Below are 55,964 nucleotides of genomic sequence, written 5' to 3'. Positions count from 1 at the left end.
GGCGCGAGGCCCGCGCGCAGGCGCGGCTCGCCGCCTTCGCCGATCGCCTGAGCGGGGCGACGCCGGAGCCGGCCGCCCTGCCCCCGCGCGCTGCCCCGCCGACCTGGCACTCGAACTTCACGCGCGCCCGCTACGAGGCGGCGGTCGACCGGGTGCGGGACTACATCCGGGCCGGCGACATCTACCAGGCCAACATCGCCCAGCGCTTCACCGCCGCCCTGCCCGCGGGCTTCGACCGGTTCGCGTTCTACCGCCGCTTGCGCGAGACCAACCCGGCGACCTTCGGCGCCTATCTCGAGTTCGACGGGCTGACCGTCGCGTCGAGCTCGCCCGAGCGCTTCCTGAAGCTCGAGGGCAGCCAGGTCGAGACCCGGCCGATCAAGGGCACGCTCGCGCGCAGCCCCGACCCGGTCGAGGACGCGGCCCGCGCCGCGCGGCTGCTCGCGGACCCGAAGGAGCGCGCCGAGAACACCATGATCGTCGACCTGCTGCGCAACGACCTGTCCCGGGTCTGCGCGCCGGGCAGCGTGCAGGTGCCGGTGCTGTGCGGGCTGGAATCCTATGCCGGCATCCACCATCTCGTCTCGGTCGTCACGGGCACGTTGCGGGACGGTCTCGACGGCTTCGACCTGCTGGAGAGGACCTTTCCCGGCGGCTCGATCACCGGCGCGCCGAAGCTCAGGGCCATGGACATCATCACCGAGATCGAGGGCGACGCGCGCGAGCTCTATTGCGGGGCCATCGGCCGGATCGGGTTCGACGGGTCGCTCGACACCGCGATCGCGATCCGCACCGTGTTCATGGACGCGACGACCGCGGTGCTCCAGGCCGGCGGCGGCGTCACCCTGCTCTCCGAGCCGGCGGCCGAGTATGACGAGACCCTGACCAAGGCCGCCCGCGTGTTCCAGGCGTTCGAGGCAGAGGCGTTCGAAACATGAGCGCGCCTGCGCGAGCCCGGGCCGGCGCGACGACCGGGGGCCGCACGGGGAGATCCGAGCGGAGGTCGGCGCGCGCGACCGCGCGTCGCCGGCGGCGCGGCCGATGCCTGCGGCCGGCGACGGCCGGGGGCCACCGGGAAACCCCATGATCCTCGTCGTCGACAACTACGACTCGTTCGTCTTCAACGTCGTCCGCTACTTCGAGGAGCTCGGCGAGACGGTGCGCGTGGTGCGCAACGACGCCCTCGACGTGGCCGGCATCCGCGCGCTCGCCCCCGACGCGCTGGTGATCTCGCCGGGGCCGTGCACGCCGGCCGAGGCCGGGATCTCGCTGCCGGCGATCCGCGAGCTCTCGGGTCGGATGCCGATCCTCGGGGTCTGCCTCGGGCACCAGGCGATCGGCGCGGCCTTCGGCGGCACCGTCGAGCGGGCGCGGAAGCCCCTGCACGGGCAGGCGACGCCGGTGGCGCATGGCGGGGAGCGGCTGTTTGCCGGGCTGCCGCCGGCGATGCAGGTCGGGCGCTACCACTCCCTCGTGGTGGCGCCGCAGCCGGCGATGGCGGCCCACCTCACCGTCGACGCGCGCTCGGCCGAGGGCGAGGTGATGGCGCTGTCGCATCGCCGCCATCCGACCTACGGCATCCAGTTCCACCCGGAATCGGTGCTCACCGAGAACGGCCACGCGATCTTCTCGAACTTCCTCGGCCTGGCCCGCGATTGGCGGGAGCGGCCCGCATCCGGGGAGGGCGGCGATGCTGTGGCATGACGGCCGCCTGATCGACGGCACCACCCTGCCCTTCGACCTGACCGATCGCGGCCTGACCCTGGCCGACGGCGTCTTCGACACGGCCCTGGCGCTGGCCGGCCGGGTCGCCTTCGCGGACGCGCACGTCGCCCGCCTCGTCGCCTCGGCCGAAGCGCTGGGCTTCTCCGTGCCCGCCGATGCCGCCCGCACGGCGATGCATGCGCTCGCCGCCACGGGCGATCGCCTGGCGATCCGCACCACCGTCACCCGCGGCACGGGCCCGCGCGGCCTCGCCCCGCCGCCCGATCCGCGCCCGACGCTGTTTGCGACCGCGGCCGTCAGCGACCGCCGGATCGCGTTCGCGCCCCTGCGGCTGTGGCCCACCGCCATCGCCCGGAACGAGACCTCGCCGCTGGCGCGGCTCAAGACCCTCGGCTACGGCGACGCGATCCTCGCGGCGCGGGATGCGCGGGCGGCCGGCTTCGACGAGGCCCTGTTCTGCAACACCCGGCGGCACCTCGCCTGCGCCGGCACCGGCAACGTCTTCGCGCTGTTCGGCGACCGCCTGGTCACGCCGCCGCTCGGCGACGGGGTGCTGGCCGGCATCGTGCGCGCCGTCGTGATCGCCGAGCTCGCGCCCGCCTGCGGGCTCGCCTGCGAGGAACGGTCCGCGACGAGGGCCGAGCTGCGCCGCGCCGACGCGGTGCTCGTCACCAATTCGCTGCGGCTCGTCGCACCGGTCGCGGCGATCGGCGACACCGCCTACGCGACCGACCACCCGGTGCTGATGCGGCTGATCGCGGCCCTGCGCGACCGCGTCGCAGCGGAATGCGGTGTTCCCGCCAGCGTCGTCGCATGACGGGCGGGCGATCGACGGAGACGCCCGGGCGGATCTGGCTGCGGCGCGGGCTGGTCGGCCTCTACGGCCTCGTCGGCGCGGTGCACCTCGCCGCGCCCGACACCTTGATGCCGATCATGCCGGCCTGGGTGCCGGAGCCGCGCCTCGTGATCCTCGGCACCGGGCTCTGCGAGGTCGCGGGCGCGCTGGCGCTGACGCGCCCGGCCCTGCGCCGGGCGGCCGGGATCGGGCTCGCGCTCTACGCGCTCTGCGTCTGGCCGGCCAACATCAAGCAGGCGGTCGAGGGGATCGTGGTGCCGCCGCTGCCGGATTCCTGGTGGTACCACGGCCCCCGGCTGGCCTTCCAACCGGTGCTGATCTGGGCCGGATTGTTTGCCGGCGGCGCGATCGACTGGCCGTTCCGCCGCGCGGCGTCGCGGGCTGCGGGCCGGCGCGCCCCGGGGCGATGATCCCGTGATCCCGTGATCCGGTCATGCTGCGATCCCGTGATCACGGGATCTTGTGCCGATCGCATCATGCGGGCACCCCGAAGCGGAAAAGCCCGGCGCTTCGGGGCGCCGGGCTTCTTGCAAAAGTCAATTTGCAGGGGCCGATCCCGACGGCGGGATCGGCGGTCGCGAATCAGGGCTTGGGGGCCGCCGCGGCGCCGGCGCCGGCCGCGCCCGGCTGCTCCAGCTTCTTGCGCATGTCCTCGCTGCGCTTCTCGAGCTCGGCCTGGAGCTTCTTCTGCTGCTCCTCGAGCACCTTCGGGTCCATGGCCGGGCCGTCGAAGGCCTTGCCGAAGCCGGCGAGCGGCACGGCGAAGGTCACCTCGCGCTGGGTCTGGTTCTGCACCGAGACGTTGAGCGTGGTGCCCTTCTTCATCGCGGCGACGACGCCGGCATCGACGCCGCCGGCCTCGGCGAAGCAGCCGTTGGGGAAGCAGACCGCGAACTTGCCGGCGGTGCCCTGCTGGCCGTCGACGGTGAAGCGGATGCCGGGCTGCAGCAGCAGGCCGAGCGGCAGCAGGTAGCGCACCACGCGCACCTCCTGCTTCGTGGCCGGGTTCTTCATCTCGTACACGGCGACCGCGAGGACCGGCTGGCCCTGGTCGGAGACGAAGTCGCGGGTGGTGTAGCAGATGTCGGTGCCCGACCCGCCGTCCTTGCCGCAGACCTTGGTCCAGTCGGCCTGGCTCGGCTCGGACTTCACGGTCACGGTCTGCGGGCCGGTCTGCGCCGCGGTGTTGGCCGCCGGCGTGCTCTGGGCCGGGGCGGGGGCCGCCGGCGCCGGGGCCGGGGGGGCCGGCGTCGCCTTCTTCGGCTGGGCGAGGGCGGGTCCGGCAAGGCCGGCGAGCGCAAGGAACGCGGCGGCGCGCATCAGGAGCGCCGGGCTTTTGGCGAAGGACATCGGCTCAGACCCTTTGAAGTTCGTCGATGAAGAGGACGTCGTCGTGACGGGAAAACGTGATGCGGTGCGGGACGCGGGCGGCCGGTCCGACAGGGCGCCGCGCTGGTCCCGGGCGATCGGGCGGCCTGCATTCCCCGCCGAATGCGGCGAAGGCATGACACCCACCGCGACACCCGGCCCCGCGCATGCGGGACATCCGCGGGTCGGCCTTAGGCGGGGGTTAACCCTAAACCCGCATCGATGGCCAGTCGTCCCCGTGCGGGATGTCGGGCGACGCCCTTCGGATGGAGTTCGAGAACCCCGTGAGCGCGGCGCAGCCCTCCATCGAGCCGTCGACCGCCGGATGGGGACCGGCCGCCGATCGACGCCCCCTGCCCCGGACGGCGGCCCGCGAGCCGGTGTGGTCGCCGGCCGCCGCCGAGGTCGTCCTTCCGCGGGTGGGCCTGTGCGCGCTGCTCGCTGGAACCGCCCGCCTCGACCCCGCCCGCCTCGCCTTCTCCGACGCCGCGCCCAAGCGCGGCTGGAGCGACAGGCCGCCGATGACCTGGACCTACGGGACGGCGGCCGAGATCGTCGGGCGGCTCGGCCGGGCCCTGCGGACGTGGCGGCTGCCGCCGGGAAGCCGGATCGGCCTGTGGTTTCCCGGAAGCACCGAGGGATTGATCGCCCACCTCGCCGTCGAGGCGGCGGGGCACGTCCCCTGCCCGCTGCCCGCGTCCTGGACCGAGGCGCAGGCGGCGGCCGGCATCCAGGCGGCCGGCCTCTCCGCGGTGCTGACCCAGACCCATGTCGGGGCCGGCCGCCCGGCGGAGGCGATGTGCCGGATCGCGGCCGGCTATTTCGGCCTGCGCTATCTCGCCGCCTTCGGCCCGGCCGTGCCCGACGGCGTGATCAACCTCGACGCGCTCGCCCTCGACCGGGCCGGGGGCGCCGTTGCGTTGCCCGAGACCGGCGGCGGCCTCGTCAGCTTCGTGGCGGGCGATCCGGCGCGGCCGGTCCACCGGACGGGCGACGCCCTGCTCGCGGCGGTCGCCGCGCACCTGGTCTCGGCCCGGATCGAGCCCGGCGACCGCATCCTTACCCTGCTGCCGCCCTCGGATCTGCGCGGGATCGTCACCGGCCTCGGCGCGGCGCTCGCCGTCGGCGCCGACCTCGAGACGATGCCGGTCTTCGACGGAGGCGCGCTGATCGAGAGCCTGGCGCATCCGCGCCCGACCCATCTCGTCGCCCCGGCCTTCCTGGAGGGTGCGCTCGACGCCCTGCCCGCGACGACGCTGCGCTCGGTCGTCCTCGCACGCCGTGCGCCCGGGCCCGTGCCTCCGCCCGGACCGGACCCGGCACGGCCGGTGCTCGATGTGCTGGCCTTCGACGAGGATGCGATCCTCTCGGTCAGGCGCAAGGGGCCGGGCCTCGCCGGGGCGCTCACCGAGCCCGGCCACCGCGCCCTGCCCCCTTCCCTGCCCCCCGCCCTGCCCCCCGCCCTGTTCGACCTGCGCCGCGAGCCCGACGGCCGCCTCGCCTTCCGCGGCCAGGCCTGCGCGACGGCCCTGGTGCAACGCGGCGAGGCCGGCGCGTCCGAAGCCGATGAGTTTCGCGCCTCGCGCTTCCGCGTCGATCGCTTTGCCGGAACCGGGATCGCCGTGACCGAGGCCTGAGCGGCCCCTCGGGCCGCCCCGCGCCGCACCATCCGGCGCGGCGGTGCCGCGTGCCCGCCCGGCGCATCCCTCGACCGCGCATCCTCGCCCGTGAAACGAAACCGTTCCGAAAGCTCAGCGTCGCCAGGGCCTTGGCCGATCGTGCCCGCGCCTGTGCCCGGTACGATCGATGGCGCCGGCCGCGCGGTTCATCGGACGCTCATCGAAAGGGTTTATTTTCGCATCTGCAAAGGGCGCCGGCGAACCAAACCGTTGGCGGAGGGTTTAAAGCTCAGCTCTCTTCCCAAGTGGCCTGCGATGGGGTAGCTCTCGATCTTATGGGTGCGCTGCAACAAGTGCTCGTCGTCGACGATGGTGTCCGTGCCGTCGATCACTCCCTGGCCGGAGAATTGGCCGAGCTCGGCTATGCCAGCGTCACCGTCTCCCTCGAGGCGGCGGCGGACGTGCTGGCGGTGATCGCCCGGCCTGCCGCCATCCTGCTCCAGACCTCGTCGCGCCGCGATTCGAGCTATGCCCGCCTCGCAGCCCGGCTTCGTGCGCAGGTCCGCGACCAGGGCATCCCGGTCCTGGTGATCGACGGCGCGAAGGGGCGCCGCGCGGGCGCGCCGATCGACCTGATGAGCCGCATCGGCCCCTACGTCGTCAACGAACCCGACCTCTAGGCATCGCCCGGCCCGGGCGCCGATCCGCTACGAATGGATCGGCGCGTCGTGCTTGTGGAACGCCTTGAGACGGCGGAACAGCGCCGTGTCGTAGTTTCCCGGCACCTGTTCCTCCCCGACGAGCCAGCGGAACAGGTCGCGGTCCGGCACCTCGATCAGGCCCTCGAACAGGTCGAGATCCGCATCGCTCATGCTGCCGATCTCGGCGTCGGCGAAGCGCCCCATGATCAGGTCCATCTCGCGGATGCCCCGGTGCCAGGCGCGGAACAGCGTGCGGCGGCGGCGGGGATCGAGATCCGCGCTGGTGCGGGTGGTGCCGGACATCGTGAGGGCCTTCGGATCGCTGGAGACAACCCGTGATCCGAGGATCACGGGACGAAAGGCTCAGACCAGGCCCGCGAAGGCGGTCTCGGACCACGCCGCGGACGGCCCGGGCGGGGCCGGGACGGGATCGCGCGGGCCGACCGGCGGCTTGTGCCCGCGCTGGCCCTTGGCGACCCGGGTGCCGCGGTCCGGCTTGGCCGGGCCGCCGACCGCATCGAACTCGAACAGCAGCCGGTTCCCGCGCGCGTCGCTGATCCATCCGTCGGAGAACCAGCCGACGAAGCGGCCCGAATAGGCGAAGACCTTGTCGTCGTCGATGATCGCCGCGGGCCGCCCATCCCAGTGGTAGACCGCCCGGCCGTCGTCGCAGAAGGCGGATGGACGTCCCTCCCGGTCGAAAAACTCGATCATCGCCTTGGCTCCCGCCGCCGGCCGCGCCGAGCGCCGCCACCGTCCGTATCTAAGCCATCGCGGCCGACCTGCCAGCCGGCCGCATCCGGGCGCCGGGCACAGGATCCTCCGATCCGCCGATCACGGGAGGGCGACGCGGCGCGCCAGCGTCGAGCGGCCGCGCGCGACGGGGCGGGATGCACGGGCTATTAGGGCCCGCCGGGCAGGATGGGCCGAACGAGCGGATTGGCGATGCGCGACGAGACGGCCCCTGCGCTCCTGCGCCCCAGCATCCTCGATCCGCTGTTCGCGCCCGCGCGCGGGCTGCCGGGCGTCGGCGCGAAGATGGCGCCCATGATCGAGCGGCTGCTCGGCACGCCCGAGCGGCCGGCCCGTATCGTCGACCTGCTGTTCCACCTGCCGCAGGGCGGCATCGCGCAGAAGCTCGTCGGCTCGGTCGGCGAGGCCCCTGTGGGCGAGCCGGTCACCGTCGGCGTCACCGTCTCGCATCACCGGCCGGCCGGGACCGGGCCGGGCAGGCGCCCGCACCGGGTGCTGGTCGAGGACGAGACCGGCGACATCACCCTGGTGTTCTTCGGGATGCCGGCGGCGCGGGTCGAGAAGATGCTGCCGCTGGGCAGCCACCGCTACGTCACCGGCCGCATCGACCTCTGGGACGGCAGCCGCCAGATGGTGCATCCCTCCCGCATCGTCGACGCGGAAGGCCTGGCCGCCCTGCCCTCCGTCGAGCCGGTCTACGGCGCCACGGAAGGCCTGACCTCGCGGGCGATCGGCAAGCTCGCGGTGGCCGCCCTGGAGCGGCTGCCGGTGCTGCCGGAGTGGCAGGACCCGGCCTGGCTGCGGCAGAACCGGCTGCCGCCCTTCGCCGACGCGCTGCGCGCCGAGCACCGGCCCGAGGAGGCGCCCAAGCCCTCGACGCTGGGCCCCAACGGCGTCCCGGTCCCGCCGCCCGCGACGCCGTCGCGAAAACGGCTGGCCTACGACGAGCTTCTGGCCTCGCAGCTGGCTTTGGCGCTGATGCGGGCGCGCAGCCGCCGCAAGCCCGGACGGGTCAACGCCGGCGACGGCCGCCTCTCCGCCCGGATCGAGGCGGGGCTGCCCTTCGCGCTGACCGGCGCGCAGACGCGCGCCGTCGCCGAGATCCGCGGCGATCTGGCCTCCGACAAGCGGATGCTGCGCCTGCTCCAGGGCGATGTCGGGTCGGGCAAGACCGCCGTGGCGCTCCTCGCCATGGCCTCGGCCTGCGAGGCCGGCCGGCAGGCGGCGCTGATGGCCCCGACCGAGATCCTGGCACGCCAGCACTTCGAGCGCCTGAAGCCGCTGGCCGGCGCCCTGCGCCTGCGCCTGATGACCGGCCGGGACCGCGCCGCCGAGCGCCGGGCGACGCTGGCCGACCTCGCCGCCGGCGAGATCGACATCCTGGTCGGCACCCACGCCCTGTTCCAGGACAGCGTGGTGTTCGCCGATCTCGGGCTGGCGGTGGTCGACGAGCAGCACCGGTTCGGCGTCCACCAGCGCCTCGCGCTCGGCGCCAAGGGCGCGGCGGTCGACATTCTCGTCATGACCGCGACCCCGATCCCGCGGACGCTGGCGCTGACCTGCTTCGGCGACATGGACGTCTCGGTCCTCGACGAGAAGCCGGCCGGACGGCAGCCAATCCGGACGATCACCATCCCGACCGAGCGCATCGACGAGGTCGTGGCCGGCCTCCACCGCGCGCTCCAGGGCGGCGAGCGCGTCTACTGGATCTGCCCGCTGGTGGCCGAATCGGAGTTCGTCGACCTCGCCGCGGCGGAGGAGCGCTTCGAGGACCTGAAGCAGCATTTCGGGGCCGAGGTCGGGCTGATCCACGGCAAGATGCCCGGCGCCGACAAGGATGCGGCGATGGCCCGCTTCGCTGCGGGCGAGACCCGGGTCCTGGTCTCGACCACCGTGGTCGAGGTCGGGGTCGACGTGCCGGAGGCGACGATCATGGTGATCGAGCATGCCGAGCGCTTCGGGCTGGCCCAGCTCCACCAGCTGCGCGGCCGGGTCGGGCGCGGCGCGAAGGCCTCGTCCTGCCTGCTGCTCTATCGCGGGCCGCTCGGCCAGGTGTCGAAGGCCCGCCTCGAGATGATGCGCGAGAGCGAGGACGGGTTTCGCATCGCCGAGGCCGATCTGCGGCTGCGCGGCGAGGGCGAGGTGCTCGGCACCCGCCAATCCGGCCTCGCGGCCTTCCGGCTCGCCCGCCTGGAGAGCGACGGCGCCCTGCTGGAGGTCGCCCGCGACGACGCGCGGCTGATCGTCGAGCGCGATCCGACCCTGCGGACCGAGCGGGGCCAGGCGCTGCGGGTGCTGCTCTACCTGTTCGAGCGCGACGCCGCGATCCGGCTGCTCGGAGCCGGCTAGAGCATCGTCGAGCGAGGTGGATTCCCGCTGGCGTGACGACGATGCGCCCTCGAGACGAGAGCGAGCCGTGTCCGTGATTGACGGATCACGGACCATGCTCTCGCCGGCGCGGGTTGCCGCAGCATGGGCGACAGGCGCGCGCGATCGCCCTAGATCCGTTTGGGTCGTACCAAGGATTCTCCGCCCGTGCCCCAGCCGCCCCGACAGGACAGGACGTTTGCCGTCGCGGTGGTCGGCGCCGGCGCCGCGGGCCTCGCCGCCGCCCTGGCGCTCGCCCGCGACGGCGTGCCCACGGCCCTGGTCGGACGCCATGCGCCCGTGGCCGACGGGCGCACCGTCGCCCTGCTCGACGGGTCCGTGCGCTTCCTCGCGGCGCTGAAGGCCTGGGGCGGCATCGCCCCGCAGGCCGGCCCGCTGGCGACGCTGCAGATCATCGACGACACCGGCAGCCTGTTCCGCCCCCCGCCCGCGCGCTTCCAGGCCGGCGAGATCGGGCTGGAAGCGTTCGGCTGGAACGTCGAGAGCCGGCTCCTGGTCGAGTCCCTGCGCCGGCAGGCACGCACCACCGAGAACCTCACGCTGTTCGAGAGCGATGCCGCGGAAGCCGTTCCGGGCGAAGAGGTTTCCGAGGTTCGGCTCGTCGATGGCGGCCGCGTCTCGGCGCAGCTCGTCGTCGCCGCGGACGGGGGGCGGTCGCCGTTGCGGAGCGCGAGCGGCATCCGGGTGCGGGACTGGTCCTACCCGCAATCCGCGATCACCACGATCCTCGCGCACGACCGCCCGCACGGCGACGTCTCAACCGAGTTCCACACCCGCGGAGGCCCCTTCACCCTGGTGCCGCTGCCGGGGAACCGCTCGAGCCTGGTCTGGGTCGCGGCCGAGGGCGTCGCGCCCCGGCTCGCCGCGCTCGACGACGCGGCGCTGGCCGAGGCGGTCACGCGCCAGGCGCAGGGCATGCTCGGGACGATGCGGATCGACGGCCCCCGCGGCCTAGTGCCGATGCGTGGCCTCTCCGTGGCGACCCCGACCGCCCACCGCCTCGCCCTGATCGGCGAGGCCGCCCACGTCTTCCCGCCGATCGGCGCGCAAGGCCTGAACCTCGGATTGCGGGATGCCGCCGCCCTTCGGGACGCGGTGCTCGGTGCCACCCGCGAGCGCCGCGATCCGGGCTCCCGCGCGGCGTTGTCCGGCTTCGCCCGCGCCCGCCGGCTCGACGCGGCGCTGCGATCCACGGCGGTCGACACGCTCAACCGGAGCCTGCTCGCCGACCTCGTGCCCGTCGACGCGCTGCGCGGCTTCGGCCTGCTGGCGATGAGCGCGATCGGGCCCTTGCGCCGCGCCGTGATGCGCGAGGGCGTCCTGCCGCGGCTCGGCGCACCCGAGCAGATGCGGGCCGCGCGCTGAACGGAAAAACTCCTTTTTACGTGTTAATTGTCCCTGTCGGCTCGCGTTGGGCATCAAGCGTTTCGGCGCGAAAATCGGGTGCGCGTCCCTCCGGCGATCCGCCCCTGCGACACCGGCATGCGGAGCACCGACCCGAGCCGCTCCGTGCCGGACCTATCGGCGCAAGAGCCGACGGGTCCGCATCGGGAAAAAACGATTGAAAATCGTCGATTACGAGTGGGTTGCCTCGAAAAGCTCATCCCCTGCATTCGTCCGGTCGGACCATGGCGGCCCGGGTCGGAGCGCCGCATCGTCGGATCGCCGCCTCCTGACACCCTGCCTTCCGGTCTATACATCCCGTCTCGCGGGCTTCACGTCCCGCCCCCGGGCATCGCCTGCCCGCCCGATTCGACGACGAACAGACACCCGATGGCCAAGCCCGCATCCAAGACGTCCGCATCCAAGACGCCCGCGCCCCCGGTCCCCACGCCGAAGGTTCAGACGGCGCGCTTCGCGCTTCCTAAGTCCGGGCCGCTGGCGCGGATCCGCGACGCATTCGCGCGCGGCGAGAGCCCGACGCTGGCCGGCGTGCCGGACGGGTTCGACGCCCTGGTGGTGGCCGACCTCGCGCGCGCCCTGAGCGCCGGCTTCGAGGGGCCGGCGGTGCTGGTCCACGTCGCCCGCGATTCCGGGCGCTCGGCGGCCTTCGTCAACGCCCTGAAGTTCGTCGCGCCCGAGATCGAGGCGATGAGCGTGCCGGCCTGGGATTGCCAGCCCTACGACCGGGTGTCGCCCAACGGCGCCACCGCGGCGCAGCGCATGACCGCGTTCTCGCGGCTGACGCGCACGCGCTCCTCGGAGGCCGCGCCCCGCATCGTCTGCACCACGGTCAACGCCCTGATCCAGCGCGTTCCGCCGATGAAGCGCATCGCCGTCGAGACCTTCTCCGTCGCCATCGGCAACGTCGTCTCGATGGACAAGGTCGTGGCCTGGGTCGAGGCCAACGGCTTCCTGCGCACCGGGACGGTGCGCGACACCGGCGAGTACGCCGTGCGCGGCGGCATCCTCGACCTGTCGCCGCCGGGGCTCCCGAACCCGATCCGCCTCGACTTCTTCGGCGACACGCTGGAATCGATCCGCGCCTTCGATCCGGAGACGCAGCGCACCGTCGGCCAGCTCCGCTCCCTCGATCTCGTGCCGATGAGCGAGGTCCAGCTCACCACCGAGACCATCCGGCGCTTCCGCCAGGGCTACGTCGCCAATTTCGGGGCCGCGACCCGCGACGACCGCCTCTACGAGACCGTGAGCGAGGGCCGGCGCTATGCCGGCCTCGAGCACTGGATGCCGCTGTTCTACGAATCCCTCGACACCCTGTTCGACTACGTCGCCGGGGTGCCGATGGTGTTCGAGCCGCAGATCGAGGATGCGGCCGCCGAGCGGCTGGCCCTGATCCAGGACTACTTCCAGGCTCGCGAAGGCGCGCGCAAGACCCCGCAATCGGGCGTCGCGCCCTACAAGCCGCTGCCGCCGCGCGCCCTCTACCTGACCCAGAACGAGCTGCGCGACCGGATCGCGGCCTGCTCCGTCGCCCGGCTGACCCCGTTCGCGGTGCCCGAGGGCGGAGCCGGCGGCCCGGCCATCGATTGCGGCGCCGAGCCCGGCCGCACCTTCGCCGCCGAGCGCGCAAGCGAGGCGGCGAGCGTCTTCGACGCGGCGGTGGCGCATGTGAAGGACCTTCAGGGATCCGGTCATCACGTGATCCTCGGATCCTGGTCCGAAGGCTCGCGCGACCGGCTCTGCGGCGTGCTCGCCGACCACGGCCTCAGGAAGCCGATGGCGATCTCGCGCCTGTCGGACGTCTACGCGCTGAAGCGCGGCACCGACGTCGCCGTCGCGGTCTGGGGCCTCGAATCGGGCTTCACCGCCGGCCAGCTCGCCGTGATCTCGGAAGGCGACATCCTCGGCGACCGGCTGGTGCGCCAGAAGCGGAAGTCCAAGCGCCCGCAGGACGTCATCCTGGAGGTGCAGGCGCTTCAGCCCGGCGACCTCGTCGTGCACGCCGACCACGGCATCGGCCGGTTCGTCGGCCTGAAGACGGTGACGGCGGCCGGCGCCCCGCACGATTGCCTGGAGCTGCAATACGCCACCGGCCTGCTGCTGCTGCCGGTGGAGAACATCGAGCTCCTGACCCGCTACGGCTCCGAGGATTCCGAGGTGGCGCTGGACCGCCTCGGCGGCGCCGGCTGGCAGGCCCGCAAGGCGCGGATGAAGAAGCGCATCCTCGAGATGGCCGGCGAGCTCATCAAGGTCGCCGCCCAGCGCTTCGTGCGGCAGGCGCCGCGGCTGGTGCCGCCCGAGGGCCTCTACGGCGAGTTCGCCGCCCGCTTCGCCTTCGAGGAGACCGAGGACCAGGCCAACGCGATCGAGGCGGTGCTCTCGGACCTCAACGAGGGCCGCCCGATGGACCGGCTCGTCTGCGGCGACGTCGGCTTCGGCAAGACCGAGGTGGCGCTCCGCGCCGCTTTCGCCGCCGCGATCTCCGGGCGGCAGGTGGCGGTGGTGGTGCCGACCACCCTGCTCGCGCGCCAGCACTTCCGCACCTTCGCCGAGCGCTTCAAGGGCCTGCCGATCCAGGTCGCGCAGCTGTCGCGCTTCGTCGGCGCGGCCGAGATGAAGCAGACCCGCGCCGGGCTCGCCGACGGCACCGTCGACATCGTGGTCGGCACCCATGCGGTGCTGGCCAAGACCATCGCCTTCAAGGACCTCGGCCTGATCATCGTCGACGAGGAGCAGCATTTCGGCGTCAGCCACAAGGAGCGCCTGAAGGCGCTGCAGGCCGACGTGCACGTGCTGACGCTCTCGGCCACCCCGATCCCACGGACGCTGCAGCTGGCGATGACGGGCGTGCGCGACCTCTCGATCATCGCGACCCCCCCGGTGGACCGCCTGGCGGTGCGCACCTTCGTGACGCCGTTCGATCCGCTGACCATCCGCGAGGCGCTGCTGCGCGAGCGCTACCGCGGCGGCCAGTCGTTCTACGTGGTGCCGCGGATCGAGGATCTGGCCGAGGTGAAGCGCTTTCTCGACACCGAGATGCCCGAGACTACGGTGGCGGTCGCCCACGGGCAGATGGCGGCGGGCCAGCTCGAGGACGTGATGACCGCGTTCTACGAGGGCAAGTACGACGTGCTGCTCTCGACCACGATCGTCGAATCCGGTCTCGACATCCCCACCGCCAACACGCTGATCGTGCACCGGGCCGACATGTTCGGCCTGGCCCAGCTCTACCAGCTCCGCGGCCGCGTCGGACGCTCCAAGGCCCGCGCCTACGCCCTGTTCACGACGCCGGCCAACCGCACCCTGAGCGCCCAGGCCGAGCAGCGCCTCACCGTGCTGCAGACGCTCGACACGCTCGGCGCCGGCTTCCAGTTGGCCTCCCACGACCTCGACATCCGCGGCGCCGGCAACCTGCTCGGCGACGCGCAGTCCGGCCACATCAAGGAGGTCGGCTACGAGCTCTACCAGCAGATGCTGGAGGACGCGGTCACCGCGCTCAAGGCCGGCTACGAGGAGCCGGTGGAGGAGGCGTGGTCGCCGACCATCGCGCTCGGCGCCCCGGTCACCATCCCCGAGACCTATGTCGAGGATCTCGGCGTGCGGCTCGCCCTCTACCGCCGGCTCTCGACCCTGGAGAACGACGCCGAGATGGAGGCGTTCGGCGCCGAGCTGATCGACCGCTTCGGGCCGCTGCCGCCGGAGGTGGAGCAGCTGCTCAAGATCGTGACGATCAAGATCCTGTGCCTGGCCGCCAACATCGCCAAGGTCGAGGCCGGGCCGAAGGGCGTCGTGGTCCACTTCCGCGACAAGTCGTTCGCGAACCCGCAGGGGCTGGTCGCCTACGTCGCCGAGCAGGCCTCGTTCGCGAAGGTCCGGCCCGACATGAGCGTGGTCTTCATCCGCGAGCTCGACTCGATCCCGGCCCGGCTCAAGACCGCGACGCAGGTGGTGCGGGCGCTGGCAGGGATCGCCGAGCGCGGGGGGAAGAAGAAGGCGGCGTAAGCGCCGCTCAGCGCGTCGCCAGGGCCTGCGAGGCGTCCGGTCGGGATGCGTCCAGGCGCGGCGTCGCCGGCTGCGGGGCCTTCGGATGCAGCGCGCCGAGCGAGCCGGTCGGCAGGTTCGACGAGCCTTCGGCCAGCGCCTCCTGTCCGCCGAAGGCCGTGCCCTCTTGGCCGAGCTTCTCCGCGTGGGCGAACAGCGCCTTCATGTAGCGCTGGTCGAACGGGGCCGGCGAGGTGTCGGTGAAGCGGTCGTCGATCTCGGCGACCTTCAGGTCGATGGATTCGCGGCGGGCGAAGGCGTCGGCCAGCGCCAGGGCGTCGCGCGTCTGCGCCTTGATCGCCGACGACATCGCCCGGCCGAGCACCGAGAGCGTGGTGTGCGTCGCCATCTGGAAGTACGGCGCGAGCTTGTTGTTGACGACGAGGTAGACCGTCCGGGCCGGGATCCTGACCCCGCCGGCACCCGTCTGCGCCGCGATCAGCGCCGGCTTCGGCGCGAGGAAGAACGGCGCCGTGGTGCCGCCGTCGACGTGCATCTCCTGGATCGTCTTGCCCTGGTTCGTCTTGCCGTCGACGGTCGTCGAGTCGATCGAGACAGGCGGGAACACGCCCGGCACGGCGGACGAGGCCAGCACGATCGACCGGAACAGGTTCAGCGCCTTGTCGTCGCCGATCGTCGCGATCGCGCCCATGTCCCACAGCACAGGGCGCTCGGTGTCGAGCTCGGTGGTGGCGACCAGCAGGCGCCGGCCCTTGGCGTGCTCGGCGGCGATCGCCTTGAGCAGGCGCGGCGTCACCGCCTTCTCGATCCGGCGCTTGAGCGGCCAGGTGTCGGTCAGGGCCTCGGCGGAGCCGCCGAACTCGAACACGTCCGCCGCCGAGACCGTGGTGTAGGCCTCGCGCAGGGCGGCATCGCCGGCGGCACCGATGAAGGCGAAGGGGGCGATCAGGGCGCCCGTCGAGACGCCGGTGATCACGCCGAAGGCCGGGCGGCGCCCGCTCGCGCTCCAGCCGGAGAGGAGGCCCGCGGCGAAGGCGCCGTTCTCGCCGCCGCCGGACAGCACGAGCCAGGGGTCGGCCGCCGCGGACGCCCCGTCGATCAGCGCCTGGAAGGCCTGCCCGTCGTCGCCGGCGATGCGGATCGCGCCCTTCAGGGCGGCAGGACGCGCCGTCGCGATCTCGCCGGCGGTGAACGCCGTGCGCTCGGTGCGTTTGGCAGTATCCGATCCGGCACGGGAAAGGTCAGGCGCACCGATTCCAAGTGCAAGGATCGTCGCGCAAAGCGCGAGCTGACGCGTCTTCGAAGAGGGCATAGCCCGTTTCCCGATACCGATTGACCCGCCTCGGTTCGAAAACGCTGCGCCGTCCGCCGTGTTCCCGCAACCGGGCACGACCACCGAGCCGGCCGCGCCATTCGTGCGGCAGCGCACCATGACGCTTGCGACGCGGATCGCTTTACGCCGGGCCTGTGCTTGCACTAACCGGACGAACCGGTCCGTCACGCCGACTCGGCAAGCCGACCTGCAACGAGGTTCTTCCATGAAACTGCCGCGCCGCTTCTTCCAGCCGCTCGCCGCCGGCGCGCCCGAGCCCTTCCGCGAGCTGCCGGTGCGGCTGGAGCGGATGATCCACTTCGTGCCGCCGCACAACGACAAGGTCCGCGCCCGCGTGCCGGAGCTCGCGCCGACCGTCGACGTCGTGCTCGGCAACCTCGAGGACGCGGTGCCGATGGACCAGAAGGAGGCGGCCCGGAAGGGCTTCGTCCAGATGGCGCAGGCGACCGACTTCGCGGCGACCGGCACCGGCCTGTGGAGCCGCATCAATGCGCTGAACTCGCCGTGGTTTCTCGACGACCTGTTCGAGCTCGTGGCCGCCGTCGGCTCGAAGCTCGACGTGGTGATGATTCCCAAGGTCGAGGGCCCGTGGGACATCCACTACGTCGACCAGCTGCTCGCCCAGCTCGAGGCGCGCCACGGCGTGACGAAGCCGATCCTGATCCACGCGATCCTGGAGACGGCCGAAGGCGTCGCCAACGTCGACGCCATCGCCTGCGCGTCGCCCCGCATGCACGGCATGAGCCTCGGCCCCGCCGACCTGGCGGCGTCCCGCGGCATGAAGACCACCCGCGTCGGCGGCGGCCACCCGGAATACCGCGTGATCGCCGACCCGGCCGGCGAGGGCGTCGCCCGCGCCTCCGCCCAGCAGGACCTCTGGCACTACACCATCGCGAAGATGGTCGACGCCTGCATGGCCAACGGCATCAAGGCCTTCTACGGCCCGTTCGGCGACTTCTCCGACGGCCCGGCCTGCGAGGTCCAGTTCCGCAACGCCTTCCTCATGGGCTGCGCCGGCGCCTGGACGCTGCATCCGAACCAGGTCGCCATCGCCAAGCGCGTCTTCGCCCCCGATCCGGACGAGGTGGCCTTCGCCGCCCGCATCGTCGCGGCGATGCCCGACGGCACCGGCGCGGTGATGCTCGACGGCAAGATGCAGGACGACGCCACCTGGAAGCAGGCCAAGGTCATCGTCGACCTGGCCAAGCTCGTGGCGGCCAAGGACCCGGAGCTGGCCGCGGTGTACAAGCTCGGCTGATGACCAGACCTCGATGAGCCCGACGCATCGAGGCTTGGCCCCCGCGACCGCGGGGCGGCAGCTCTCCGCCGGACCTCACGGGTTCTCGCCCATGAGGTCCGGCATGAGCCGTCACGGCCCGAACCGGCTTCGGTAATCCTGCGGCAGCGCAGCGACGAGCCGCAGGAAGCTGCGGCGCATGGTTTCCTCCGAGCCGAAGCCGCAGGCCTGCGCGATGCGCTTCACCGGGCGCCTGGTCTCGGACAGCGCCCGTTGCGCCGCCTCCACCCGCAGGCGCTCCACCCCCTTGGCCGGCGTCAGCCCGGTCGCCGCGCGGTAGTGCCGGCCGAGGCTGCGCTCGCTCATGCCCGCCACCGCCGCCAGCGCCGGAAGCGAGAGGTCGCCGGCCAGGTTCTCCCGGATCCAGGCATGGAGGGCGTCGAACCGGTCGTCGCCGGCCTGGAGCGCGAGCGCCGCGCTGAACTGCGCCTGCCCGCCGGGGCGCTTGAGGAACATCACGAGATGGCGGGCGACGCCGAGCGCCAGCGCACGGCCGAGATCCTGTTCCACCAGCGCCAGCGCCAGGTCGATGCCGGCGGTGATCCCCGCCGAGGACCAGACCGGGCCGTCCTGCACGAAGATCGGGTCCGGCTCGACGCGCGCCAGCGGATAGAGCTCGGCGAGCCGCTCGCAATGGGCCCAGTGGGTGGCCGCCCGGCGCCCGTCGAGGAGCCCTGCCGCCCCGAGCAGAAAGGCGCCGGTGCAGACCGAGGCGACCCGCCGCGCCCGCGCCGCCCGCGCCCGCATCCAGTCGACGAGGTCCGCGTCGGCCGAGGCCGCGACGACGCCGGGGCCGCCGGCGACGATCAGCGTGTCGAGCGGGGCGTCGCGGTCGGGCAGGGGGTCGACCGCCAGCCGCAGGCCCGCGGACGAGGTCAGCGCGCCGTCGCCCCAGCCGACCACACGCGGCGCGTAGGGCCGCGAGCCCCGTGCCTGCTCGTTGGCCGTCGCGAAGACCTGCAGCGGACCAGCCACGTCGAGCAGTTGCACGGACGGAAAGGCCAGCACCTCGACGATGCGGGGCGATCCGGCGTGGGTTCGAACGGTATGGGTTCGAGCGGCATCTGGCTGGAAACGAGGGTCGTCTGGCATCCCGGCCAGATCTTGAGGCCTTAGGGTGTCCCTGTCCACCACGGAGACCCCGCGATGATCCCCCCCGAGACCCACCTGCAGATCGGCTCGCTCCTGTTCGAGGGGCTGGACCAGATCGACCTCACCGGCCCGTTCGAGGTGCTGTCCCGCATCCCGAACGCGACCTACCGGATCTACGCCCCGACCGCCGAGAGCGTGCGCGACGTCCGCGGCCTGCGGCTCACCCCCGACGCGGCCTTGGCCGATGCGCCGCAGCTCGACGTGCTGCACGTGCCCGGCGGCTTCGGCCAGGAGGCGCTGATGCGGGACGAGGCCGTGCTCGGCTGGATCCGGCGGCAGGCGGGGGGAGCCGGGCACGTCTTCTCGGTCTGCACCGGCGCCCTGCTCCTCGGCGGTGCCGGGCTGCTGAGGGGGCGCCGGGCGACGACGCATTGGAGCGCCTTCGCGCTGCTGCCGTATTTCGGCGCGCAGCCCGTCGACCGGCGCGTCGTGGTCGACGGGTCGTGGGTGTTCGCGGCCGGCGTCACCGCGGGCATCGACGGCGCGCTGCAGCTTGCGGCCGAGCTGCGCGGCCCGGAGGTCGCCCAGGCGATCCAGCTCGGCATGGAATACGCCCCCGAGCCGCCCTTCGACAGCGGCACGCCGCGGACCGCCCCGGCCGCGATCCTCGAGCGGGCGCGCATCGGCGTCGCCGAGATCACCGCGCGGCGGGAGGCGACCGCACGCAGGGTCGCCGCCGAGCTCGGGATCGCCCTCCCCGCCGGCGGGTGAGGCTCGTCTCGATCACGCCGGCCGCACGGGCGAGGCCGGCCCGCGACGCGGGTCGGTTCCGATGCACCGCCCCCGGAACCCGGTGACAAGGCCGCCATCCGCGCCTATCTGATCCGTCATGATGGATCAGGCCATGACCGACCCGCGACCGACCGAATCGAGACTGCGCATCGCCAAGTTCGGGATCGGCGCGGTGGTGCGCCACCGGATCTACCCGTTCCGCGGCATCGTGTTCGATGTCGATCCGGTGTTCGACAACACCGAGGATTGGTGGCTGGCGATTCCCGAGGAGGCGCGTCCGCGCAAGGACCAGCCGTTCTACCACCTGCTCGCCGAGAACGCCGAGACCGAGTACGTCGCCTACGTGTCCGAGCAGAACCTGGTGCCCGACACCTCGGGCGAGAGCCTGCGCCACGCCGGCATCCCGGAGATGTTCGAGCGCGACCCCGGCGGCACCTACCGCATGCGCGACCGCACCGCGAACTGACCGTTTCGGGACGCGCGCCGTCCGGTGCTCCGAGCGGCTTCGGGGCCTACGATCCCGTCACGTCGGCGCTCGTCGCCCTGCCGATTCCGGCGGCTTCCATCCGTGCCCAGGCGGCGGCGAGCGATTCGCCCTGGTCGATCGCCCGCGTCGCGTCCGCGACGACGGCGGCCGCGAAGCCTGCCGCGCGCGCATCGAGGGCGCTCCAGGCGACGCAGTAATCGGTGGCGAGCCCGCACAGGACCACGCGCCGGACGCCGCGCTCGCGCAGGTAGCCGGCGAGCCCCGTCGGCGTCCCGTCGGCCTCGACGAAGGCCGAGTAGCTGTCGACTCCAGGGCTCAGGCCCTTCCGCAGGACGAGGGCGGCGCCGGGCAGGTCGAGGCCGGGGGCGAGCCCCGCCCCGGCGCTGCCCTGCACGCAGTGGTCCGGCCACAGCACCTGCTCGCCGTAGGCCAGCCGCACCGTCTCGAACGGCGCCCGGCCCGGATGCGCGCTCGCGAACGAGACGTGCCCGGCCGGGTGCCAGTCCTGCGTCAGCACCAGGGTCCGGAACCGCGCGGCCAGCGCCCGGATCGGCGCGAGAACGGCGTCGCCGTCGGGCACCGCGAGCGCGCCGCCGGGCAGGAAGTCGTGCTGCACGTCGACGACGATCAGGGCCTCGGCCGCGGCGACCGTCACGGGCAGCCCCCGGCTTCGGCGGAACGGCGTCCGCCCGGGATCCTCCGATCCGGCGATCCCGGGATCACGGGACCATCACCGTCGAGCCGGTGGTCTCGCGGCCGGCAAGGTCGCGGTGGACCTGCTGGGCCTCCGACAGCTTGTAGGTCCGGTTGACCGGGATCCTGACCGCCCCGCTCTGCACCACCGAGAACAGGTTCTTCGCCATCTCGGCCAGGATCTCCGGGCGGCTCGCGTAGGTGAACAGGGTCGGGCGCGTCACGTAGAGCGAGCCCTTGGCGGCGAGCAGGCCGAGGTCGAGCGCCTTGATTGGGCCGGAGGCGGAGCCGAAGCTCGCGAGCAGGCCGAGCGGGGCCAGCGAATCGAGCGAACCCATCAGCGTGTCCTGGCCGACGCCGTCGTAGACCACCGGGACGCCCTTGCCGTCGGTGATCTCGCGGACGCGGGCCGCCACGTCCTCTTCGCGGTAGAGGATGACGTGGTCGCAGCCGTGGGCGCGGGCGAGCTCCGCCTTGTCGGCCGAGCCGGCGGTGCCGATGACGGTGGCGCCGAGGTGCTTGGCCCATTGGCAGGCGATCAGGCCGACGCCGCCGGCGGCCGCGTGCCACAGGATCGTGTCGCCCGGCTTCACCGCATAGGTCCGGTGCAGCAGGTACTCGGCGGTGAGCCCCTTCAGCATCATGCCGGCGGCGGTCGAATCGTCGATCCCGTCCGGCACGTGCACGGCGGCCGAGGCCGCGATCAGCGGCTCCTCGGCGTAGGTGCCCTCCCCCGATCCGGTGGCGACCCGGTCGCCGACCGAGAACCCGGTCACGCCCTTGCCGACCGCCGTCACGGTCCCGGCGACCTCCTTGCCCGGGGTGAACGGCAGCTGTGCCGCCTTGTAGGCGCCGGAGCGGAAGTAGATGTCGATGAAGTTGACGCCGATCGCGCCGGCGCGGATGCGGATCTGGCCGGGGCCGGGCTGCGGCGTCGGCACGTCCTCGTAGGCCATCACCTCGGGGCCGCCGTAATCCTGAACGCGTATCGCCTTCGGCATCGTCGTCGCCTCTTCCTCGCGTGAGATCGTGCCCGGCGAGATAAGGGACGGGGCGCCCGGCGCAATGGCTTCGATCGGGGCGGGCGATACAGAGCGGGGCGCGCATCCCGGCGCCGCGAGCAAATCATCGATCCGGGGAGGGAACGCGATCGGCCCGGACGCGGTTGAGAGGCCCACGTCGCCGAGCATGCCTTGCAGTGGCCATGTTTCAATCTTAACTGAACCTGAACGAAAGGCTGATTCGTTCAGGCCGTCACGGGAAAGATGGAGGACAGCGATGCTGACCGGACCGTTCCAACGCCTGCCGGGGTCTTCCGAGGGATGGCAGTCCCTCGCTCACGAGCCCTGGCTGCTGCCGATCTCCGACGCCGCCTCCGAGCAGGCTTCCGACGTGGGTATCGCGGTTCGCCGGGCCGCGCGGCCCCTCTGGATCGCCGCCAACGGCCTCTGCTTCGCCCTGGCGCTCCTGCTGGCCGCCGAGACCTCGACCGGCTGGATGAGCGGCAACCGCGTCGCGGCGACGCCGAAGACCGTCGTCACCGCCAGCGCCTCCTGAGTCAGACCGTTTCGCGACGCGGGGCGGCGCCTGCCGGCGTCTCCCGCGACGTCTCGGGCGCGAGCCCCTGCGCCGTCCGCAGGGTCGCGGCCATGGCCTGAAGCCGGGCCTGCGGATCGTCCGGCTGGATGACGCCGGCCGACATCACCAGCTTGGCCGCATCGTCCACGCTCATCCCGACCTCGATGATGTCGGTGCGCGGCAGGTAGAAGAAGAACCCCGTGGTCGGGTTCGGCGCGCAGGGCAGGAACACGCCGACATAGTCGTTGCGGCCGTCCTCCCCTGCTTCTCCCTTGCCGCCGGGAAGCGCCGCCTGGACGTCGGGCGCGGCCGGCGCCGACAGGAACACCACCGACCAGGTTCCCTTCACCGGGAACTCGACGAGGCCGACCGTGCGGAACGAGGTTCCGTTGGCGGAGAACAGCGTCTCGAAGATCTGCCGCAGGCCCTTGTAGAGCCCCGAGATCACGGGCGTGCGCGCCAGCAGCACCTCGCCGAACTCGATCACGCTGCGCCCGACAAGGTTCGCCGTGAGGAAGCCGAGCAGGGTCACCGCCACGAAGGCGATGAGCATGCCCAGCCCCGGGATCGAGAACGGCAGGTAATGGTCCGGCAGGTAGCTCGCCGGCACCAGCGGCTTCACGAACCCGTCGATCAGCGTGATGATCCACCACGTGATGTAGGCGGTGATCGCCAGCGGCCCCGCGACGATGATGCCGGTGAGGAAGTACGTCCGCAGCCGTCCGCGCGCGCTCACGCGGGGGCGGGGGCCCGCGGGGTCCGGCTCGGACGGCGGCAGCGTGGTCGGCGGTCTCACGGAAACCAGGGCAGCCCCCGAAGGCAAGGTCGCGAAGGCACGATGCCGGGCACGGCTCCGGTGCCCTCAGACCTACTCCCTCCGCCGGCCCGTCTCAAGGCCGCGGTTCGGCGACGAGACCGGGGCCGCGCGGCGCCGACCGTCGCGCGGCCCCGGCACGCCGGCGCAGGACGTAGAGCACGAGGCCGGTGATCGCGAGCAGCGGCATCATGAGCGCGGCGAGGCAGAAGACCAGGGCGAAGACCCCACCGAAGAAGCGCCCGCGATGGACCTCGAGCATGGACTCGGCGATCTGCCGGCCGAGCGCCTCGTCGGAGAAGCGCACGCGCGAGAGGCGGGCGCCGGTCGCGGCGTCGAAGGTCGATTCGTTGCGCGCCTTCGGGGCGTCGGACGCCGCGGCGATCCAGCGGATGCGGATCCGCGTCGCGTCGCGCCCCGGCAGCGTCACGGTCGCGAGCGCCGCCGACGCGCCCTCCTCCGCCCGGAACGCGGCCCAGGCCCTGTCCAGGGCGAGCGGGTTCTCGGTGCTCCCGACCGGGCTCGCCTCGCCTTGCCTCTCTCCCGCCTTGCGCCCGGCCGCGCGGTCCGCGCGCGCCTCGGGCGCCTTGCCCGTGAGGAGCCGGGTCGCGGCCGACCTGTACGGCTCGTAGGACCACCACAGCCCCGTCAGCGCGATCACGGCGTAGACCGGCAGCAGCCAGGTGCCGGCGACGGCGTGGAGCGACCAGTAGCGCGGGCGCCCCGGCCGGCGCAGACTCGGCCTCAGCCAGATCCGCCAAGCGTGGACCTTGGGCCAGCGCAGGTACAGGCCGGTGGCGAGGAACGCGAGCAGCGCCACCGCCGCCGCCCCGGTGATCGTCCGACCCCAGCCCCTGCCCTCCCCGGGCAGGAGCAGCCACCGGTGCAGGCCGCGGATCGTCGCGAAGGTCGCCTCGCCGCGGATCTCGCCGCGCAGCGTGCCGTCGTAGGGATCGAGGTAGACCGAGGGCGGCCGCGCGCCGGACGTGTCGTCGGCGAAGCGCACGCGGGGGACGATCGCCGGGTCGCCGGCGATCGTCAGCGTGCTCACCCTGAGGCCCGGGCGCTGCGCGCCGAGTCGCGCGACCAGCGCCTCCGGGCCGAGATGCGGCCGGTCCAGGACCGCGATCCGCGCACGGTCGGCATTGGCGAGATCGACGATGGCCTCCTCGTAGCTCATCATCGCGCCGGTGACGCCGACCACGGCGAGGACGAGACCGGCGGTGAGGCCGAGCGCCCAGTGCAGGCGGAACAGGACGGTGCGGAGGGGGACGGGCATCGCGGGCGGTACGTCATGAGAACGACGTGAAGTCAAGTCTTCCGGCGGAACCCCGATATTTTCGACGCCGAATTACTACAATTCAGGGTAGTGTCCCCTCGCGTTGCTTGCCCGGCCACGGTCGAACGCCCCGAAACCCTTCGCCCGACACGGACGGACCGGAGGGCCGGGGCCGGTTCTTCGACCCGGCGCCGCCCGACGATCGCCCGGTCGCAGGCCGTCGAGTCGATTGCGCCCTCCGGCGGCCCCGCGTATACAAGGTCATTCCCCTTTTGAATGCGTGAGACGGGACTTTCGGATCGAGCGGTCCGGAGCCTGCGGACCGATGCCCGGCCCCGTCCGTCCACGCGTCGGTTTTGGAGCCCGTGCGAAACATGACCCAGGGTCCGCTGATGCCCAAGGCGACCGCCGTCTGGCTGGTCGAGAACACCTCGCTCGCCTTCGAGCAGATCGCCGATTTCTGCAAGCTGCACCCGCTGGAGGTGAAGGGCATCGCCGACGGCGAGGTCGCCGCCGGGATCAAGGGCTTCGATCCGATCACCGCGGGCCAGCTCACCCGCGACGAGATCGAGAAGGCGCAGAAGTCGCCGGCCTACAAGCTCAAGGTCGCGGTCTCGAAGGTGAAGCTGCCCGAGGTCAAGCGCACCACCAAGGGGCCGCGCTACACCCCGCTGTCGCGCCGTCAGGACCGCCCGAACGCGATCCTCTGGCTGCTGCGCAACCACCCCGAGCTGAAGGACGCGCAGGTGATCCGGCTCGTGGGCACCACCAAGTCGACGATCCAGCAGATCCGCGAGCGCTCGCACTGGAATTCCGGCTCGCTGCAGCCGATGGACCCGGTGACGCTCGGCCTGTGCACCCAGATCGACCTCGACTTCGAGGTCCAGCGCGCCGCCAAGGACCGGCCGGCCGCGCTCGCCGCCGATTCGGGAGCCTCGCTCCTGCCGACCGAGGTCTCCACCCGCGACGAGGCGCCCGAGGCCGACGAGCACCGCCACGGCGGCCGCGAGGAGCGGATCAACGCCGATTCGGTCTTCGCCAAGCTCAAGGGCGTCCGCCCGGCGGACGACGACGAAGACTAGATCGTACCCGGGGGTCTCAAGTCTCCGGACCGAAGGCGTGGGCCTGCTTCGAAGGAAGCGGGCCCATTTTCGTGCCGACATCCGTTTCTGTTGAACTTCAGGGCCCGTTGCTGTAGAGAGCCGGCGTCCTTCCGGGCCGACCGCACGCGCGTGTTCTCGTGTTGCGCCGCGCCGCCCCGGGACGACCGCCCTCGGACACCGTACGAACGCGTCGGCAAGCCGATCCCATTTTCGGATCGGTCGCTCCCCCATCCGGAGCGGCAGCGGCAACGGGGGCGTTCGCAACACGAGCCGCCGACGTGAGGGCATCCCTCGAGGGAGCCCGTTCAGGAGACAGAATGACTGCTGGTACCGCTCTGCAGCGCGACGCCTACCGCGACGACTTCGCGGCGCTGCTCGAGGAATCGTTCCTCCAACACGAGATCACCGAAGGCTCCGTCGTCAAGGGTCGCGTCGTCGCGATCGAGAAGGACGTCGCGGTCATCGACATCGGCGCCAAGACCGAGGGTCGCGTCGCCCTCAAGGAATTCAACGGCCCCGGCCGCGAGGGCGAGCTCGCCGTCGGCGACGAGGTCGAGGTCTACGTCGACCGCATCGAGAACGCGCTCGGCGAGGCCGTCATCTCGCGCGACAAGGCGCGCCGCGAGGAGTCGTGGGTCAAGCTCGAGAAGGCCTTCGAGGCCAACGAGCGCGTCTCCGGCACGATCTTCAACCAGGTCAAGGGCGGCTACACCGTCGACCTCGACGGCGCCGTGGCGTTCCTGCCGCGCTCCCAGGTCGACATCCGCCCGGTGCGCGACGTGACCCCGCTGCTCGGCACCCCGCAGCCGTTCCAGATCCTCAAGATGGATCGCCGCCGCGGCAACATCGTCGTCTCGCGCCGCACCGTCCTCGAGGAGAGCCGCGCCGAGCAGCGCTCCGAGCTGGTGGCCAACCTCGAGGAGGGTCAGGTCATCGACGGCGTCGTCAAGAACATCACCGAGTACGGTGCGTTCGTGGATCTGGGCGGCATCGACGGCCTGCTCCACGTCACCGACATGGCGTGGCGCCGCGTGAACCATCCGTCCGAGGTCGTGACCATCGGCCAGACGGTCAAGGTCAAGATCATCAAGATCAACCACGAGACCCACCGCATCTCGCTCGGCATCAAGCAGCTGCTCGCCGATCCGTGGGAGGGCATCGCCCAGCGCTATCCGGTCGACGCCAAGCTCAAGGGCCGCGTCACCAACATCACCGACTACGGCGCCTTCGTGGAGCTCGAGCCGGGGATCGAGGGTCTGATCCACGTCTCCGAGATGAGCTGGACCAAGAAGAACGTCCACCCCGGGAAGATCGTCTCCACCTCGCAGGAAGTGGAAGTGCAGATCCTCGAGGTCGATCCGGTCAAGCGCCGCATCTCGCTCGGCCTCAAGCAGACCCTGCAGAACCCGTGGGAGGCCTTCAACGAGAAGCATCCCGTCGGGTCCGAGGTCGAGGGCGAAGTCAAGAACAAGACCGAGTTCGGCCTGTTCATCGGCCTGGAAGGCGACGTCGACGGCATGGTCCACCTGTCGGACCTCGACTGGAACCGTCCCGGCGAGCAGGTGATCGAGGAGTTCAAGAAGGGCGACATGGTCAAGGCGCAGGTTCTCGACGTCGACGTCGAGAAGGAGCGCATCTCGCTCGGCATCAAGCAGATCGGCGGCGACCCCTTCGCGGAGGCCGGCGACGTCAAGAAGGGCCAGATCGTCACCTGCGAGGTCGTCGAGGTGAAGGATTCGGGCATCGAGGTGAAGATCGTCGACACCGACATGTCGACCTTCATCCGCCGCGCAGAGCTCGCCCGCGACCGTGGCGACCAGCGCCCCGAGCGCTTCGCCGCCGGCGAGAAGTTCGACGCCCGCGTCATCCAGTTCGACCGTAAGGCGCGCCGCGTCCAGCTGTCGATCAAGGCGCTGGAAGTCGCCGAGGAGAAGGAGGCGATGGCCCAGTTCGGCTCCGCCGATTCGGGTGCCTCGCTCGGCGACATCCTCGGTGCAGCCTTCAAGAAGGCCCGCACCAGCGACGACGTCGAGGAGAAGTAGTCCGGTCCATGCCGGCCGCCCGGTCCATCCGGGCGGCCGTCAGGTCCCGGTCGATCGAAGGCCCGCGCCGGACATCCGTCCGGCGCGGGCCTTTCGTTTGGCGGGGCAAGACGATCCGGCGCCCCATGACAGGCGCGGCGCAACCGCAAGGCGATGCGGTTTTGGCCCCCTGCGCCCCTTGCCGGTCCGTGTCCGGCAGGGCTAGAACACCGCTCGCGGGCAACCGCCCGGCGCCCACGAGCTCAAGCCTGCCAAGGACTTGGTCTGTACCGCTGCCTAAGGTGCGGACCGCGTCGCGGCGCGTGAGCCTCGTGCGCCCTGCCCCGGGCATCGGTCTGCGGGTGGGCTGAGAACCGGCCGGCCCGCGCGGTCGGGACCGTGAGGGAGCAGACCATCGCATGGCAGCCGACGCCGAACTCCTGATCGACCGGCGGCGGCTGCGCCGCAAGCTGTCCCTGTGGCGCGTCGTCGGCATCGGCGGCCTCGTCGTCGCCGTCGGCGCGGTCGGCCTGCGGGTCCGCGCCGGAACGGAGGACGGGCTGTTCGGTGCGGTGAAGCCGCAGATCGCCCGCATCTCGATCTCGGGCTTCATCTCCGGCAGCGAGGCCACCGCCAAGCTGATGAAGCGGGTCGGCGAATCCGCCGCCGTCGAGGGCGTGGTGGTCTCGATCAACTCGCCCGGCGGCACCACCACCGGCTCCGAGGAGCTGTTCCGCAACCTGCGGGCGCTGGCCGAGAAGAAGCCGATCGTCGCCTTCGTCGACGGCACCGCGGCCTCGGGCGCCTACATCACCGCGATCGCCGCCGACCACATCGTCGCGCGCGAGACCTCGCTCGTCGGCTCGATCGGCGTGCTGTTCCAGTATCCGGACGTGTCGGGGCTGCTCGACAAGGTCGGCGTGAAGGTCGAATCGGTGAAGTCCTCGCCGCTCAAGGCCGAGCCGTCGGGCTTCACCCCGACCTCGCCGGAGGCGCGCGCCGCCCTCGCGGCGGTGGTCGGCGACACCTACGCCTGGTTCAAGAACCTCGTGGCCGAGCGGCGCGGGATGGACGGCGCCCAGGTCGCCACGGTCTCCGACGGCCGGGTGTTCAGCGGCCGCCAGAGCGTGCCGCTGAAGCTCGTGGACGAGCTCGGCAGCGAGCGGCAGGCGATCGCTTGGCTCGAGAGCGCGCGCAAGGTGCCCAAGAACCTGCCGGTGACCGACTGGAAGCCGGCTTCCGGCCAGGGCTTCGGCCTGTTCTCGGCGCTCGGCCTCGGTGCCGACCTCCTCGGGCTCGACGGCCTGTCCGCCCGGTTGGCCGAGGCCGGGGCCGAGGCGGGGGCCGTCACCCGGGGCGGCATGCTCGTGCTGTGGCGCCCGAGCCCGTCCGCCGCGCCCTGATCGGTGCGATCCATCAGGATTCGCGCCCCGGAACTTCGAGAAGACCAGACGCCATGATCAAGTCGGAGCTCGTCCTCAAGATCGCCGAGCAGAACCCGCACCTCTACCAGCGGGACGTCGAGACGCTGGTCAACGCGATCCTCGACACGATCGCCGACGCGCTGGCACGGGGCGACCGGGTCGAGCTGCGCGGCTTCGGCGCGTTCTCGGTGAAGCGCCGGGATGCGCGCCGCGGGCGCAACCCGCGCACGGGTGCGGCCGTTGCCGTGTCGGAAAAGGCCATCCCCGTGTTCAAGACCGGCAAGGAGATGCGCCTGCGCCTCAACGCGGCCGGGATCGGCGAGAGCCAGTCCGCGGCCGAGTAGGGCGCCGCGGGATGCCGGGCGGCCGCGTCGCCGCCGGTGCGGCGGATCGCGGATGGCCCCTCGGGCCATCCGCAGCACGGTTAAGAACGGTTCGGAGAGATCGATGGTCCGCTTCCTCAAGAGTCTGGTGCTGCTGCCCATCGCGGTCCTGGTGATCCTGCTCGCGGTCGCCAACCGCGATCCCGTCCGCCTCTCGCTCGATCCGTTCTCGCCCGATCCGGTGTTCAGCGTGACGCTGCCCCTCTACGCGATCCTGTTCGGCGCCGTGGCGCTCGGCATCGTCGTCGGCGGCATCTTCGCCTGGCTCGGGCAGGGCAAGGCGCGCCGCCAGGTCCGCCACCGCGGCCGCGAGATCCGCCGGCTCGAAGGCGAGACCGAGCGGCTGAAGGCCTACGCCCCGCCGGAGCCCGGCACCGCCCTGACGCTGCCGGGGCGGACCGCGCTGCCGGCCCCGCGCTGACGCGCGATTCCGGTTCTCGGGCCATGTTGATTCGCGTCAAGATCTGCGGCCTGAGCACGCCCGAGACGCTGGCCGCCGCACTGGAATCCGGGGCTGACTGGATCGGCCTCGTGCGGTTCGAAAAGAGCCCGCGCCATGTCGGCCTCGACACGGCCCGCGCCCTCTCCGAGCAGGCCCGCGGCAGGGCCGAGCGCGTCGTGCTGCTGGTCGATCCGGACGATGCCGCGCTTGCCGCCGCGATGGAGGCGATCGATCCCGACCTGATCCAGCTGCACGGCTCCGAGACCCCGGAGCGCGTCGGCGAAATCCGCCGCCTCGCCGGCCGCCCGGTGATGAAGGCCATCGGCGTCGCGACCCGCGCCGACCTCGATCGGATCGCGGCCTACGCCGTCGCCGACCGCCTGCTCCTCGACGCCAAGCCGCCGCCCGGAGCCGCGCTGCCCGGCGGCAACGGCCGCGCCTTCGATTGGGATCTGCTCGCCGGGGCGGACCTTCCCGCCGGCTGGATGCTGTCGGGCGGCCTCGACGCGGTCAGCGTCGCCGCGGCGCTCGCCCGCACCGGCGCCACCGCGGTCGACGTCTCCTCGGGCGTCGAGGCGGGCCCGGGCGTGAAGGATCCCGACCGCATCGCCGCCTTCGTCAGGGCGGCCCGCGCGGGGGGCTGAGCCGGGATCAGCCCGCTCGCAGATCAGCGAGGGATCGCCGCTGCCGCCCGTCTTCGAAAAAGTTGTCGGGGGCGAGCCAGGCCCCGAACGCCGCCCTCACCCGGGGCCACTCGGCGTCGGTGACCGAGAACCAGGCGGTGTCGCGCGAGCGGCCCTTCACCACGACGGCGTTGCGGAAGACGCCCTCGAAGGTGAAGCCGTAGCGCAGGGCCGCCGCGCGCGAGGGCGCGTTGAGGGCGTCGCACTTCCACTCGTAGCGGCGGTATCCGAGCTCGTCGAAGGCGCGGGCCATCATCAGGGCCATGGCCTCGGTCGCGGCGGGCCGCCGCACCAGCAGGGCCGAGAAGTGCAGGTGCCCGACCTCGATGACGCCGTTGGCCGGATCGATGCGCAGGTACGACGCGATCCCGACCGCCCGGCCGGTGCCGGCATCGACGACCGCGTGGAACAGCGGGTCGGCGCCGGCCGCCATCGCCGCCAGCTCGGCCCGGTAGGCCCCCTCCGTCTCCGGCAGGGTGTTGCCGAGATAGGTCCAGCCCCGCCGGTCCGGCGCCGCGGAGAAGGCCGAGAAAAGGTCGGCGCCATGGCGCTCCGCATCGAGCGGCTCGACCCGGCAGGTGCGTCCCTGCATCGCCTCCCGCGGCGGCAGCGGGCGCGGGCGCCAGTCGGGCAGGGCCGGCCCGATCGGCTGGCCGAAGCTGTTCTCGCGCGCGCTCATCGTCCGCTCCGTTCCTGCACCAGGTCGGCCATGTGTGCTGACATGTCCGCCGCCATATCCTCCCGGCCGCCCGCCGCGCGAAAACCCGCGACCACGCCGGCGCGGTCGGCCTCCGGCCGGTTCTGGCTGAGCTTCCACTTGCCGGCGATGCGCGCGACCGGGATCTCGATCCCGACGATGCCCTTCACCTGCGCGTCGGTGAAGGGTTTGGGCGCGTCGTCCACCGACCAGGGCTCGGGCCGCGACGCCTCGCGCTGGTCGGTGAGTTCGGCGATCTGGCGGCGGAGCCAGTCGGGGTCGTCGACCACAAGCGGCCGACCCCAGGCGTGGACGGTGGCGTAGTTCCAGGTCGGCACCACCTTCCCGGTCTCGCGCTTGGTCGCGTACCAGGACGGGGTGACGTAGCCCTGGGGACCCTGGAACACCACGAGGCATTCCGCGACCTGCGCCAGCTCGCGCCATTGCGGGTTGGCCCGCGCCAGGTGCGCGCGCAGCGTCCCCCGTTCGGACGCCGCGCCGTCGATCAGGAACGGGATCGGGTTCGCCATCAGGCCCCCCGGACCGGCGGTGACCAGGAGCCCGAGGGGATGGGCGCGGATCAGGGCATGCTGCGCCCCGAGGTCGTCCTCTCGGAAATGCGGTGGCTGGTACATCGCGGCGCTCCGGACCGGTGGAGGCCCGTGCTTGACCGATCTCCGGTCCAGGCAAAAGATCCGGTTTCACGCAAGCGACTGGACCACTTCGTGCGCAAGGACCCGGAGAGGGAAACGGCGGGGGCGAGCCTTCCCGGAGACGCGAGCGCCCTCCCCCTCGTGCTCGATCTCGCGCCCGGCGGGGCGCTGCCGCTGCAGGCGCGCATCGGCGACGCGCTTCGCCGGGCGATCCTGGAACGCCGGATCGCCCGCGGCGCCCGCCTTCCCGGCTCGCGGGCGCTGGCCGAGGATCTCGGATGCGCCCGCGGCACCGTGCTGGCCGCGCTGGAGCAGCTGGTCGCCGAGGGCTACCTGACGGCGCGCGGGGGCTCCGGCACCCGCGTGGCCGCCATCCTCCCCGACGACACCCTCGCCGTCGCGAGCCCGCCCGAGGCCGCCGGGTCCTTCCCGGCACCGCCCGTGCTGTCGCGGCGCGGGACGGCCCTGATGGCGTCGTCGGCGCGGGCGTGGTTCTCCGCGCCTGTTGCGCCGGATGCCTTCGCCCTCGGGCGGCCGGCCGCCGACGCCTTCCCGTTCGCGACCTTCGGGCGCCTGCTCCAGACCGAGTGGCGCGACGGCGCCCCGCCGCCCCATCCCCTCGGCGACCCGCGCCTGCGCGCCGCCACCGCGGCCTACCTCGCCGCCACCCGCGGCGTCGCCTGCACGGCCGACGAGGTGATCGTGACGGCGGGCATCCGCCAGAGCCTGCGGCTGCTCGCCCAGCTGCTGCTCGATCCGGGCGAGACGGCTCTGGTCGAGGATCCGGGGTTTCCCGGCATCGCGTCGGCGCTGGCGGAGGCCGGCCTGCGCCCCGCCCCCGTCCCGGTCGGGCCGGGCGGCCTCGCGATCGACCGGGCCGGCGCCGCCATGGGCGCGCGCCTCGCCGTGGTGACCCCAGCGCATCACTATCCGCTGGGCCACGCCATGAGCCTCGAGAACCGGCTGGCGCTGCTCGCCTGGGCCGAGGCCACAAGCGCCTGGATCGTCGAGGACGATTACGGCGGCACGTACCGCTATGCCGGCCGGCCGCTGCCGCCGCTGCGCGCCCTCGACCGGACCGGACGGGTGATCTACGCCGGCAGCTTCTCCAAGGTGCTGCTGCCGGCGCTGCAGCTGAGCTACCTCGTGCTGCCGCAGGGGCTCGCCGGCCCGGTCCAGCGGGCGCTCGCGGAGACCGGGCCGGCGCCCTCCGGCCTCGGCCAGGGCGCGCTCGCCCGCTTCATCGACGAGGGCCATCTCGGACGCCACCTGCGCCGGACGCGGAAGCTCCATGCCGGGCGGCAGGCCGCCCTGCTCGACGCCGCCCGCGACCGGGCCGCGGGCCTGCTCGCGGTCGCGCCGCTGGAGGGCGGGATGCACCTCGTCGCCCGCCCCGGTCCGGACTGGCCGCCCCGGCTCGGCGACGCCGCGGCCGTCGCCGCCCTGGCGCAGGCCGGCATCGCGGCCGTGGCGCTCTCGGCCTACCATGCCGACCCGATGACGGCCGAGCCGGGCCTGCTGCTCGGCTACGCCGCCGTGCCCGAGCGCGCCATCGCGCCGGCGGTGACGCGCCTGGCGACGACCCTGTGGGCCGCCGGCGGGGGATGAGGCGACGTGGCCCGCGCCTTGCCATCCGCACCGCGCGCCTGTGCTATCATCCCGAATCCGGCTTTAGAGGGTTCGACAACCGACCGATGCGGCACCAACGAGCCGACCGGATTGTCCCTCATGGTTTTCGGAGTTACATAAACCCGTGACGGCGGTCTGGGACGAGGCGAAGCGGCAGGCGAACCTGCTCAAGCATGGGCTCGACTTCGCCGAGTTCGAGGCCGCTTTCGATGGCGAGGATGCCGTCTACCTGCCCGCGCAGCCGAGCCGCACCGGCCGCATCCGCTACAAGATCATCGGTCGATGGCGGGACCGGTTGGTCGTCGTCGTGATCGTCTCGCCATTGGGGGCGGAAGCCATCGCCCTGGTGAGTTTGCGCTACGCCAATCCGAAGGAAAGGGCCGTCCATGATCGTCTCGGATCGCAAGACAGACGCGCCGGCATTTTCCCAGGCGGATTGGGATGAGGTCTCCGACAACCCCGACCTGACGGACGTGGAACTCGCCGCGTTGAGACCGGCTCGCGAGCTGCCTCCGGATATCTACGCCGCGCTTCCGAGAAACCGCGGCGGACGCCCGCGGGCCGCGTCGCCCAAGGTGCAACTCACGCTTCGGATCGATCGCCGTGTGCTCGATGCCTACAAGGCGACCGGTCCCGGTTGGCAGACCCGCATGCATGACGTGCTGGCCCGCATCGTGGATGATCCAGGCGCAGGTCCGCATGCGGAAGCCGATACGGCGCGTGAGGCGGGGATTTCTCGGCGGACGGGATCGGACCGAGGGGTCGCCGTCGCAGCCGGTCAGCCGTTTCCGCCTTCGCAGGACGCCGAGTCTGGTCCCTCCGGCCGGAAGAAGGCCTGATCGGGCCGATCGTCCGCGTTTCCCCTCAGGCCGCCGCCTCGGCCCGCACCGGCTGCGGCCCGGCGCGGTAGGCGGCCGACGCCTCCTCCGTGCGCCAGCAGGCGGCGAGGTGCCCGTCGCCGACGCTGAGCGAGGGCGGCGTCTCGCGGCACTTGTCGATCGCGAGGAAGCAGCGCGGGGCGAACGGGCATCCGGCCGGGCGGTTGGCGAGGTCCGGCGGGCTCCCCGGGATCGTCTGGAGCCGCGCGCCTTTGGCCAGCGCCCCCTCCGCGCGGCTGCGCAGCAGGCCGATCGTGTAGGGGTGATGCGGATCGAGCACGACCTGGTGCGCGGTGCCGGTCTCGACGATGCGGCCGGCATACATCACCGAGATCCGGTCGGCGACCTCGACGGCGGCGCCGAGGTCGTGCGTCACCAGGATGATCGACAGGCCGAGATCGCGCTGCAGCTCGCGCAGCAGCAGCAGGATCTGGATCTGCACCGTGGCGTCGAGCGCCGTGGTCGGCTCGTCGGCAAGCAGCACCTGCGGCCGGCAGGCGAGCGCCAGCGCGATCATCGCGCGCTGGCGCATCCCGCCGGACATCTCGTGCGGGTAGGCGTCGAGGCGCCGCTCCGGACTCGGGATGCGGACGCGCTCGAACAGCGCGAGCGCCCGCTGCCGGGCTCCCGCCGCATCGATCTTTTCGTGGCGGCGGATCGCTTCCGTGATCTGGCGGCCGACGGTGTAGACCGGGTCGAAGGCGAGCAGCGGCTCCTGGAAGATCATCGAGGCGACGTGCCCGCGGAAATCCGCCAGCTCGCGCTTCGACAGCGCGAGCACGTCGCGGCCCGCCACCGAGATCCCGCCCCGCGTGCGGCTGCGCCCTTCCGGGAAGAGGCGCAGGATCGCGCGCAGCGTCACGCTCTTGCCCGAGCCCGACTCGCCGATCAGCGCCATGGCCTGGCCGCGCTCGAGCCGCAGGTCGACCCCGTCGACCACCTCGACCTTGCCGAAGCCGACCTTGAGGTCGGTGAGCTCGACCGCGGGGGGCGACGCGTTCATGTCCGCGCTCATCTTCGCGCTCATGCCGCCACCTGCTCGGCAGCAGGAGCAAGGGAATGGCCCGAGCCCGGCTGGCGCGCGAGGCAGGCGGCCTGATGCAGCGGTGCGATCGGGGCGAGCGGCGGCGTCACGCCGGAGCAGACCGGCTCGGCGAGCCGGCAGCGCGGATGGAAGCGGCAGCCGTCCGGCGGGTCGATCGGGTTCGGCGGATCGCCGGTGAGCAAGGCGGCCTCGGTGCGGTTGTCGGGATCGAGCGACGGCATCGAGGCGAGCAGCGCCTGGGTGTAGGGGTGGGCGGGCTCGGCCAGCACCGTGTCCGAGGGGCCGAGCTCGGCGACGCGGCCGAGATACATCACCATCACCCGGTCGCAGATGAAGCGCACCACGTTGAGGTCGTGGCTGATGAACAGGTAGGTCAGCCCGAACTCCGCCTTGAGGTCGAGGAGCAGGTTGAGCACCTGCGCCTCCACCGACTTGTCGAGGGCCGAGACCGCCTCGTCGAGGAGGATCAGCCGCGGCTCCAGCGCGAGGGCGCGGGCGATGTTGACCCGCTGGCGCTGGCCGCCGGACAGCTCGTGCGGGTAGCGGCCGGCGAAGCGCTTCGGCTCCAGGCCGACGCGGGCCAGCAATCCGCGGGCACGCTCGATCGCCTCGCGGCTGCCGACTCCGTTGACCGTCGGCCCGAAGGCGATCGAGGCCTCCACCGTCATCCGCGGGTTGAGCGAGGCGTAGCTGTCCTGGAACACCATCTGCACCTGGCGGCGATAGGTCCGCCACGGCATCGCGCGGCTGCCCACCGCCTCGCCGTCGAACAGCATCTCGCCCTGGTCGCGCTCGATCAGGCCCATCAGGAGCTTGGCCGTCGTCGACTTGCCGCAGCCGGATTCGCCGACGATCCCGAGGGTCTCGCCCTTGAGCGCCGAGAAGTCGACGCCGTCGACGGCGCGCACGACCGACTTCTTGCCGCCGACGCCCTTGCGCACCGGGAAGTGCTTGACGAGGCCGGAGACCGACAGGAGCGGCTGGGCCGGGCCGCCGCGGTCGCGTAGCGAAGCGGTCGCGAGGTCGGCGGGCTGGACGATGACGCTCATGAGTGTTGCCCTGGGCGCTGATGCCGCGACGGCGATCCGCCCCGTGGGCGGCGACGCGCGGGCGCGCTCGCCGACGTCGGGCGGATGAGAGGGGGGCGGTGCCGAGCCGTGGGGATCACTGGCGGATCTCCATGGCGCTGCGCAGGCCGTCCGAGAACAGGTTGAACGAGATCGAGACGATGAAGATCGCCAGCCCCGGCAGCGCCGCCACCGTCGGGTTGACGTAGATCGCGGTGCGCAGCGTGTTGAGCATCAGGCCCCATTCGGGCTCCGGCGGGCGCACGCCGAGGCCGAGGAAGGACAGGCCCGAGGCCAGGATCATCGAGACCGAGATCAGGCCGGTGGAGTAGACGAAGATCGGCCCGACCACGTTGCCCAGCACCTGCACCCGCATGATCGTCAGCGCCGAGGCGCCCGAGAGGCGGGCCGCGTCGATGTAGTCGCGCGCGCGGATGCCGGTGGTGACGCTCTCGGAGATCCGCGCGATCTGGGGCACGAACACGCAGGTGAGCGAGACGATGGCGTTGAAGATGCCGGCGCCGAGCGCGCCCGAGAGCGCGATGGCGAGCAGCACCGAGGGGAAGGCGAAGAACACGTCGATGGTGCGCATCAGGATCGTGTTGGTCCAGCCGCCGACGTAGCCGGCGACGATGCCGATCGACGACCCGATCACGAAGGCGATCAGCACCGGCGTCACGCCCATGAACAGCGACAGCCGGGCGCCGACCATCAGGCGGCTCAGCATGTCGCGGCCGAGCTCGTCCGAGCCGAGCCAGTAGGTCGCGTCGCCGACCGGCTTCAGGCGGCGCAGCATCGAGCCGCGATACGGGTCCATCGGCGTGATCCACGGCGACAGGATCGCGACGACGACGATGGCGAGGATCACCAATCCGGCGGCGATCGCCACGGGGTCGCGCACGAGGCGGTGGCCGACATGGCCCCAGTAGCCGCGGGAGGCGACGAAGGCGTCGGGCTCGACCTCGGACGCCGCGGGGGCGATGCCGCCGTCGAGGGCCATGGTGGCGGCGGTGACGGGTGCGGTCATGACGTCATGCTTTCCTCGGGCTCAGGCCCGCTCGATGCGCGGATCGAGTGCGGTCTGCATCACGTCCACGAGGAGGTTGAGGGCGACGAAGAACATCGCCAGCACCAGGATCGAGCCCTGGAGCAGGGGCAGGTCGCGCTGGAAGATCGCGGCGTTCAGGAGGAAGCCGGTGCCGGGCCAGGCGAACACCGTCTCGATCAGGATCGAGCCGCCGAGCAGGTAGCCGAGCTGCAGGCCCATGATCGCGAGCGCCGTCGGCGCGGCGTTGCGGACCACGTGCTTGAACACGCCGACCTCGTCGAGGCCCTTGGCGCGCAAGGCCTCGACGAAGTCCTGGGCGAGGATGTCGGCCACCAGCGCCCGCACGGTGCGGGCGATGATGCCCATCGGGATCACCGACATCGTGACGGCGGGCAGGATGATGAAGCGCAGGTGCTCGAGATCGGGCCGCCAGTTGCCGGAGCCGTCGGGCCCGGCGCCGGTCGGCGGCAGCCAGCCGAGGTTGGCCGAGAACACGATCACCATCACCATGCCGAGCCAGTAATGCGGCACCGAGACGCCGAAGACCGAGATCGCGGAGGCGACCCGGTCGAGGATCGAGTTGCGGTGATAGCCGGCGACGAACCCGAACAGGGTGCCGAAGGTGAAGCCGATCAGCGTCGCGACCGAGGCGAGGATCAGGCTGTTGACCACCGCGCGGGAGACCTCGCCGAGCACCGGCCGGCCGGTGGCGATCGAGACGCCGAGGTCGCCGTGCAGCACGTGCCAGAGCCAGATCGCGTACTGCACCGGCAGCGGCTTGTCGAAGCCGTAGGCGGCGCGCATCTCGTCGATGGTCGCCTGCGTCGCGTCCGCCGGCAGGATCGCGCTCAGGGGATCGCCCGGCGCGAGGTGGACCAGCAGGAAGCAGACCAGGCTGACCCCGAACGCCACGGGCGTCACGGCGACGAGGCGCTTGAGGATGTAGAGCAGCATCGGATCCGGGTGTCCTTGTTCCGATGACCGGGGGGCGGGCGTGGGCCGGCCCCTCCCCCGCGACGGAGGGAGGGATCGCGTCAGCGCCCCGCGGTCGCGATGGTGATGTTTGAGAAGTCCTGGAACCAGTTCTGCGCCTGGACGAAGCCCTTCACCTTCGGGCTCATCGCCCGCGGGTTCACGTCGTGCGTGATCATGATGAACAGCGCGTCGTCCACGAACTTCTCATGGACCTTCTCCAGCACCGCCGTCTGCTCGGCCTTGTCGAAGGTGTTGCGGACCTGGTCGAACAGCTTGTCCATCGCCGGGTCGGAATAGTAGCCCCAGTTGGTGCCGTTCGGCGGCGCGAAGTTGCTCTGGAGATGCCGGATGAAGCCGGTGAACGGGTCCTGGATGAAGTACGAGTAGTTGATGCCCGTCACGCCGCGCGAGATGTCGGCCTTGGCGCCGGCGCGCCAGATGTTGATCAGCGTGTTCCACTCGACCACCTCGTAGTCGACCTGGATGCCGACCTCGGCGAGGTTCTGCTGCACGAACTCGTTCATCGGCAGCGGCTGCATCTGGCCGGAGCCGGAGGCCGAGATCGCGATCTTGGTCTTCAGGGGCTTGTTCGGCCCGTAGCCGGCTTCCGCGAGCAGCTTCTTGGCCGCGGCCGGATCGTAGGTCACCTTGAAGGTCGGGTGGCCGAACCACTGGTGGCCGGGCGGAAAGAAGCCGGTGGCCGGCACCGCGAGGCCGCCGAGCAGCTCCTTCAGGCCCTCGCGGTCGATGGCGAGGTTGGCGGCCTTGCGCACGCGCACGTCGTTCCAGGGCGAGCCCTCGACCCGCGACAGGTGCCAGGTCCAGTTGTGGGGATAGGTGTTGGTGACGATGGTGAAGCCGGCGCCCTTCAGCGAGGCGACGGCGTCGGGCGCGGGCGCCTCGATCCAGTCGACCTGGCCGGAGCGGAGCGCCGCGACGCGGGCGTTGGCCTCGGGCAGCGGTACCAGCACGAGCTTGTCGAGCTTGGGCACGCGGGCCTTGTCCCAGTACGCCTTGAAGGGGACCATCTCGGCGCGCTCGCGCGGCGCGAACAGGGTCAGCTTCCACGGGCCGGTGCCGGACGGGGTCTTGGCGAAGGCGTCCCAGCTCCGCCCGAGCTTCTCCCACTGGGCGGGCGAGGACATCATCACCCAGGCGATCTGGTAGGGCAGCGTCGCGTCCGGCGCCTTGGTGACGATCTCCACGGTCAGCGGGTCGACCACGCGATAGCTCGCCACCGCCGGGATGCGGGTGCGGCCTTGAGCCGACTGGCGCGGATCGTATTGCGGGCTGTCGTTCTTCAGCAGCTTGTCCAGGTTCCACACCACGGCGTCGGCGGTGAAGTCGGAACCGTCGTGGAACGTCACGCCGGGGCGCAGCTTGAACGTCCACTTGGTCTTGTCGGCGGCGTCCACCGCCCAGCTCTCGGCCAGCCCCGGCACGAGGTCGGAGGGCTTGGTCGCCGAGGACAGGTCCCAGTTGATGAGCCCGTCGTAGACCGTGTAGCCCATGAAGCGCATGCCCTCGCCGCCGTTGTCGGCCTGGCCGGTGGTCAGCGGGATGTCGGAGGCGGTCATGCCGATCCGGAGCGTGCCCTGCGCCATCGCGGCGGAGGGCGCCTGGGCCGACAGCGCGAGGGCGCCGGCGAACGCCGCACGGGCGGTGAAGGTCTTCATCGAGCGAAACGGCATGTCGGGCGGGTCTGCTCCGTGAGGCGGGCCCCCGCGACGGGGCGCCCGAGAGGACGCCCGGCTCCATGCAAGCGCGCGGCCAGACCGGCGCTGTGGTGTCATTCTTTATTCAATCGCACCGGAGGCGCGGATCGGCGGGGGGCCTACCCGTCGATCAGGCTCACATGCGCGGCGACCACGCGCCAGCCTTCGGGAAACCGCACCCAGGTCTGGCTCTGGCGCCCGATCCGACCCGGCGCGCTCTCCCGGAAGAACAGGGTCATCGCGGTGGCGAAATCCCGCCCGTAGGTGGTGATCACCGTCTCGGACAGGGTCCGCTCCAGGCCGACGGGCGAGCGCGCCCGGCGGAAGGCGCGGATCGCGTCCATGCCGTAGAGGTTCTCGCCCCCGCCGTAGCGGATGGTGCGGGGATCGTCGCGGAACAAGGCCTCGAGCACCGGCACGTCGTTCTCCGTCAGCGCGGTCTCGTAGGCGCGGAACGCCGCCTCGACCTCGGCCTTCACCGCGAAATCGTCGACCACCATCACGTCAGCTCCGCGATCGGGGCGCGGACGATGCCGAGCCGTTCCAGCACCCGCGCCACGCGCAGCGCCACGTCCTCGCGCCAGGGCGCGGCGATGACCTGCACGCCGAGGGGCAGCCCGCCGTCGAGCCAGACCGGCACCGCCGCCACCGGAAGGCCGATGAACGAGATCGGCTGGGTGAACACGCCGATATTGGCCCGCACCGGCAGGGAGACGCCGTCGAGGGTGAAGTGCGTCTGGCCGCGCGGCGGCGCCCGGCAGGGGGTGGACGGCGCCAGGATCACGTCGACGTCCGCGAACAGGTCGGCCACCGCGCCGCGGTACCAGCGCCGGAAGCGCTGCGCCCGCTCGACGAAGGGCGCCGGCAGCATCGCGCCGGCGATGAGGCGGTCGCGCACCGCCGGATCGAAGTCCTCCGGCCGGGTCCGGAGACGGTCGAGGTGGAGCGCGGCGCCCTCGGCCGCGGTGATCAGGTAGGCCGCCGCCCGGGCGCGGGCGGCTTCCGGGATCTCGACGACCCGCGTCGCGGCGAGCGCCCGCGCCGCCACCTGGACCGCGGCGAACGCCTCCGGGTCGCCGCCGCGGGCGAAGTAGCCGCCGGCCACGGCGATGCGGAGGTCGCCGAGGCCGGAATCCAGCCCCGGCAGGACGGGCTCCGCGGCCCGCGCGGTCGCCGCAGCGTCGTCCGGGTCGGGACCCTGCATCGCGTCGTAGGCGAGGGCCAGGTCGGTCACGCTGCGCGCCATCGGCCCGAGATGGTCGAGGCTGTTCACGAAGGGGAAGCTGCCGGCCCGGGTCAGGCGGCCGTAGGTGGGCTTGAGCCCGAAGCAGCCGCAGAAGGCCGAGGGCACCCGGATCGAGCCGTTGGTGTCGGAGCCGAGCGTCAGCGGCACCAGGCCGGCGGCAATCGCCGCGCCCGAGCCGCCCGACGAGCCGCCGGTCATGTGGCCGGCCCCGTGCGGGTTGCGGCTGTCGCCGTCGTGCACGTTCTCGCCGGTGAAGTCGTAGGCGTACTCGCCCATGTTGAGCGCGCCGACGAGGACCGCGCCGGCCGCCTCCAGCCGGCGCACCAGGGCGCCGTCGCGCGCGGCCGGCGCCCGCTCGCGGTTGATCGTCGATCCCGCACGCGTCGGCAGGCCGGCGCAGTCGATCAGGTTCTTCACCGCGAAGGGCACGCCGGCGAGCGGCCCCGACGCCGCGCCGGCGGCCCGCCGCGCATCCACGGCGTCGGCGGCGGCCAGGGCGCGCGCGGCCGTCACGTCGGTGAAGGCGTTGACCGCCGGGTCGACCCGGCCGATCCGCGCCAGCGTCGCCTCGATCACGCTGCGGGCCCGGACGCGCCCCTCCGCGACGCCGGCGGCGATCGAAGCGGCGTCGGCGCGGCTCCAGTCGGTGCTCTGCTCCGCCATCGCCTCAGGCCTCGAAGACCGGGGCCGCCTCGGCCTCGTCGGGCAGCGGGAAGCCGCCGACGAGGTCCGCCGCGGCGGCCAGGACCCGGAGGTTGGCGATCACCGGCGCGACCCAGGCGGGATCGAGGCGCAGCCCGAGCAGCGGGGCCGCGGCGGCGGCGAAGGCGTCGAGATCCGGCGGCGGTGCATCGCGGGTCGTCATCGGGCATCCTCATCGAACGATCGGACCTCGAGCGGGCAAGGGCCGCGCCAAGCCGCCCCGCTGGGCCGGACGCCTGAATTGCTCGTCGAATAGGCATAATCCGGTCAATCGCGTCTGCCTACGAGATAGGCAATCGGCGGCTGCCACGCCCATCGTGGACGCAGGGCCGGTCAGCCGGCGCCGAGCGTCACCGGCGCGATCGCGGCGAAGACGCAATCCTCCGGCGTGCCGTCCTCGTGCACGAGCATCGCGAAGGTGCCGGGCGCCGAGACCGTCATCAGGTGCGCGTGCCAGGCGCCGGCGCGGTAGTTGATGCCGGCCTGCCCCGGTACCCGGAAGGCGCGGATCGCGGCCTCGTCGGGCCGCCCGTCGCGGTCGGGCGCCACCACGACGAGGTAGGAATCCACCGCGAGCGGCAGGAAGGCCTGGCTCGACTGCGGATGCCGCTCCAGGCGGGTCAGCGGCATCAGGCCGGCGAACGGCTCGCTGCGGATCAGGGCGAGGTTGGCGGAGACGCCCGCGCGCCGGTTCTCGATCGGGCTCGCATGGTCCTGCCGCGGCCCCGCCGCGGGCGCGGCGAGCAGGTCGGCGAAGGGCCGCAAGGCAACCTCGTCCATCGGTTCGATCGGGATCGTGCGCATCGTCCGTCCTGGCTTCGTGCCCGGCTTCGCGGCACGGGGCCGAGCTTCCGCGGCTCGCCTCGGCGGTCAAGCGGGATTCGGGCCGGCTTGCGTATGGCCGAGGGCGGGTTTGCGGGGCCGAGGGCCGCGGCGGGGTTGACGGCGGAGGCGGCTGCGTCGTTGCGTCCCCGAGCCTTCAGACCGCCCGAGCAGACCCGTTGACCGATCCCCGCCCCTATCCCCGCGACCTCGTCGGCTACGGCCGCAACCCGCCGGCCGCCGACTGGCCGGACGGCGCCCGCATCGCGGTGCAGATCGTGCTGAACTACGAGGAGGGCGCCGAGAACTGCATCCTGCACGGCGACCCCGCGTCCGAGGCGTTCCTGTCCGAGATCGTCGGCGCGCAGCCCTGGCCGGGGCAGCGCCACATGAACATGGAATCGCTCTACGAGTACGGCGCGCGGGCCGGGTTCTGGCGGCTGTGGCGGCTGTTCACCGCCCGCGGGATTCCCGTCACCGTGTTCGGCGTGGCGCACGCGCTGATGCGCAACCCGGAGGCCGTCGCGGCGATGCGCGAGGCCGCGTGGGAGATCGCCAGCCACGGCCTCAAATGGATCGACATGCGCGACGCCTCCCGGGCGGAGGAGGCCGCCGCGATGGACGAGGCGATCCGCATCCATGCGGCGGTGACGGGCTCGGCGCCCGAGGGCTGGTACACCGGCCGCTCCTCGATCCACACGCTGGAGCTCGGCCTGGAGCGCGGCTTCACCTACCTGTCGGATTCCTACGCCGACGACCTGCCCTACTGGCTGACGGGCGCGGGGCGCACGGGCCTCGTGGTGCCCTACACCCTCGACGCCAACGACATGCGCTTCGCGAGCCCCCAGGGCTTCAATTCCGGCGACCAGTTCTTCGCCTACCTGCGCGACAGCTTCGACGTGCTCTACGCCGAGGGCGCGACGGCGCCCAAGATGATGTCGGTCGGCCTGCATTGCCGCCTCGTCGGCCGCCCGGGACGGATGGCGGCGCTGGCCCGCTTCCTCGACCACGTCGCCGCGCACGACCGGGTCTGGCTCGCCCGCCGCGTCGACATCGCCCGGCACTGGATCGCCCGCCACCCGGCGCCGTGACGGCCTGATTCGTGCTCCGCTCCGGGAAAGCCCCTTTCGAGAGACAGCCCATGACGACGACCACCATCGACGGCCGCACCCTCACCGCCGCGGACGTGCTCGCCGTCGCCCGGCCGGACGCGGCGGGCCTCCGCGCCGAGGCGGTGCTCGACGAGGGCGCGCGCAGGAGCCTCGTCGGCGCGCGGGACTACATCGACGCGCATTTCATGACCGACGACGCGCCGCTGATGTACTCGTTCAACACCGGCGTCGGCCTGTTCAAGGACCAGCGCGTGCGCATGGACGAGATGCAGGCCTACCAGCGGCTGACCGTCTACGCCCACGCCACCGGGATGGGCGAGCCGTTCGACGCGGAGGCGGTGCGCGCCACCATGCTGCTGCGCGCCAACGCCTTCGCGTCGAACTTCTCCGGGCCGCGCGTCGCGGTCGTCGACCGCCTGCTCGCCTGCCTGAACGCCGGGATCGTGCCGGTGATCCCGTCGAAGGGCTCGGTCGGGGCGTCGGGCGACCTCGCGCCGCTGGCGCACCTGGCCGGCGCGATCTGCGGGTTCGAGGAGGCCGAGGCGTTCTACGAGGGACGCCGCCTGCCGGCCCGCGCGGCGCTGAAGGCGGCGGGCCTGCCCGAGGCGTTTCCGCTGGAGGCCAAGGACGCCTCGGCGCTGATCAACGGCTCCACCGTGTCGCTCGCCGTCGGCGTGCTGGCGCTGGAGGACATGAAGCGGGTCCTCAAGGCCGCCGAGATCGCCCTCGCCCTGACGCTCGAGGCCCTGCGTGCGGAGAAGGCCGCCTTCGATCCCCGCGTCCACGCCGCCCGCCCGCACAAGGGCCAGGCGGCCTCGGCCCGCAACGTCCTGCGGATGATCGGCGATTCCGAGCGCTGCACGGAGGGCGCCCGCGTCACGGTGTTCCCCGACGAGGCCCGCGCCCCCGGCCAGGCCCCGCCGCCGCGGGTGCAGGACGTGTACTCGCTGCGCTGCGCGCCGCAGGTGCACGGGCCGGTGCGCGAGGCGCTGGCCTACGTCGACGGCATCATGGGCACCGAGATCAACGCGGCCACCGACAACCCGCTGATCTTCGCCGACGGGGCCGACCACTACACCTGCATCTCGGCCGGGCACTTCCACGGCGCCTACGTCGCGCAGGCGATGGACCTGCTCGCCATCACCGCCACCGACCTCGGCTCGATCTCGGAGCGGCGGCTCGCGCGCCTCATCGACCCGACCATGAGCTACGGCCTGCCGCGCAACCTGCTCGCCGGTAAGAAGGGCCTCAACACCGGCTTCGCCACCGTGCAGTGCACGATGTCGGCCCTGGTGATGGAGAACCGGACCCTGTCGATGCCCGGCTCGGTCGACTCGATCCCCGGCAAGTCGAACGCCGAGGACCACGTCTCGAACTCGACCTGGTGCGCGCGCAAGGCCCGCACCGTCGTCGCCAACGTCGAGACCATCGTCGCCGGCGAGATCCTGATGGCGTGCCAGGCGCTCTCGCTGGTCGCCGACGTCGCTCGGGACCATCCCCTCGGCTCCGGCACGCAGGCCGCCCTCGACGCGGTGCGCAAGGTCATCGCCCCGGCGCTGTCGGGCGACCGCTGGTACCAGGCCGAGATGGAGGCCGCGCTCGCGCTGGTGCGCTCGGGGGCGGTGGTCGCGGCGGTGGAGGCCGCGATCGGCCCGCTGGAATAGGCGCGGCGCCCCTTACCGCACCGGCGCCACAATCCGGTGGCTGGATCGTGCGGGCACGAGGGGGGGGATCCGATGATGCGGCCCGCGCTCCGCTTGTCCTGCCTGACGCTCGCGACGGGCCTCGCCTTCGCGGGCGCCGCGGCCCGGGCCGCGACCACGCCCGAGGCCGACGCCGCCTTCCTCGACGCCGTGACCTGGGGCGTCTCGCCGGCCAGCCACGCGGAGCTCCGCGCCAAGGGCCGCGAGCGCTGGCTCCGGGAGCAGCTCCATCCGCCGGCAGGCCCAGCCCTGCCGGAGGCCGCCCAGGCGCAGGTCGACGCGCTGACGCCGAAGGGCACGCTGCTCGAGCGGATCTCCGCCCTCGACGCGCAGGCGCGGGCGGCCAGCGCCGAGCCCGACCCGGATGCGAAGAAGGCCGCGCAGCAGGCCTACCAGGGGGCGCTCTCGGCCGCCGCCCGGGACGCCGCCGCGGCGACGCTCCTGCGGGCGCTCGACAGCCCGGACCAGGTGCGCGAGCGGCTGACCTGGTTCTGGCTCAACCGCTTCAACGTCCACCAGGGCAAGGCGAACCTGCGCGCGATGGTCGGCGACTACGTCGACGCGGCGATCCGCCCGCACGCGCTCGGCCGCTTCCGCGACCTGCTGGAGGCGACGCTGCGGCACCCGGCGATGCTGCGCTATCTCGACAATGCCGACAACGCCGCCGGCCACCTCAACGAGAACTACGCCCGCGAGCTGATGGAGCTGCACACCCTCGGGGTCGGCTCCGGCTACACGCAGGGCGACGTCGAGGCGCTGGCCCGCATCCTCACCGGCGTCGGCATCGACGCCCGCCCCGAGGACCCGAAGCTGAAGCCGGAGCGCCAGGCCGACCTCGTCCGCGCCGGCCTGTTCGAATTCAACCCGAACCGCCACGATTACGGCGACAAGGTCTTCCTCGGCCACGCGATCCGCGGCCGCGGCTGGCCCGAGATCGTCGAGGCGCTCGACCTGATCGCCCGCGAGCCCGCCACCGCGCGAACCGTGTCGGCCGCGCTCGCGCGCTACTTCCTGGGCGCCCCGCCCTCGGACGCCCTGGTGGCGCGGCTGGCGCAGGTCTTCACCCAAAGCGACGGCGACATCGCGGCCGTGCTCGACGCGCTGTTCCACGCGCCCGACTTCGCGGCCTCCCTCGGGGGCGGGTTCAAGGACCCGGCCCGCTACGTGCTCTCGGCCGTGCGCCTCGCCTACGACGGGCGGACGATCCGCAACGCCGCGCCGATCCAGGGCTGGCTCAACCGCCTCGGCGAGGGCCTGTTCAACCGATCGACGCCGGACGGCTACCCGCTCGGCGCCGCCGCCTGGAACGGGCCGGGACAGATGACGACGCGCTTCGAGATCGCCCGGCAGATCGGGTCGGGCTCCGCCGGCCTGTTCAAGCCCGCCCCCGACATGGCCGACGAGCCGGCCTTCCCGCTGCTGCAGAACGGGCTCTACTTCTCGACGCTCTCGGCGACCCTGAGCGCCCCGACCCGGGACGCCCTGGCCCGCGCCGTCTCCCCGCAGGACTGGAACACCCTGTTCCTGTCCGCCCCCGAATTCATGCGCTGAAGGCCGCCCATGGACCCGCGCGACCCGCCCCGCCGCGCGCTGATCCGAGCCTCCCTCGCGCTCGGCCTGTCCACCGTCGCCGGCCGGGTCTGGGCCGCGCCGAAGGCGGATGCGCGCCTGCTCGTGGTGTTCCTGCGCGGCGCCTACGACGCGGCCAACGTCGTGATCCCGACGGGCAGCGACTTCTACTACCGCGCCCGGCCGACCCTCGCGGTCGCCCGGCCGGATGCGGCCGACCCGGCGGCGGCGCTGGCGCTCGACGCCGACTGGAGCCTCCACCCGAGCTTGCGCGACACGATCCTGCCGCTCTACGCCCGGGGGCAGGCCGCCTTCGTGCCGTTCGCCGGCACCGACGACCTCACGCGCAGCCATTTCGAGACCCAGGACACGATCGAGCTCGGGCAGACGGTCGGCGCCTCCCGTGACTACAATTCGGGCTTCATGGCCCGGCTCGCCGCGGAGCTGACGCGGACGCGCCCGATCGCCTTCACCGAGCAGATCCCGCTGATCTTCCGCGGCACCGAGACGGTGCCCAACATCGCGATCAACGAGGTCGCCAAGCCCGGGATCGACGCGCGCCAGGCCGGGCTGATCACGGCGATGTACCGCGACACCCCGCTGGCCGCTTCGGTGGCCGAGGGGTTCCGCGTGCGCGACGCGGTCTACCAGTCGGTCTCGGAGCATCAGGCCGAGGCCGACCGCGGCGCCGTCTCGCCGAAGGGCTTCGCGCGCTCGGCCCGGCGCATCGGCCGGCTGATGCGCGAGTCGTTCAACCTCGGCTTCGTCGACGTCGGCGGCTGGGACACGCACGTGAACCAGGGCGCCGCCACCGGCTACCTCGCCGACCGGATCGGCGAGCTCGGCCGCGGGCTGGCCGGCTTCGTCGAGGAGGTCGGCCCCGCCTGGAACGACACGGTGGTGGTCGTGCTCTCCGAGTTCGGCCGCACCTTCCGCGAGAACGGCAACCGCGGCACCGATCACGGGCACGGCAGCGTCTACTGGGTGCTGGGCGGTGCCGTGCGCGGCGGCCGCATCGCCGGGCCGCAGGTGCGGGCCGACGAGGCGCACCTGTTCCAGAACCGCGACCATCCCGTGCTCACCGACTACCGCAGCCTGCTCGCCGGGCTGCTGCGACGTCTCTACGGGCTCGATCCGGCGAGCCTCCGGCGGGTCTTCGCGGATGCGGCGCCGGCCGACCTCGGGCTGGTCTGATCGGCCGACCGCTCCCGTGCCGCGAGGAACCCGCGCACCGTCCCGAGCAGCACCCGGGTCCCGGCCTCGATGTCGGGCAGGCTGGCGAACTCGGCCGGGTTGTGGCTGATGCCGCCGCGGCAGCGCACGAACACCATGGCGATCGGCGCGATCGCCGCCACCGCCATGCCGTCGTGGCCGGCCCCGCTCGGCAGCGCCAGGACGGGATGGCCCTCGGCGACGATCGCCGCCTCGACCAGGGCCGTCATCCCGGGGTCGCAGGGGACGGCTTCCGCCTCGTGCAGGAGGGCGATGCCGAAGCCGAGCCGGCGCCGGAGCGCGATGCGCTTGCAGGCGAGGTCGATGTCGGCGAGCGCGGCGTGCCGCTGCGCGTCGTCGGGCGCCCGCAGGTCCAGGCTGAACTTGGCCTGGCCCGGGATGGTGTTGACCGCCCCCGGCAGCGCCTGGATGCGCCCGACCGTGCCGACGAGGTGCTCCTCGCCGCGGCAGCGCGCCTCGATCGCCAGGATGCATTCGGCGGCGCCCGCGAGCGCGTCGCGGCGCTCGGTCATCGCGACGGTGCCGGCGTGCCCCGCCTCCCCCGACAGCGTGATCTCCAGGCGGCTCGCCCCGCTGATCGCGGTGACGAGGCCGACCGGCAGGCCCTCGCGCTCCAGCATCGGCCCCTGCTCGATGTGGAGCTCGACGTAGCCGAGGATCTGATCCGGCGTGCGGGCGGCGGTCGGGACGGCCTTCGGGTCGAGGCCGTATTCGCGCATCGCGGCGGCCAGCGTCGTGCCGGCGGCATCGAGGGTGCGCAGCGCCGCCGGGTCGAGATGGCCGGCGAACGCCCGGCTGCCGGTCAGCGTCGCGGCGAAGCGCACGCCCTCCTCGTCGGCGAAGCCCACCACCTCGATCGCGACCGGCGGCGGTCCTTCGCGCAGCACGGCCTCGACGCAGCTGATGGCGGCGACGACGCCGAGCGGCCCGTCGTAGCGGCCGGCGTTGCGCACGGTGTCGAGGTGCGAGCCGATCACCAGGGCCGGCCCGCCGGGCTCGCGGCCCTCGACGCGGCCGATCAGGTTGCCGACGGCGTCGCGGCGCACCTGCAACCCGGCCTCGCCCATCCAGCCGGCGACCAGGGCCTCGGCCCGCGCCTGCTCGGGGGTGAGGTAGAGGCGGGTGATCGCGCCGGGCTCGGCGCTGATCTGGGCCAGCGCGTCGAGCCGCCGCTGGATGCGGGGGGCGAAGGCGTCCACGGATCAGGCCTTCGGCGCGTTGGCGAGCGTCAGCACCGTCTGCAGCAGCACGTCGGCGCCGGCGGCGCAGTCGGACGGGGTCGCCGATTCCGACTCGTTGTGGCTGACGCCGTCCTTGCACGGCACGAAGATCATCGCGGTCGGGACGCGGGCCGCGAGGTTGCAGGCGTCGTGCCCGGCGCCCGAGACCATGCGGCGGCGGCTCAGGCCCAGCCCCTCGGCGGCGGCATCGACCGCCGCGATCACGCCCGCGTCGAACGGCACCGGCTCCTTGCGCCAGATCCGCGCGAGGTCGATGGCGAGCTTGCGCCGGTCCGCGATCGCGGGAAGGCTCGCGCGCAGCTCCGCCTCGATCGCGTCGAGGACCTCCGGCTTCGGGTCGCGCACGTCGAGGGTGAAGCGCACCAGCCCCGGCACCACGTTGCGGGAGGGCGCGCCGATCACGGCCTCGCCGATGGTGGCGACGGCGGTGGGCGCGTGCGCCAGCGCGATCCGCTCGACCGCGAGCGCGACCTCCGCGAGCCCGAGCAGCGCGTCGCGGCGGCGCGGCATCGGCGTGGTGCCGGCATGCGCCTCGAAGCCGGTGATCGTGCCGTCGAACCAGGCGATGCCCTGCCCGCCCTCGACCACGCCGATGGTCCGGCCCTCGGCTTCCAGGATCGGGCCCTGCTCGATGTGCAGCTCGACGAAGGCGCCGATCTTCCGGTCGCCCACGGTGTCGGTCCCGCGGTAGCCGATCGCGTCGAGCGCCGCGCCGACGCTGATGCCGGCCGCGTCGGTCTTCTCCAGGATCTCGTCGGTGGTGAAATCGCCGGCGTAAGCCGCCGACGCCATCATCGCGGGGGCGAAGCGCGAGCCCTCCTCGTTGGTCCAGTTGACCAGCAGAAGCGGCGCCTCGGTCTCGATGCCGGCGTCGTTCAGGGCGCGCATCGCCTCCAGCCCGGCCAGCACGCCGAGGATGCCGTCGAACTTGCCGCCGGTCGGCTGGGTGTCGAGATGCGAGCCGAAGGCCACCGGCGGGCGCGCCGCGTCGCGCCCGGGCCGCAGGGCGTACTGGGTGCCGAGGGCGTCGACCCGCACCTCGAGCCCCGCCGCCGTGCAGGCGTCCCGGAACCAGTCGCGGACCGCGCCGTCCTCGGGCGACAGGGTGAGGCGGTTCAGGCCGCCGGCCGGCGTCGCGCCGAACCGCGCCGTCTCCTGGATCGTCTCCCACAGGCGCGAGCCGTCGATGCGCAGGTTGTGGGTCTTTGCCGTGCCGGCCATCCTGGCCTCCGTCGTCGCGTGTGTGTCTCGTGTCACGATGCCGACGTGACGGCCCGGCGGCCGGCAAGGATCGTGCCCGGCCAGGTTCCGCAGGCCCGCCCAGTCCCCGCAGGCGCGTCAGGCCCCGCAGGCGCGGCTCACGGCGCCGGGCGGCGCACCGGCGAGGCGCCGAGCAGCGCGTTCCCGTCGACGCCGAGCGCGGCGGCGATCTCGGCCAGCGCCACCGCCTCGATGCCGCTGATCCCGTCCTGGTCGGCGACGTCGGCCGCGATCAGGAAGACGTTCTCGCGCTGCGCCTGCGGCCGGTCGGCGAGCGCGGCGGCGTGGCGCAGGTTCTCGGCCCGGCCCGCCCGCGTCCGGGCGCGGGCGATCCCGTCGTAGAGCTCGGCCTCCAGCATCAGGGTGTCGTAGCCCTTCTCAAGGATCGGGTTGGCCCTGAGGCCGGCCAGCGCCGTCTCGAACTCGGTGCCGGCCACCTCCCCGTCGGCGACGATGACGTTGGCGGCGGCCGAGACCGCCGCCAGCATCAGTGCCTTGTCGCCGGCATAGGCGGTCACCGCCTGGGTCAGGCGGCCGAAGATGTCTTTCAGGATGCTCATGGGAACCGGGTCGTTGAGGGGCGCCGATGCGTCGGGGGAGATAACAGAACCCGGGCGGTCCGTGTTGCGCCGATGCCCCCGCGGCGAACGGACATGCTTGGGAAATACGCGGGCGCGATGATGGCCCGTCGTCCGGCCTCTCGGTCCGGATGCCGGCCGACCGTCGGGCCGGGCGTGCCTACCCCCAACGGGCGCGCCCGGCCCGCATGGTCCGGCCTCATCGGGGCTTCGGCGACGCGGTCTCGTCGGCCAGGGCGTCGACCACCGCTCCGAGGCTCGCGCGGTCCGACGATCCGGCCGCGCGCGCCGCCGCGTACGCGGCGAGCTGCCGGTCGGCCCCCGTGCCGTGCCGGACGATGGTGCGGGCGCGCTCGCAGGCGGCCCGGCAATCGAGGGCGTCGGCATCCTCCGCGAGGCGCGCGAGCAGCCCCTCGACGATCTCGGCCATCGGCACCGCCCGCTCCCGCGTGGCGTCGATCAGCTCGGCCCGCACCCCGTCGCGCTCGGCCCGCCACAGGTTCTCCATCGCGAAGCCGCGCGCCGCCCCGGTGAGGCCGGCATTCACGCCGGGATCGCGGTCGAGCAGGCGCACGAGGCAGCGGAACAGGGCGGCGATGCAGAGCCCGTCCTCGACCTCGGAGCAGCTGTCGGCGATGCGCAGTTCCAGCGTCGGGTACTTCACCGACGCGCGCAGGTGCCACCACAGGAAGCTCGCATCCGCGATCGCGCCCGAGGCGGTCATCACCCGGACGTAGCGGTCGTAGTCGGCGGCGTCCGCGAACAGCTCCGGCAGGCCGGTGCGCGGCAGCTCGGCATAGGCCCTGAGCCGGTAGCCGGCGAGCCCGGTCCGCTGCCCCTCCCAGAACGGCGAGGAGACCGAGAGCGCGAGCAGGATCGGCAGGAACGGCATCAGCCGGTTCTGCAGGTCGAGGCGCGCGTCGGGACGCGGCACCTCGACGTGGACGTGGAGCCCGCAGACCACCGAGCGCCGCCCGACGATCTGCAGGTCGTCGATGATCCCGCGGTAGCGCTCGGCCGGCGTCGTCGATTGCCGCCGCCACGTCGCGGCCGGGTGGGTGCCGGCGGCGAAGACGCGCAACCCGTGCTCCCGCCCGATCGTCGCGAGGTCGGCCCGCATCGCGATCAGGCGCGCGCGCGTCTCCGCGATGCTGTCGGAGGGCGGGGTGCAGGTCTCGACCTGGCTCTCCAGCATCTCCCGCTCGGCCGATTCCATCCGCGCCTGGACGGCGGCATGGAAGGCCCTCACCCGGCCGCGAGACGTCTTGCGGGGGGTGTTGCGGGTCTCGGCGTCGGCAAGGAAGAACTCCTCCTCCATGCCGAACCTGTAGACGTGAGCCATGCCGCCTCCCCCCGCGCCGTCCGCGAGGGGTCTACGCGCCGACGGGCGCCCGGTTCAGCGCCAGAACGGCTTGAGGTCGGCCAGCGTGCCGTGGGCCTCGGCCGCGCCCGCGAGCAGTTCGTCCGCCTTCGCCTCCGAATCGGCGGTGGCGAGGCCCGCCGCGAACAGCGCCTGGCCGTCGAGCGCGTCCGAGGCGGGCCCGGACGCATCGGCGAGTCCGGCCATCACCGCATGCGCGGTGGCGAGGTCGTTGAGGCCGCCGAGGTGGTCCTGCAGGTCGGAGAGGGCGGCTGCGAACGCCTTGTGGCGCCGGCGCGCCTTCCGGCCGCCATAGAGGCCGGCGAAGAACTCGGCGCCGTAGCGCAGCTTCTTGCCGGCGATGCGGACGCGATGACGCGCCTCGGGATCGAGCCGCTCGATGTGGCGGCCGCGCTTGGCGATCCGCCGGCGCAGGCGCTCCAGCACCTCCGTGGCGAGGTCGCGGGCGGGCGCGTCGCGGAGCTTGCCCACGCCCTCCCGCCACGGGCCGGCCTCGATCCAGGCCAGGAGGTCGAGGAGCAGGCTGCGCCATTCGGGCGAGGTCAGGATCGCGCCGACGGCGTCGTGCGCCCGGTCGCGCTCGGTCTCCAGGCGCTCGCGCAGGCCGGCGAGCCCCGGCTCGTCCGGGCGCCGGGCGATCTCGTCGGGCAGGGTGGTCTCGAGGAAGACGTCGAGGTTGCGCGCCCGGCCGAACGGCTCGGTGACGCGCTTGATCTCGTCGCCGAGCGTGGCCGCCCGGGCGTCGCCCGCCAGCATCGGCCTGAACAGCCACAGCGCGGTGCGCAGCCGCCGCAGCGCCACCCGCATCTGGTGCAGCGCCTCCGGGTCGCGGGCGTGGCCCCAGACGTCCTCGTTGAGGCGCAGGTGCCGCAGGCACCCGAGCGCGATGTGGCGGAAGGCCTCGCCGCCGGTCGCGTCCTTCGGCAACGGCGCCATGTCGGACTTGCTCGGCCGCGCGGCCTTGCCGTCGCGCAGCGCGAACCCGCGGGCGCTCTTCGACAGCACGCCGATCCGCAGCGGCACCGTCTCGGCGAGCGCCTGGGCCAGCGCGAACAGGTCGGCCGGATCGCCGGATTCGAGCTCCAGCTCGAGCTCGCACAGCGGGGCATCGCCCCGGTCGGTCTCGACCCGGCCCTCGTCGAGGGTCGCCGCGATCCGCGAGGCGCCGTAGGTCACGGGCCGGACCGAGCGCATCACCACGGTGCGGAACTGGGCCGCCAGGCCCGGCGCCTCGGCCTTCGCGAGGAGATCGGCCACCGGCGTGTCGGCGAAGGCCGCCGGCTCCGGCGCCTCGCCGGCGACCGGGCTCTCCCATTCCGCCCGGTCGAACAGCCCGGCCGCGCCGGAGCCCGCCTTGACGGTCTGCACGAAGGCCTCGCCCGTCCGGCGCACCCGCAAGGTCAGGTCGGCCTCGCGGAGCGCGCCGTCGGCGGTGTCGAAATAGGTCGCCGCGAGGAGCTTCGGCTCGGATGCGGCCCCGTCGGCCTGCCCCTGCAGCAGCGGATGGGCACCGAGTGCGGCGAGGTCTGGGCCCGTGCATTCCAGCTTCAGCTCGATCTCCCGCGGCGTGTCCATGAAGCGTTCGTCCGTCCGTTCCGGGCCGCAGCCCCTGTCACCGCGAGAACGCATCGGAGCCACCTCCGATCCGTCCGGATCGCCCGCCGTGTAGCACGCGCAGGGCGGCGGTGGCGCCCTCGGCCGCATCCGCAAAGTTTGCCCTTTGCGCGACCGACGCTTCGTGCAAAAGCTTGGCGCAAGAGCGTGTTGTGCACAATCGACCCGACCGTCTCGCGGGTCCCGCCGAATCCGGGCGGGGCCTCGGCTCGATGCCGAGCCGGCGGTCGCGTCGCGGATTGGGCTGCGCGTCGTCCTCGTTCACGGGAACGGTGCGCGTGTTCGGTGCGTCTCCCGGCCATGCCCCCGAACGACCGCCATCCGGGGCGGGCGCGCGGCGGCGACGGTTCGGAGGCACGCCCGGTCGGGACGGTGACGATAAGCGATGAAGACACTCCTCGTCGGCGTGATCGGACATGTCGATCACGGCAAGACCGCGCTGGTGCGGGCGCTCACCGGCATCGAGACCGACCGGCTGAAGGAAGAGAAGGCCCGCGGCGTCTCGATCGTGCCGGGCTTCGCCCTCCTCGCGCCCGAGGGACGCGACGGGGAGATCGACCTCGTCGACCTGCCCGGCCACGAGCGCTTCGTCCGCGCGATGATCTCGGGCGCCACCGGCATGGGGGCGGTGCTGCTGGCGGTCGACGCCAACGAGGGCATCAAGCCCCAGACGATCGAGCACCTGGAGATCGCCCGGCTGATCGGCGTCCGCCGCGGCGTCGTCGCGCTCACGAAATCCGACCTCGTCGCGCCCGACGCCCTCGCCGAGCGGGCGGCCGAGGTCGCGGCGGTGGCCGCGCGGGCGGGCCTCGAGGCGCCCGCCGTCGTCGCGACCTCGACGCTGACCGGCGCCGGCCTTCCCGCCCTGTCCGAGGCGTTGGCGGCCCTCCTCGACGCGAGCCCGCCGCGGGCCGACGACGGCTTCCCCTACCTGCCGGTCGACCGGGTGTTCTCGCGGGCCGGCTTCGGCACGGTGGTCACCGGCACGCTCCGGCGCGGGCGCCTCTCCGTCGGCGACGCGGTCGCGATCGTGCCGGGCGGGCCGACGGCGACGGTGCGCGGGCTGCAGATCCACGGCCGCGCCGTCGCGACGGCCGAGCCCGGCCGCCGGACGGCGGTGGCCCTGCGCGGCGTCGGCCTGTCCGACCTGAGCCGGGGGCAGGCGCTCGCGCCGCCGGACCTCCTGGTGCCGTCGCGCTGGCTCGACGTGTCGCTCACCGCGAGCCCGGGCGGCGATCCGCTCCCCGGCGGCACGGCCCTGCGCCTGCTGTTCGGCACCAGCGAGGTCGCGGCCCGCCTGCGCCTCCTCGATCGCGACGCGCTGGAGCCCGGCGCGACGGCGCCGGCGCAGCTCCATCTCGACGCGGCGGTCACCGTGCCGGCGCGCGAGCCGTTCATCCTGCGCCGCGACTCGCCGGCGATCACTGTGGCCGGCGGCCGGGTGCTCGATCCCGACAGCCGCCGCCGCAAGCGTCACGACCCGCGCGTGCTCGCCGACCTCGCCGGGCTCGCCGGCGGCGGGCCGGCCGAGGCGCTGGCGATCCGCCTCGCGCAGGCCGGCG

At 72.9% G+C, this 55,964-nt stretch carries 51 protein-coding genes and 1 pseudogene (1 of these 52 running past the window's edge); 27 read left to right on the top strand and 25 right to left on the bottom strand.

Going from position 1 to position 55,964, the window contains the following annotated elements:
- The 4 genes from pabB to MKK55_RS26100 form a co-directional block, all read left to right on the top strand.
- Positions 1 to 938: the 3' portion of an aminodeoxychorismate synthase component I gene (gene pabB, locus MKK55_RS26115; protein ID WP_243938453.1), read on the top strand. The gene continues 472 nt to the left of window position 1, outside the view; only the last 938 of its 1,410 coding nucleotides appear in the window; the start codon falls outside the window, past its left edge; it ends in the stop codon at positions 936 to 938.
- A 145-nt stretch (positions 939 to 1,083) separates the two neighbouring features.
- Positions 1,084 to 1,704 (top strand): anthranilate synthase component II, encoded by a 621-nt coding sequence (locus MKK55_RS26110; RefSeq protein ID WP_147729349.1) that lies wholly within the window; start codon positions 1,084 to 1,086, stop codon positions 1,702 to 1,704.
- Positions 1,691 to 2,542 (top strand): aminotransferase class IV, encoded by an 852-nt coding sequence (locus tag MKK55_RS26105; RefSeq protein ID WP_243938451.1) that lies wholly within the window; start codon positions 1,691 to 1,693, stop codon positions 2,540 to 2,542. The genes MKK55_RS26110 and MKK55_RS26105 overlap by 14 nt, the downstream gene beginning before the upstream one ends.
- Positions 2,539 to 2,991 (top strand): DoxX family protein, encoded by a 453-nt coding sequence (locus MKK55_RS26100; protein ID WP_147860185.1) that lies wholly within the window; start codon positions 2,539 to 2,541, stop codon positions 2,989 to 2,991. The genes MKK55_RS26105 and MKK55_RS26100 overlap by 4 nt, the downstream gene beginning before the upstream one ends.
- 172 nt (positions 2,992 to 3,163) lie before the next feature.
- Here MKK55_RS26100 and MKK55_RS26095 read toward each other — a convergent pair whose 3' ends face one another.
- Positions 3,164 to 3,931, bottom strand: coding sequence for an invasion associated locus B family protein (locus MKK55_RS26095; RefSeq protein ID WP_243938449.1), 768 nt, complete (start codon positions 3,929 to 3,931; stop codon positions 3,164 to 3,166).
- Positions 3,932 to 4,233: 302 nt separating this feature from the next.
- Here MKK55_RS26095 and MKK55_RS26090 point away from each other — a divergent pair, with 302 nt between their 5' ends.
- Both MKK55_RS26090 and MKK55_RS26085 read left to right on the top strand, forming a co-directional pair.
- The gene (locus MKK55_RS26090) at positions 4,234 to 5,586 is read left to right on the top strand and encodes an AMP-binding protein (protein ID WP_243938447.1); all 1,353 of its coding nucleotides are present in this window, start codon (positions 4,234 to 4,236) and stop codon (positions 5,584 to 5,586) included.
- Positions 5,587 to 5,903: 317 nt separating this feature from the next.
- Positions 5,904 to 6,248, top strand: coding sequence for a hypothetical protein (locus tag MKK55_RS26085; protein WP_243938445.1), 345 nt, complete (start codon positions 5,904 to 5,906; stop codon positions 6,246 to 6,248).
- A 27-nt stretch (positions 6,249 to 6,275) separates the two neighbouring features.
- On the opposite strand, the gene MKK55_RS26080 is transcribed toward MKK55_RS26085, so the two are convergent.
- The gene (locus tag MKK55_RS26080) at positions 6,276 to 6,572 is read right to left on the bottom strand and encodes a succinate dehydrogenase assembly factor 2 (protein ID WP_147729745.1); all 297 of its coding nucleotides are present in this window, start codon (positions 6,570 to 6,572) and stop codon (positions 6,276 to 6,278) included.
- A 60-nt stretch (positions 6,573 to 6,632) separates the two neighbouring features.
- Positions 6,633 to 6,983 (bottom strand): 4-fold beta flower protein, encoded by a 351-nt coding sequence (locus MKK55_RS26075; RefSeq protein WP_147729744.1) that lies wholly within the window; start codon positions 6,981 to 6,983, stop codon positions 6,633 to 6,635.
- Between the two features lie 231 nt (positions 6,984 to 7,214).
- Between MKK55_RS26075 and recG the strand changes: the two genes are divergently transcribed.
- The 3 genes from recG to mfd all read left to right on the top strand — a co-directional run bounded on the left by recG (position 7,215) and on the right by mfd (position 14,813).
- On the top strand, positions 7,215 to 9,371 hold the full coding sequence (recG, locus tag MKK55_RS26070) for an ATP-dependent DNA helicase RecG (RefSeq protein ID WP_243938443.1): 2,157 nt from the start codon (positions 7,215 to 7,217) through the stop codon (positions 9,369 to 9,371).
- A gap of 186 nt (positions 9,372 to 9,557) precedes the next feature.
- Positions 9,558 to 10,775, top strand: coding sequence for a UbiH/UbiF family hydroxylase (locus MKK55_RS26065; RefSeq protein WP_243938441.1), 1,218 nt, complete (start codon positions 9,558 to 9,560; stop codon positions 10,773 to 10,775).
- 408 nt (positions 10,776 to 11,183) lie between these two features.
- Complete coding sequence (gene mfd / locus MKK55_RS26060; protein WP_243938439.1) at positions 11,184 to 14,813, top strand: transcription-repair coupling factor; 3,630 nt, start codon at positions 11,184 to 11,186, stop codon at positions 14,811 to 14,813.
- 7 nt (positions 14,814 to 14,820) lie between these two features.
- Here mfd and MKK55_RS26055 read toward each other — a convergent pair whose 3' ends face one another.
- Positions 14,821 to 16,125 (bottom strand): patatin-like phospholipase family protein, encoded by a 1,305-nt coding sequence (locus MKK55_RS26055; RefSeq protein ID WP_147728377.1) that lies wholly within the window; start codon positions 16,123 to 16,125, stop codon positions 14,821 to 14,823.
- Between the two features lie 226 nt (positions 16,126 to 16,351).
- Here MKK55_RS26055 and MKK55_RS26050 point away from each other — a divergent pair, with 226 nt between their 5' ends.
- On the top strand, positions 16,352 to 17,404 hold the full coding sequence (locus MKK55_RS26050) for an HpcH/HpaI aldolase/citrate lyase family protein (protein ID WP_147728376.1): 1,053 nt from the start codon (positions 16,352 to 16,354) through the stop codon (positions 17,402 to 17,404).
- A 111-nt stretch (positions 17,405 to 17,515) separates the two neighbouring features.
- Here MKK55_RS26050 and MKK55_RS26045 read toward each other — a convergent pair whose 3' ends face one another.
- Positions 17,516 to 18,535 carry a GlxA family transcriptional regulator gene (locus MKK55_RS26045; protein WP_243938437.1) on the bottom strand — a complete coding sequence of 340 codons (1,020 nt, stop codon included), beginning with the start codon at positions 18,533 to 18,535 and terminating at the stop codon, positions 17,516 to 17,518.
- A 54-nt stretch (positions 18,536 to 18,589) separates the two neighbouring features.
- Here MKK55_RS26045 and MKK55_RS26040 point away from each other — a divergent pair, with 54 nt between their 5' ends.
- Together MKK55_RS26040 and hspQ are read left to right on the top strand one after the other, a co-directional pair.
- The gene (locus MKK55_RS26040) at positions 18,590 to 19,306 is read left to right on the top strand and encodes a DJ-1/PfpI family protein (protein ID WP_243938435.1); all 717 of its coding nucleotides are present in this window, start codon (positions 18,590 to 18,592) and stop codon (positions 19,304 to 19,306) included.
- 133 nt (positions 19,307 to 19,439) lie between these two features.
- Positions 19,440 to 19,793 (top strand): heat shock protein HspQ, encoded by a 354-nt coding sequence (hspQ, locus tag MKK55_RS26035; RefSeq protein ID WP_147728590.1) that lies wholly within the window; start codon positions 19,440 to 19,442, stop codon positions 19,791 to 19,793.
- Positions 19,794 to 19,839: 46 nt separating this feature from the next.
- Here the strand turns inward: hspQ and MKK55_RS26030 are convergent, their stop codons facing one another.
- Positions 19,840 to 20,469 carry a nicotinamidase gene (locus tag MKK55_RS26030; protein WP_243938433.1) on the bottom strand — a complete coding sequence of 210 codons (630 nt, stop codon included), beginning with the start codon at positions 20,467 to 20,469 and terminating at the stop codon, positions 19,840 to 19,842.
- 64 nt (positions 20,470 to 20,533) lie between these two features.
- On the bottom strand, positions 20,534 to 21,508 hold the full coding sequence (locus tag MKK55_RS26025; RefSeq protein ID WP_243938431.1) for a quinone oxidoreductase family protein: 975 nt from the start codon (positions 21,506 to 21,508) through the stop codon (positions 20,534 to 20,536).
- Positions 21,509 to 21,785: 277 nt separating this feature from the next.
- Between MKK55_RS26025 and MKK55_RS26020 the strand changes: the two genes are divergently transcribed.
- Positions 21,786 to 22,064, top strand: coding sequence for a hypothetical protein (locus MKK55_RS26020; protein ID WP_147728587.1), 279 nt, complete (start codon positions 21,786 to 21,788; stop codon positions 22,062 to 22,064).
- Between the two features lies 1 nt (position 22,065).
- On the opposite strand, the gene MKK55_RS26015 is transcribed toward MKK55_RS26020, so the two are convergent.
- Positions 22,066 to 22,821, bottom strand: coding sequence for a DUF502 domain-containing protein (locus MKK55_RS26015; protein WP_243938429.1), 756 nt, complete (start codon positions 22,819 to 22,821; stop codon positions 22,066 to 22,068).
- Between the two features lie 154 nt (positions 22,822 to 22,975).
- Positions 22,976 to 24,178 (bottom strand): PepSY-associated TM helix domain-containing protein, encoded by a 1,203-nt coding sequence (locus MKK55_RS26010; RefSeq protein ID WP_243938427.1) that lies wholly within the window; start codon positions 24,176 to 24,178, stop codon positions 22,976 to 22,978.
- A 374-nt stretch (positions 24,179 to 24,552) separates the two neighbouring features.
- Here MKK55_RS26010 and MKK55_RS26005 point away from each other — a divergent pair, with 374 nt between their 5' ends.
- The 6 genes from MKK55_RS26005 to MKK55_RS25980 all read left to right on the top strand — a co-directional run bounded on the left by MKK55_RS26005 (position 24,553) and on the right by MKK55_RS25980 (position 30,195).
- Positions 24,553 to 25,260 (top strand): DUF1013 domain-containing protein, encoded by a 708-nt coding sequence (locus MKK55_RS26005; RefSeq protein ID WP_147727603.1) that lies wholly within the window; start codon positions 24,553 to 24,555, stop codon positions 25,258 to 25,260.
- 338 nt (positions 25,261 to 25,598) lie between these two features.
- Positions 25,599 to 27,323: a 30S ribosomal protein S1 gene (gene rpsA / locus MKK55_RS26000; RefSeq protein WP_147727602.1), complete on the top strand. Its 1,725-nt coding sequence runs from the start codon at positions 25,599 to 25,601 to the stop codon at positions 27,321 to 27,323.
- A 398-nt stretch (positions 27,324 to 27,721) separates the two neighbouring features.
- A complete protein-coding gene (sppA, locus tag MKK55_RS25995; RefSeq protein ID WP_243938425.1) occupies positions 27,722 to 28,705 on the top strand; it encodes a signal peptide peptidase SppA in 984 nt (327 codons plus the stop codon).
- Positions 28,706 to 28,758: 53 nt separating this feature from the next.
- A complete protein-coding gene (gene ihfB / locus MKK55_RS25990) occupies positions 28,759 to 29,070 on the top strand; it encodes an integration host factor subunit beta (RefSeq protein ID WP_147727600.1) in 312 nt (103 codons plus the stop codon).
- A 103-nt stretch (positions 29,071 to 29,173) separates the two neighbouring features.
- Entirely contained in the window at positions 29,174 to 29,530 is a 357-nt protein-coding gene (locus MKK55_RS25985; RefSeq protein WP_147842388.1) for a lipopolysaccharide assembly protein LapA domain-containing protein, read from the top strand.
- 23 nt (positions 29,531 to 29,553) lie between these two features.
- Positions 29,554 to 30,195 carry a phosphoribosylanthranilate isomerase gene (locus MKK55_RS25980; protein ID WP_147842389.1) on the top strand — a complete coding sequence of 214 codons (642 nt, stop codon included), beginning with the start codon at positions 29,554 to 29,556 and terminating at the stop codon, positions 30,193 to 30,195.
- 7 nt (positions 30,196 to 30,202) lie between these two features.
- On the opposite strand, the gene MKK55_RS25975 is transcribed toward MKK55_RS25980, so the two are convergent.
- Positions 30,203 to 30,913 carry a GNAT family N-acetyltransferase gene (locus tag MKK55_RS25975; RefSeq protein WP_147842390.1) on the bottom strand — a complete coding sequence of 237 codons (711 nt, stop codon included), beginning with the start codon at positions 30,911 to 30,913 and terminating at the stop codon, positions 30,203 to 30,205.
- Complete coding sequence (locus MKK55_RS25970) at positions 30,910 to 31,566, bottom strand: FMN-binding negative transcriptional regulator (protein WP_243938415.1); 657 nt, start codon at positions 31,564 to 31,566, stop codon at positions 30,910 to 30,912. Before MKK55_RS25970 ends, MKK55_RS25975 begins: the two co-directional genes overlap by 4 nt.
- 90 nt (positions 31,567 to 31,656) lie before the next feature.
- Between MKK55_RS25970 and MKK55_RS25965 the strand changes: the two genes are divergently transcribed.
- The 3 genes from MKK55_RS25965 to MKK55_RS25955 all read left to right on the top strand — a co-directional run bounded on the left by MKK55_RS25965 (position 31,657) and on the right by MKK55_RS25955 (position 34,052).
- On the top strand, positions 31,657 to 33,192 hold the full coding sequence (locus tag MKK55_RS25965) for a PLP-dependent aminotransferase family protein (RefSeq protein ID WP_243938413.1): 1,536 nt from the start codon (positions 31,657 to 31,659) through the stop codon (positions 33,190 to 33,192).
- A gap of 145 nt (positions 33,193 to 33,337) precedes the next feature.
- A complete protein-coding gene (locus tag MKK55_RS25960) occupies positions 33,338 to 33,658 on the top strand; it encodes a BrnT family toxin (protein ID WP_147727491.1) in 321 nt (106 codons plus the stop codon).
- Positions 33,600 to 34,052 carry a BrnA antitoxin family protein gene (locus tag MKK55_RS25955; protein WP_147842971.1) on the top strand — a complete coding sequence of 151 codons (453 nt, stop codon included), beginning with the start codon at positions 33,600 to 33,602 and terminating at the stop codon, positions 34,050 to 34,052. Before MKK55_RS25960 ends, MKK55_RS25955 begins: the two co-directional genes overlap by 59 nt.
- 25 nt (positions 34,053 to 34,077) lie before the next feature.
- Here MKK55_RS25955 and MKK55_RS25950 read toward each other — a convergent pair whose 3' ends face one another.
- From MKK55_RS25950 to MKK55_RS25910, 9 genes are all read right to left on the bottom strand, one after another.
- On the bottom strand, positions 34,078 to 35,094 hold the full coding sequence (locus MKK55_RS25950; RefSeq protein ID WP_147727498.1) for an ABC transporter ATP-binding protein: 1,017 nt from the start codon (positions 35,092 to 35,094) through the stop codon (positions 34,078 to 34,080).
- A gap of 20 nt (positions 35,095 to 35,114) precedes the next feature.
- Entirely contained in the window at positions 35,115 to 36,185 is a 1,071-nt protein-coding gene (locus tag MKK55_RS25945; RefSeq protein WP_147727493.1) for an ABC transporter ATP-binding protein, read from the bottom strand.
- 115 nt (positions 36,186 to 36,300) lie between these two features.
- A complete protein-coding gene (locus MKK55_RS25940; RefSeq protein ID WP_147727494.1) occupies positions 36,301 to 37,230 on the bottom strand; it encodes an ABC transporter permease in 930 nt (309 codons plus the stop codon).
- Between the two features lie 21 nt (positions 37,231 to 37,251).
- Positions 37,252 to 38,205, bottom strand: a complete 954-nt coding sequence (locus MKK55_RS25935) for an ABC transporter permease (protein ID WP_147727495.1) — start codon at positions 38,203 to 38,205, stop codon at positions 37,252 to 37,254.
- 80 nt (positions 38,206 to 38,285) lie between these two features.
- The gene (locus MKK55_RS25930; RefSeq protein WP_147842972.1) at positions 38,286 to 39,917 is read right to left on the bottom strand and encodes an ABC transporter substrate-binding protein; all 1,632 of its coding nucleotides are present in this window, start codon (positions 39,915 to 39,917) and stop codon (positions 38,286 to 38,288) included.
- A gap of 143 nt (positions 39,918 to 40,060) precedes the next feature.
- Positions 40,061 to 40,441, bottom strand: a complete 381-nt coding sequence (hpxZ, locus tag MKK55_RS25925; protein WP_147727497.1) for an oxalurate catabolism protein HpxZ — start codon at positions 40,439 to 40,441, stop codon at positions 40,061 to 40,063.
- Complete coding sequence (locus tag MKK55_RS25920) at positions 40,441 to 41,850, bottom strand: AtzE family amidohydrolase (RefSeq protein WP_243938409.1); 1,410 nt, start codon at positions 41,848 to 41,850, stop codon at positions 40,441 to 40,443. Before MKK55_RS25920 ends, hpxZ begins: the two co-directional genes overlap by 1 nt.
- A gap of 4 nt (positions 41,851 to 41,854) precedes the next feature.
- The gene (locus MKK55_RS25915) at positions 41,855 to 42,052 is read right to left on the bottom strand and encodes a DUF4089 domain-containing protein (RefSeq protein ID WP_147729047.1); all 198 of its coding nucleotides are present in this window, start codon (positions 42,050 to 42,052) and stop codon (positions 41,855 to 41,857) included.
- 170 nt (positions 42,053 to 42,222) lie between these two features.
- Positions 42,223 to 42,693, bottom strand: coding sequence for an ureidoglycolate lyase (locus MKK55_RS25910; protein ID WP_244030702.1), 471 nt, complete (start codon positions 42,691 to 42,693; stop codon positions 42,223 to 42,225).
- Positions 42,694 to 42,890: 197 nt separating this feature from the next.
- On the opposite strand from MKK55_RS25910, the pseudogene puuE reads away from it, so the two are divergent.
- The 4 genes and pseudogenes from puuE to MKK55_RS25890 all read left to right on the top strand — a co-directional run.
- Positions 42,891 to 43,796, top strand: a pseudogene (gene puuE / locus MKK55_RS25905) (allantoinase PuuE); the annotation flags it as partial.
- 56 nt (positions 43,797 to 43,852) lie between these two features.
- On the top strand, positions 43,853 to 45,487 hold the full coding sequence (gene hutH / locus MKK55_RS25900; RefSeq protein ID WP_147729044.1) for a histidine ammonia-lyase: 1,635 nt from the start codon (positions 43,853 to 43,855) through the stop codon (positions 45,485 to 45,487).
- Positions 45,488 to 45,559: 72 nt separating this feature from the next.
- Complete coding sequence (locus tag MKK55_RS25895; protein WP_243938405.1) at positions 45,560 to 47,077, top strand: DUF1800 domain-containing protein; 1,518 nt, start codon at positions 45,560 to 45,562, stop codon at positions 47,075 to 47,077.
- Between the two features lie 9 nt (positions 47,078 to 47,086).
- A complete protein-coding gene (locus MKK55_RS25890) occupies positions 47,087 to 48,289 on the top strand; it encodes a DUF1501 domain-containing protein (RefSeq protein WP_243938403.1) in 1,203 nt (400 codons plus the stop codon).
- Here MKK55_RS25890 and MKK55_RS25885 read toward each other — a convergent pair.
- From MKK55_RS25885 to MKK55_RS25865, 5 genes are all read right to left on the bottom strand, one after another.
- Positions 48,217 to 49,527: an allantoate amidohydrolase gene (locus MKK55_RS25885; RefSeq protein ID WP_243938401.1), complete on the bottom strand. Its 1,311-nt coding sequence runs from the start codon at positions 49,525 to 49,527 to the stop codon at positions 48,217 to 48,219. The genes MKK55_RS25890 and MKK55_RS25885 overlap by 73 nt on opposite strands.
- Positions 49,528 to 49,530: 3 nt before the next feature.
- Positions 49,531 to 50,790 (bottom strand): Zn-dependent hydrolase, encoded by a 1,260-nt coding sequence (locus tag MKK55_RS25880; protein WP_147843547.1) that lies wholly within the window; start codon positions 50,788 to 50,790, stop codon positions 49,531 to 49,533.
- Between the two features lie 137 nt (positions 50,791 to 50,927).
- Positions 50,928 to 51,389, bottom strand: coding sequence for a tellurite resistance TerB family protein (locus tag MKK55_RS25875; protein WP_147859830.1), 462 nt, complete (start codon positions 51,387 to 51,389; stop codon positions 50,928 to 50,930).
- A gap of 217 nt (positions 51,390 to 51,606) precedes the next feature.
- Positions 51,607 to 52,749: a carboxylate-amine ligase gene (locus tag MKK55_RS25870; RefSeq protein WP_243938399.1), complete on the bottom strand. Its 1,143-nt coding sequence runs from the start codon at positions 52,747 to 52,749 to the stop codon at positions 51,607 to 51,609.
- Positions 52,750 to 52,803: 54 nt separating this feature from the next.
- On the bottom strand, positions 52,804 to 54,363 hold the full coding sequence (locus tag MKK55_RS25865) for a CYTH and CHAD domain-containing protein (RefSeq protein ID WP_243938397.1): 1,560 nt from the start codon (positions 54,361 to 54,363) through the stop codon (positions 52,804 to 52,806).
- 424 nt (positions 54,364 to 54,787) lie between these two features.
- Between MKK55_RS25865 and MKK55_RS25860 the strand changes: the two genes are divergently transcribed.
- Positions 54,788 to 55,964, top strand: a 1,177-nt coding sequence (locus MKK55_RS25860; RefSeq protein WP_243938395.1) for a GTP-binding protein, incomplete at its 3' end; no start/stop codon positions are given.

This window comes from Methylobacterium sp. J-059, assembly GCF_022829485.1.
Lineage (GTDB): Bacteria > Pseudomonadota > Alphaproteobacteria > Rhizobiales > Beijerinckiaceae > Methylobacterium.
The sequence above is the reverse complement of the archived record's forward strand: the minus strand, read 5'-3'. Positions and strand labels throughout refer to the sequence as shown.

Coding starts and splice junctions, on each gene's coding strand:
- ihfB (WP_147727600.1), top strand. CDS start 28,759: ATGATCAAGTCGGAGCTCGTCCTCAAGATCGCCGAGCAGAACCCGCAC.
- MKK55_RS26095 (WP_243938449.1), bottom strand. CDS start 3,931: ATGTCCTTCGCCAAAAGCCCGGCGCTCCTGATGCGCGCCGCCGCGTTC.
- MKK55_RS25985 (WP_147842388.1), top strand. CDS start 29,174: ATGGTCCGCTTCCTCAAGAGTCTGGTGCTGCTGCCCATCGCGGTCCTG.
- MKK55_RS25955 (WP_147842971.1), top strand. CDS start 33,600: ATGATCGTCTCGGATCGCAAGACAGACGCGCCGGCATTTTCCCAGGCG.
- MKK55_RS26050 (WP_147728376.1), top strand. CDS start 16,352: ATGAAACTGCCGCGCCGCTTCTTCCAGCCGCTCGCCGCCGGCGCGCCC.
- MKK55_RS25890 (WP_243938403.1), top strand. CDS start 47,087: ATGGACCCGCGCGACCCGCCCCGCCGCGCGCTGATCCGAGCCTCCCTC.
- MKK55_RS25970 (WP_243938415.1), bottom strand. CDS start 31,566: ATGTACCAGCCACCGCATTTCCGAGAGGACGACCTCGGGGCGCAGCAT.
- MKK55_RS25875 (WP_147859830.1), bottom strand. CDS start 51,389: ATGAGCATCCTGAAAGACATCTTCGGCCGCCTGACCCAGGCGGTGACC.
- MKK55_RS25915 (WP_147729047.1), bottom strand. CDS start 42,052: ATGACGACCCGCGATGCACCGCCGCCGGATCTCGACGCCTTCGCCGCC.
- MKK55_RS26045 (WP_243938437.1), bottom strand. CDS start 18,535: ATGCCAGACGACCCTCGTTTCCAGCCAGATGCCGCTCGAACCCATACC.
- MKK55_RS25940 (WP_147727494.1), bottom strand. CDS start 37,230: ATGACCGCACCCGTCACCGCCGCCACCATGGCCCTCGACGGCGGCATC.
- MKK55_RS25950 (WP_147727498.1), bottom strand. CDS start 35,094: ATGAACGCGTCGCCCCCCGCGGTCGAGCTCACCGACCTCAAGGTCGGC.
- recG (WP_243938443.1), top strand. CDS start 7,215: ATGCGCGACGAGACGGCCCCTGCGCTCCTGCGCCCCAGCATCCTCGAT.
- hspQ (WP_147728590.1), top strand. CDS start 19,440: ATGACCGACCCGCGACCGACCGAATCGAGACTGCGCATCGCCAAGTTC.
- MKK55_RS26085 (WP_243938445.1), top strand. CDS start 5,904: ATGGGTGCGCTGCAACAAGTGCTCGTCGTCGACGATGGTGTCCGTGCC.
- MKK55_RS26105 (WP_243938451.1), top strand. CDS start 1,691: ATGCTGTGGCATGACGGCCGCCTGATCGACGGCACCACCCTGCCCTTC.
- MKK55_RS26075 (WP_147729744.1), bottom strand. CDS start 6,983: ATGATCGAGTTTTTCGACCGGGAGGGACGTCCATCCGCCTTCTGCGAC.
- MKK55_RS25910 (WP_244030702.1), bottom strand. CDS start 42,693: ATGCGCACGATCCCGATCGAACCGATGGACGAGGTTGCCTTGCGGCCC.
- MKK55_RS26010 (WP_243938427.1), bottom strand. CDS start 24,178: ATGCCCGTCCCCCTCCGCACCGTCCTGTTCCGCCTGCACTGGGCGCTC.
- MKK55_RS26020 (WP_147728587.1), top strand. CDS start 21,786: ATGCTGACCGGACCGTTCCAACGCCTGCCGGGGTCTTCCGAGGGATGG.
- MKK55_RS26025 (WP_243938431.1), bottom strand. CDS start 21,508: ATGCCGAAGGCGATACGCGTTCAGGATTACGGCGGCCCCGAGGTGATG.
- MKK55_RS26005 (WP_147727603.1), top strand. CDS start 24,553: ATGACCCAGGGTCCGCTGATGCCCAAGGCGACCGCCGTCTGGCTGGTC.
- MKK55_RS25865 (WP_243938397.1), bottom strand. CDS start 54,363: ATGGACACGCCGCGGGAGATCGAGCTGAAGCTGGAATGCACGGGCCCA.
- MKK55_RS25945 (WP_147727493.1), bottom strand. CDS start 36,185: ATGAGCGTCATCGTCCAGCCCGCCGACCTCGCGACCGCTTCGCTACGC.
- hpxZ (WP_147727497.1), bottom strand. CDS start 40,441: ATGGTGGTCGACGATTTCGCGGTGAAGGCCGAGGTCGAGGCGGCGTTC.
- MKK55_RS26040 (WP_243938435.1), top strand. CDS start 18,590: ATGATCCCCCCCGAGACCCACCTGCAGATCGGCTCGCTCCTGTTCGAG.
- MKK55_RS25930 (WP_147842972.1), bottom strand. CDS start 39,917: ATGCCGTTTCGCTCGATGAAGACCTTCACCGCCCGTGCGGCGTTCGCC.
- MKK55_RS25920 (WP_243938409.1), bottom strand. CDS start 41,850: ATGGCGGAGCAGAGCACCGACTGGAGCCGCGCCGACGCCGCTTCGATC.
- MKK55_RS26080 (WP_147729745.1), bottom strand. CDS start 6,572: ATGTCCGGCACCACCCGCACCAGCGCGGATCTCGATCCCCGCCGCCGC.
- MKK55_RS26055 (WP_147728377.1), bottom strand. CDS start 16,125: ATGCCCTCTTCGAAGACGCGTCAGCTCGCGCTTTGCGCGACGATCCTT.
- MKK55_RS25935 (WP_147727495.1), bottom strand. CDS start 38,205: ATGCTGCTCTACATCCTCAAGCGCCTCGTCGCCGTGACGCCCGTGGCG.
- mfd (WP_243938439.1), top strand. CDS start 11,184: ATGGCCAAGCCCGCATCCAAGACGTCCGCATCCAAGACGCCCGCGCCC.
- MKK55_RS25870 (WP_243938399.1), bottom strand. CDS start 52,749: ATGGCTCACGTCTACAGGTTCGGCATGGAGGAGGAGTTCTTCCTTGCC.
- rpsA (WP_147727602.1), top strand. CDS start 25,599: ATGACTGCTGGTACCGCTCTGCAGCGCGACGCCTACCGCGACGACTTC.
- sppA (WP_243938425.1), top strand. CDS start 27,722: ATGGCAGCCGACGCCGAACTCCTGATCGACCGGCGGCGGCTGCGCCGC.
- MKK55_RS25980 (WP_147842389.1), top strand. CDS start 29,554: ATGTTGATTCGCGTCAAGATCTGCGGCCTGAGCACGCCCGAGACGCTG.
- MKK55_RS26100 (WP_147860185.1), top strand. CDS start 2,539: ATGACGGGCGGGCGATCGACGGAGACGCCCGGGCGGATCTGGCTGCGG.
- MKK55_RS25895 (WP_243938405.1), top strand. CDS start 45,560: ATGATGCGGCCCGCGCTCCGCTTGTCCTGCCTGACGCTCGCGACGGGC.
- MKK55_RS25880 (WP_147843547.1), bottom strand. CDS start 50,790: ATGGCCGGCACGGCAAAGACCCACAACCTGCGCATCGACGGCTCGCGC.
- MKK55_RS25975 (WP_147842390.1), bottom strand. CDS start 30,913: ATGAGCGCGCGCGAGAACAGCTTCGGCCAGCCGATCGGGCCGGCCCTG.
- MKK55_RS26110 (WP_147729349.1), top strand. CDS start 1,084: ATGATCCTCGTCGTCGACAACTACGACTCGTTCGTCTTCAACGTCGTC.
- hutH (WP_147729044.1), top strand. CDS start 43,853: ATGACGACGACCACCATCGACGGCCGCACCCTCACCGCCGCGGACGTG.